Below are 55835 nucleotides of genomic sequence, written 5' to 3'. Positions count from 1 at the left end.
ATCTCCGCTTCAAAGGTGATCTGGCCGCAATGGCATTGCCCGTCGATGTGCATTGTCGTCATCCGCTGCCCCAAACAAAAAACGGCGCCCGAAGGCGCCGTTTTATCATCTTTTTCGAGCTGCGATCTCAGTGAGCGGTCAGGCCGCCAGCGGCTTCGTCGCCGTCCGGCTTCACCGTCACCTTGGTGTCCTCTTCCCAGACGATCGGCACCGGCTTCTTCACCAGCGCCTTGGCGACGACGTCGTCGAGGCGCGAGACCGGGATGATCTCCATGCCGCCCTTGATCGCATCGGAAATCTCCGTGAGATCCTTGGCGTTGTCCTCGGGGATCAGCACCGTCTTGATGCCGCCGCGGGCAGCAGCCAGCAGCTTCTCCTTCAGGCCACCGATCGGCAGCACGCGGCCGCGCAGCGTGATTTCGCCGGTCATCGCGACATCGTGGCGGACCGGGATGCCGGTCATGACCGAGATGATCGCGGTGGCCATCGCCACGCCCGCCGACGGACCGTCCTTCGGCGTCGCGCCTTCCGGCACGTGCACGTGGATGTCGCGCCGGTCGAACAGCGGCGGCTCGATGCCGTAGACGATCGCGCGCGAGCGGACGTAGGACGCCGCTGCCGAGATCGACTCCTTCATCACGTCGCGCAGATTGCCCGTGACCGTCATCTTGCCCTTGCCGGGCATCATGACGCCTTCGATCGTCAGCAACTCGCCGCCGACATCGGTCCAGGCAAGTCCGGTGACGATGCCAACCTGCGGCTCGCTCTCGATCTCGCCGAAGCGGTACTTCGGGACGCCGAGGAACTCTTCCAGAGTCTTCTCGGTGACCTTGACCGACTTCTTCTTGGAGATCATCAGCTCCTTCACCGCCTTGCGGGCGAGTGTGGAGAGCTCACGCTCCAGGTTGCGCACGCCCGCTTCGCGAGTGTAGCGGCGGATAAGAAGCAGCAGCGCGTCGTCGTCGATCGAGAACTCCTTGGAGTCCAGGCCGTGCTTGGACACCGCGTTCGGGATCAGGTGCTTGCGCGCGATCTCGACCTTCTCGTTCTCGGTGTAGCCGGCGATCCGGATGATCTCCATGCGGTCCATCAGCGGCCCGGGAATATTGAGCGTATTCGCGGTCGTGATGAACATCACGTTGGAGAGATCGTAGTCGACCTCGAGATAGTGGTCGTTGAAGGTCGCGTTCTGCTCGGGGTCTAGGACCTCGAGCAGCGCCGAGGACGGATCGCCGCGGAAATCGGCGCCCATCTTGTCGATCTCGTCCAGCAGGAACAGCGGATTGGACGACTTCGCCTTCCGCATCGACTGGATGATCTTGCCGGGCATCGAACCGATATAGGTGCGGCGGTGACCGCGGATCTCGGCCTCGTCACGCACGCCACCGAGCGAGACGCGCACGAATTCGCGCCCCGTCGCCTTCGCGATCGACTTGCCGAGCGAGGTCTTGCCGACACCGGGAGGGCCGACCAGGCACAGGATCGGGCCGGTCAACTTGTTGGCGCGCGACTGCACGGCGAGATACTCGACAATGCGGTCCTTGACCTTCTCCAGCCCATAGTGATCGGCATCCAGAACCGCCTGTGCGGCTTCCAGATCCTTCTTCACCTTGGACTTCTTGTTCCACGGGATCGACAGCAGCCAATCCAGATAGTTGCGCACGACGGTCGCTTCCGCGGACATCGGCGACATCTGGCGCAGCTTCTTTAATTCATGCTGCGCCTTCTCGCGCGCTTCCTTGGAGAGCTTGGTCTTGGAGATCTTCTCTTCGAGATCGGCGAGCTCGTCGCGACCGTCGTCGTCGCCGAGCTCCTTCTGGATCGCCTTCATCTGCTCGTTGAGATAGTACTCGCGCTGGGTCTTCTCCATCTGGCGCTTGACGCGCGAGCGGATGCGCTTCTCGACCTGGAGCACCGAGATCTCGCTCTCCATCAGGCCCAGCACCTTCTCGAGGCGCTGCGTGACCGACAGCGTCTCCAGGATGCCCTGGCGATCCGCGATCTTGACGGCGAGATGCGAGGCGACGGTGTCGGCGAGCTTGGCGAAATCAGTGATCGCCTGCACGACGCCGACGACCTCGGCCGAGATCTTCTTGTTGAGCTTCACGTAGCTCTCGAAGTCGGACACGACGGAGCGCGCCATGGCCTCCGCCTCGACCGACTTCGCATCGGTGTCGGCGAGCGCAATCGCCGTTGCTTCGTAATAGTCGGCGCGATCGGTGTACTTCTGCACGCGCGCCCGCTCGAGCCCTTCGACCAGCACCTTCACGGTGCCGTCGGGAAGCTTCAAGAGCTGGAGCACGCTGGCAAGCGTACCGGTCTCGTAAATGGAATCGGGTGCCGGATCATCGTCGGACGCGTTCTTCTGGGTCGCGAGCATGATCAGCGCGTCGTTCTTCATCACCTCTTCGAGCGCGCGGATCGACTTCTCGCGGCCGACGAAGAGCGGAACGATCATGTGCGGGAAGACGACGATGTCGCGCAGCGGCAGCACGGGATAAGCGTGCGTTTCGCCATGAACGATGGTTGGCCTGGGTTTTGGATTGGTCATGGCCTTTTCCTTTTGCTTTGCCCCCTTGCACGCAGCCCGCCATGCTCATGCGCAACCGCCACAAGGTGCCGAGGTGATCGGCAAAACCGGTCGGTCCTTTTGAGGTTGGACCGGCTCGCCGGATCGGAACTGAGGCGAATCTTGAAGAGAATTTTTGCTCGCCGCCGACATTAGGTGGCTATCGACCCGGGGGGTGTCAAGTCATTGAAGACGCGCGCCATCAGGCGCTTACGCACGCAAATAAGCGACGCAACACCGGCTGCGGAGATACTTTCCGCAGCCCTTGCTTGAGGAGACGATTGGAGCGTTCCAGCGCCGCAAATCAGGCGCTGGCGTTCTCAACGGCGCGATCGGACCGATCGGCGTAGATGTAGAGCGGACGCGCCGTTCCTTCCACGACTTCGCGGGAAATCACGACTTCTTCCACACCTTCGAGGCCCGGCAGGTCGAACATGGTCTCGAGCAGGATCGCCTCGAGGATCGAACGCAGCCCGCGCGCACCGGTCTTGCGCTCGATCGCCCTGCGGGCCACCGCGCCAAGCGCCTCGTCGGCGAAGGTCAGCTCGATGTTCTCCATCTCGAACAGCCGCTGGTACTGCTTCACCAGCGCGTTCTTCGGCTCGACCAGGATCTTCTTGAGCGAAGCCTCGTCCAGATCCTCCAGCGTCGCCACGACGGGCAGACGGCCGACGAATTCCGGGATCAGGCCGTACTTCAGGAGATCCTCCGGCTCGACGTGACGGAATATCTCGCCGGTACGGCGGTCTTCCGGCGCGAGCACCTGGGCGGCGAAACCGATCGAGGTCGAACGTCCGCGTGCCGAGATGATCTTTTCGAGGCCCGAGAACGCACCACCGCAGATGAACAGGATGTTGGTGGTGTCCACCTGCAGGAATTCCTGCTGCGGATGCTTGCGACCGCCCTGCGGCGGGACCGAAGCCACCGTGCCTTCCATGATCTTGAGCAGCGCCTGCTGAACGCCCTCACCCGACACGTCGCGCGTGATCGAGGGATTGTCGGACTTGCGGCTGATCTTGTCGATTTCGTCGATATAGACGATGCCGCGCTGGGCACGCTCGACGTTGTAGTCGGCGGCCTGGAGCAGCTTCAGGATGATGTTCTCGACGTCCTCGCCGACATAGCCGGCTTCGGTCAGCGTCGTCGCATCCGCCATCGTGAACGGCACGTCCAGGATGCGGGCGAGCGTCTGCGCGAGCAGCGTCTTGCCCGAACCGGTCGGACCGATCAGCAGGATGTTCGACTTCGCAAGCTCGACGTCGTTGTGCTTGGTCTGGTGGTTGAGGCGCTTGTAGTGATTATGCACCGCGACCGAGAGGACCTTCTTCGCATGATTCTGGCCGATCACGTAATCGTCCAGCACCTTGCAGATTTCCTTCGGCGTCGGAATCCCGTCGCGCGACTTCACCAGCGAGGATTTGTTCTCCTCGCGAATAATGTCCATGCAGAGCTCAACGCACTCGTCGCAAATGAAGACCGTGGGACCCGCGATCAGTTTGCGCACTTCGTGCTGGCTCTTGCCGCAGAACGAGCAATACAGCGTGTTCTTGGAGTCGCTCGTGCCGACCTTACTCATTCATGTCTCCGTCCGCGGTTCGATCCCGTCCGCTCGATCGCCCTATTCCGGCACGACAGCCGGTACAGTCCTTCAAATAGAGCAAATTCCGTACCAAAAAAGACCCTACGCGTTACATGCCGTGCGAATCACGGTCACTCGATATCCCCGCGATCATAGCCGATCAGTCGTAGCGAACCATGCTGTCACCCGACTATCAAGAATTCGCTAATCGGGGGGCGCCGGCTACCCGTGACAATACCGTGATTTCCGGTCTTGGCACGGGCGAAGTGATCGAAATCACCCCGGCGTTGCTGGATTGCCACGAAAAACAAGCACGAAAGCGGAACTTTCTGCCTGTCGCAGGGCGCAAAACTGCGTTTTGCGACGCGCGCACGTGTCCTTAACGTGAACGCTCCCTGATGGTGACGGCGATCCCAGAGGGGTCGCCGTCACAGTAGTGCTACGGGGTCTTCGGCGCCGCGGTTTCCTCGGCGCGCTTGTCGATGACCCTGTCGACCAGGCCGAATTCCTTGGCGTCGCTCGCGGTCAGGAACTTGTCGCGTTCCAGCGCATCCTCGATCGCCTTGTAGGTCTGGCCGGTGTGCTTCACGTAGATCTCGTTGAGCCGCTTCTTCAGGTTCAGGATTTCCTGGGCGTGCAGCATGATGTCTGTGGCCTGGCCCTGGAAGCCGCCGGAGGGCTGATGCACCATGATGCGCGCGTTCGGCAGCGAGAAGCGCATGTCCTTTTCGCCGGCGCAGAGTAGCAGCGAGCCCATCGAGGCGGCCTGGCCCGTGCACAGCGTCGAGACCGGCGGGCGAATGAACTGCATGGTGTCGTAGATCGCGAGGCCCGACGTCACCACGCCGCCCGGCGAATTGATGTACATCGAGATTTCCTTCTTCGGATTTTCCGCCTCAAGGAACAACAGCTGCGCGACGATCAACGTCGACATGCCATCCTCGACCGGTCCGGTCAGGAAGATGATGCGCTCTTTCAGAAGGCGCGAGAAAATGTCGTAGGCGCGCTCGCCACGGTTGGTCTGCTCGACCACCATGGGCACGAGGTTCATGTAGGTTTCAACCGGATCGCGCATGAGTCACCTAAGGTTTTGAAGAGGCGGACATCGCCAGGCCCGGCTGCCAGTCGGGACTGGATCTGCCGGAAGGCCGATGGACGTCCCGTGATGCAGGAACTTGGCAGAAGACTTAGTAGAAGAACTTGGCAGAAGCAGAAGGCGTAGCGACAGATATAGCCCAATTCGTTCCTGACAAGTGCGGAGCGAATTAAGGCTTAATCCGTGCGGCAGTTGAAGCTGATTCGTACAAAGAGGCCCAGCCGGCCACCTGGCTAGCTCGACCTCTTCGCTGATCATCCTTAATGCACGGCTATCCTAAAGGCTCTCCTGCAGCCCTCAGGCGGCGGTCTTTTCCGCCTCGTCGTCCTTGTAGAGATCGTCGCGCGAGACCTTCTTCTCGGTCACCTTGGCAAGCTCGAGGATGAAGTCGACCACCTTGTCCTCATAGATCGGTGCACGAAGCTGGGCCAACGCTTGGGCGTTGCTGCGGTAATAGTCCCAGACCTCCTTCTCGCGGCCCGGCATCGAGCGCGCCCGCTCGATCACGGCGCGGCCGACCTCGTCGTCGGTCACGGAGATCTTGTTCTTCTCGCCGATCTCGGAGAGCACGAGGCCAAGCCGCACGCGGCGGTCGGCGATCTTGCGGTACTCTTCCTTGGCGGCGTCCTCAGTGGTGTCCTCGTCGGCGAAGGTCTTGCCGGCGGAGTCCATCTCGGCCTTCACCGAGTTCCACATCAAATTGAACTCCTCGTCGACCAGCGAGGGCGGCGCCTCGAAGCGATGGGCCTCGTCGAGGCGGTCGAGCAGCGCGCGCTTGACGCGCTGGCGCGTCGCGGTCGCGAACTCGGCGACCAGCCGCTCGCGCGCCGCTTCCTTCAGCTTGTCCAGCGATTCGAGGCCAAGCGTCTTGGCGAACTCGTCGTCGATCGCGAGATCCTGCGGCGCCTCGATCAGCGTCGCGGTGGTCTCGAACTCGGCCGGCTGACCGGCGAGCTTGTCGTTCATGTAGTTCTTGGGGAACGCCACCTTCAGGGTGCGGGTCTCGCCCGTGCCGATGCCGGTGAGCTGCTCTTCGAAGCCGGGGATGAAGGTGTTGGATCCGATCACGACCTGGATTCCCTCGCCGGCGCCGCCCTCGAAGGCTTCGCCGTTGATGGTGCCCTTGAAGGCGACGGTGACGCGATCACCCGACTCGGCCTTGGCGCCCTCGCCCTTCGCGGCATAGCCGCGGTTCGAATCGGCGATGCGCTTGATCGCCTCGTCGACGTCGGCGTCGGTGACTTCGGCGACGGGCTTCTCGACCTCGAAGGTCTTGAAGTCGGCGAGCGCGATCGACGGTACCACCTCGATCGCAACCGTGTAGGTCAGATCGGTTTTGCCGTTGAGCAGCTCCTCGACCTCGGCCTGCTCGGTCGGCATGGTGATCTTCGGTTCGGTCGCCAAGCGGAAGCCGCGCTCGGAGAACAGCTGCGTGTTGGTGTCGCGGATGGTCTGGTCGATGGTCTCGGCCATCACCGAGCGGCCATAGACCTTCTTGAGGTGCGTGACCGGCACCTTGCCGGGACGGAAGCCGTTGATGCGGACCTTGTCCTTGAGGTCGACGAGCTTGGCACCGGCCTTGGCGTCGAGATCAGACGCGGGAACGCTGATCTTGAACTCGCGCTTCAAACCTTCCGAGAGGGTTTCTGTGACCTGCATGGTGTCCAATCTTCTTCTCGTTCGGTCCCGGCGCGCATGCGTCGGGACGCTGTCATTAATCGATCCGGCGCGAGGCGAACGCCTCAACGCCGGTGGTTCATCGGACCGGCTTCCGGCGGACAAACATCCGCGCGGGAGCAGATCGCGTAATCCGTGCAAACGCTGAAAGCGCTTGGTGCGGGCGGAGGGACTCGAACCCCCACAACTTTCGTCACTGGAACCTAAATCCAGCGCGTCTACCAGTTCCGCCACGCCCGCGTAAATTTGCATCAAGACCGGCCGCGATGCCGCGGGCGGCGGGCTTATAGCATGTGCCCGCCTGTTCGCAGCAAAAAAATGGCCCGATCGAGGCAGGCTTCACCTAGGCACGACGGCTGGACTTATCCAGCACGGCGTGGTCCGGATCGGCGATGAAAACGCGGATCTTCGACCCGACGAGGCGCGAGGTTTTGGCCGGGCTTGGACTCGGAGTTGGAGCCTCTGCGGCCGGGTTGATCGCCGGCGGCGTAGGCCCGCTCGTGACGGCCCAGCTCGCGCTTCAGGCAAGGCCGGCAACGCTGGTTCTGAGACCGAATCAACCGCCGACACCCGTCTGGGAGCTGGCCGCCGTAAGCCACCTGGGGGACGTCCGTCTCAAGCGTGGCGACCGCTGCGAGGTGGTCTTCCGCAACGCCCTGCCTGTCCCGCTTGCTCCAGTCTGGTACGGCCTCAACGGCCCGGCCGCGGCCGACCCGCTTCGGGGACGCGCCCCGACGGCCGCGGACGCGACGGAAACATCAATTATTTCAGTAGCAAACGCAGGAACCCTGCTGGCCGACTTCCGGCTCTTCGAGGACGGCCTGAAGGAGCCCGCGCGCCCGCTTCCGATCATTGCTGCCGAGACCAGCCCGGTCGCCGTCGATCGTGACGTGGTGCTCTTGATCGAGGAATGGCGGCTGCGGCCAGATGGGACCGCTCTTCCCCCGGGCCGGGACTCTGGGGACACATCCCCGCTCTTTACAATCAACGGGCAGACTTCATTCGAACTCTCAGCCGCAGCCAATGAGCGGCTGCGGCTGCGCTTTATCAACGGCTCCCAACGTTCTGTTCTGGCAATCAAATTGGAAAGTCACGAGGTCCAGGTGATGGCCTTGGACGGACAGCCGGCGGAGCCGTTCCCGGCCCGCAACGGCGCGCTGGTGTTGGCTCCCGGCGGACGCGCCGACGCCTTTGTCGATGCGGCCACATCGGCCCCATTCCTGCTGCATGACGGCAAGGAGGCGCGCCAGGTCGGCCGCCTGACGGTCTCCGGCAAGCTTGACCGGCGCGTGCCGCTGTTGCCGCCGCAGCCGCTCCCTCCGAATGACCTGCCCGACCGCCTCGATCTGAGAGGCGGCCTGCGATTCGATGTCACGCTCGGGGCAGCCGACGCCGGGTGGGTACGGTCCGCAAATTTCTCGACGTCGTCCGCCCCCGCCTTTCGCGCCAAGGCCGGCCGCACCGTCGTGCTGGCCCTCAAGAACCCCGCACCCGTCGCTACCGTCTTCCATCTCCATGGCCACCATTTCCGCCTGCTCGACAAGCTCGACGACGGCTGGAAGCCGTATTGGCTCGACACGCTCGCGATCGAACCCGGCCAGACCCAGCGCATCGCATTCGAGGCCAGAGGCCCCGGCCGATGGCTGATGGAATCCGTCGTAACCGATTGGGCAGCGCCGCGACTGGTGCGCTGGTACGCGGTGGAGTGAGAGCTCAGTATTCCACCCCCAGCGCATGGTAGATCCGCCGGTGCACGGCGGGCAGTGTCTCGGTGAGATCCTCCGCGATCAGGCCCGGCCCCGCCTCGCTCCCCGCTTCGCCATGCATCCACACGGCGATGCTGGCGGCTTCGAATGCCGGCACGCCTTGCGCCAGCAGCCCTGCGATAATGCCGGCGAGCACGTCGCCGGCGCCCGCGGTAGCGAGCCAGGGCGGCGCGTTGGCGGCGATGGTGGCGCGGCCGTCGGGCGCGGCGATCGTGGTGTCCGGGCCCTTCAGCAGCACGACAGCGCCGGAGCGCTCGGCGGCGGCGCGCACGCGCTCGATCTTCGAGCGTCCCGGATATTTGTTGCTGAGGTCGGAGAACAGGCGCGGGAACTCGCCCTCGTGCGGTGTCAGCACCACCACCTTGTCGTGCGACGTCTTGATCGATTCGAACAGGCGCTCGGGATTGGCGGCAAAGCTCGTCAGCGCATCCGCGTCGAGCACCAGGCGCCGCTGCGCGTTAAGCGCCGTGTGGACGAGATCGCAGGTGCGCTCGCCGACACCCGCGCCGGGGCCGATCATGCAGGTGTTGTAGCGCTTGTCACCGAGCAGCTCGCCGAACTCGATGGCGGTATCGACGGGGCGAACCATCACCGCGGTGAGCGCAGCCGCATTGATCGCGAGAGCATCACGCGGAGTGGCCAGAGTCACCAGGCCCGCGCCGGCGCGTAGCGCTCCGCGCGCGGCGAGACGCGCTGCACCGGTCGCGGCCGCATCGCCCGAGACCGCCAGCACATGGCCCCGCGCGTATTTGTGGCCGTCGATGCGCGGCACCGGAAAGGCGGCGCCCCAGAAGTCCGGATCGTTCTCAAAAATCTGCGGCGCGATCTCGTCCAGCACCTGCGCCTCGATGCCGATATCGGCGACACGGACCTGTCCGCAATGCATCCGCCCCGGCAGCAGCAGATGCGCCGGCTTCTTGCGGAAGAAGGTGACGGTCTCGGTGGCGTTCACCGCCACGCCCAGCACGGCCGCACTGGTGCCGTTGATGCCGCTCGGCAGATCGACCGCGAGCACCGGCGCACCGTTGCCGTTGATCGCCTCGATCATCTCACGCGCCTCGCCGTCGACAGGACGGCTGAGGCCCGCGCCGAACAGCGCATCGATGATCAGCGCCGGTCGCCCGATTGCCTGCGGGTTGAACGGAAGCACCGGGTGCTTCCAGCCCCGCGCCGCCGAGGCCGCGTCGCCCTGGAGCTGGTCGCGCTCGCACATCAGGATCACCGAGACCTCGCGGCCTTGCGCGGCCAGCTCGGCGGCTGCAACAAAACCGTCACCCCCATTATTGCCCGGGCCGGCCACGATCAGGATCGGCCCCTCCTCCACCAGTGCGTGGGCGGCCTCGGCGACCGCCTGGCCGGCGCTGAGCATCAGCTTGAAGCCGGGGGTGCCTGCCGCAATGCTGAGCTGGTCGGCGCGCTGCATTTCGGCGTTGGTCAGAACTTCCATGCCACTTCCCTGTCCAAAAGCCTTTTCAAGAGGCACGTTCCGCACCGGGCTATCCGACGGAACAGCGATCTGCACAGATATTGAACCGTTTGCCTATTTCGTAGTCTGCGGTATTTTGTGCGGGTCGGCGCCACCTATCAGAGCTGCACGTTAAAAGGCTGATAACGCTCCAACAATCAGGGCATTTGCAAATTGGCATAGACCCTGCTTTCGCGGAAGTCGCTTCGGTTCGTCGTGCTCACTGGCATTTATCAGGGTGTGGCCGGCCGTTGTTGCCGGACTGGTCAGGGATCCCGGCATAGCGAAGACAAGATCGTGCGTTAAGAAAAGCGCATCCTGACGAAGACGTTGCTATTTGTTCGAAAGGCCGGGAGGCGCGCAGTGAAGAAAATCGAAGCCATCATCAAGCCATTCAAGCTCGACGAGGTGAAGGAAGCGCTTCAGGAAGTCGGCCTTCAGGGCATCACGGTCACCGAAGCCAAGGGCTTCGGCCGGCAGAAGGGTCACGCCGAACTGTACCGCGGCGCAGAATACATCGTCGACTTCCTGCCCAAGGTGAAGATCGAGATCGTCATCGGCGACGATCTGGTCGAGCGCGCCATCGACGCAATCCGCCGCGCCGCGCAAACCGGGCGCATCGGCGACGGCAAGATTTTCGTCTCCAACATCGAAGAGGCGATCCGCATCCGAACCGGCGAATCCGGGCTGGACGCTATCTGAGCCGGGTGCTATCCCGCATTTTGCGACATTCTGACAAGAAATAGGCTGCTTCGGCGGCCTCATTTTGTTTGTGCCTCGCGCGCCTCAAGAAGCGTGAACACGGTCGCTTGAAGCTTGGAAACCGACCCGCAGAGCCAAAAGGGGTATGCATGAAGACCGCCAAAGACGTCCTGAAATCGATCAAGGACAACGACGTCAAATACGTCGACCTGCGCTTCACCGATCCGCGCGGCAAGTGGCAGCACGTCACCTTCGACATCAGCATGATCGATGAAGACATTTTCGCCGAAGGAACGATGTTCGACGGCTCCTCCATCGCCGGCTGGAAGGCGATCAACGAGTCCGACATGTGCCTGATGCCCGATCCGGTGACCGCGACGATCGATCCGTTCTTCGCCGAGACCACCATGGTCATCACCTGCGACGTGCTCGAGCCGACCACCGGCGAGCCCTATAACCGCGACCCCCGCGGCATCGCCAAGAAGGCCGAGGCGATGGTGAAGTCGATGGGCGTGGGCGACACCGTGTTCGTCGGCCCCGAAGCCGAGTTCTTCGTGTTCGACGACGTGCGCTTCTCCGCCAATCCCTACAGCACCGGCTTCCGTCTCGACTCCTCGGAGCTGCCGACCAACTCCGACACCGAATACGAAGGCGGCAATCTCGGCCATCGTGTCCGCACCAAGGGCGGCTACTTCCCGGTGCCGCCGCAGGACTCCGTGCAGGACATGCGCTCGGAGATGCTCGGCGCCATGGCCAAGATGGGTGTGAAGGTCGAGAAGCACCACCACGAGGTCGCTTCCGCCCAGCACGAGCTCGGCATGAAGTTCGACACGCTGACGCTGATGGCCGACCACATGCAGATCTACAAATACTGCATCCACCAGGTCGCGCACATCTACGGCAAGACCGCCACCTTCATGCCGAAGCCGGTCTTCGGCGACAACGGCTCGGGCATGCACGTGCACCAGTCGATCTGGAAGGACGGCAAGCCGGTGTTCGCCGGCAACAAATACGCCGACCTGTCGGAGACCTGCCTCCATTACATCGGCGGCATCATCAAGCACGCCAAGGCGATCAACGCCTTCACCAACCCGTCGACCAACTCCTACAAGCGTCTGGTCCCGGGCTATGAGGCCCCCGTGCTGCTCGCCTACTCCGCGCGCAACCGCTCGGCCTCCTGCCGCATCCCCTACACCGCTTCGCCGAAGGCCAAGCGCGTCGAGGTGCGCTTCCCAGATCCGCTCGCCAATCCCTATCTCGGCTTCGCCGCGATGCTGATGGCGGGCCTCGACGGCATCAAGAACAAGATCGATCCGGGTCCGGCGATGGACAAGGACCTCTACGATCTGCCGAAGGAAGAGCTGAAGCAGATCCCGACCGTTTGCGGCAGCCTGCGCGAGGCGCTCGAAAACCTCGACAAGGACCGCGGCTTCCTGAAGAACGGCGGCGTGTTCGACGACGACTTCATCGACGCCTATATCGAGCTGAAGATGACCGAAGTCGCCCGCTTCGAAATGACCCCGCACCCGGTCGAGTTCGAAATGTATTATTCGGGCTAAGCCGCCCGAAATTCCTGCGACAAGCAAAAGGCGCTTCCGAAAGGAGGCGCCTTTTCGTATTGGCAAGACGTTCGATGAATCGGTTTTTCTGCGAACCCGCGGCCGCAGGCTAAGCGGCTTTCAGACGATATGGCTTCACCAGCAATTCGGCAGGCACTTTCCAGGCCTCGCTGATCCGAAAGATCATCTCGACCGTCAGCGCGCGTCTTCTGTTCAAGATTTCGGACGCGCGCGAGCGCGAACCCAATAGCTCCGCGAGTTCTGCTTGAGTGTGTCCGCCTTCGTCGATCAGATAGTTCAGCATATCGATCGGGTCGAGACGCGACACATCGATCGGCCAATGTAAGGTCTCGTACTTTTCGACGAGCGTTGCCAGAATATCGAGCTTGTCGCCATCATCAGTCCCGGGCTCCGCCCCCCAGAGCCGTTCGATTTCAGCGACAGCGGCATCATAGTCCGCCTCTGTCCGAATGGGATGGATCTCCATGGTTCTTCCCTCAGTACATCGCAACCGTCAACGCATCGATCTTGTCGTATTCTGCATGCGTGCCGATGAATTTGATGAACGCAATCTGGTGCTTGAACGCGAATGCCACGATCAGGCGAAAATTGCCGCCTCCGATTTCAAATCGCGCCCGCTCACCGTTCAGAACGACCACTCCTGGTACTGTTGTCTGGATCTCATTCGTCGAAGTCCATCCGGCGGCCCTGACGAGCCTGATCCATCGGACGATCGCAGGCTTCGCCTTTGGGTTTGCAGCGGCGAATTTAGCTAGCGTGGATTGTTTGATGATCCTCACGAAATGATATTCCCATATTGGGAACATTGCGTCAAGCCGCGCCTGATGGCGCCGCATAGCGAGACGAAGTCCATCATTGCGGGCTCAAGACCAACATGGACTTCGCCTCCCCCTGTGGCTACGTCTTCGACGTCGCGATCCGCACCCCATCCGTCCCGATCGCGCCGAACGTGCCGGCGATGATCTCCGCCGTCGGCTGCATGCCGCCGAGCGACCAATGTGAGGGCTCCTGCTCCTCGATCCTGACCCAGACGTTGCGGCGGAATTCCGGGTTGCCCTGCCCTTCAACCTCGACCGGAGGTCGGTGACGCGCTCGAGCAGTGCCTTCTTCTGCGCGACATCCAGGATGCCGCGGACGGTGGAAATGGTGACGTAAGGCATGTCTCTCTCCGATATGACGTGTGACGATGGTTGAGAGATTGAACCGGGCCTGCCGGAGACGGCAGTGGCGGATAAGACAGAGATCGGGCAATTTCCGCCATGGCGCCCGCGCGCCGATCGGGTAGGATTGCCGCGTCCTGTCTGGAGGTCCCATGAAGCTCGCAATACTGGCGCTGGAAGGCTGCATGCATTCGGCGATCTCAGGCGTCGCCGACATCCTGTCGCTCGCCAACCACGTGATGCAGCAGAGCGGCGCCAACCTCGGCTTCGCCTGGCAGACGCTGTCGCTCGACGGCAAGGCCGTGCGCGCCGGCGGCGGCCAGATGGTTGCGGTCGACGGCGCTATTGGCAAACGCGGTCGCTTTGACGCGATCCTCGTTCCCGGCAACCTTGTCGATCACGTCACGGCCGAACGCCTGCAGCCGCAATATGCCCGGGCCGGCGCCTGGCTGCGGCAGCAGCACGCGAACGGACGGCTGATCGGCGCGTTCTGCAGTGGCGTGTTCCTGCTGGCCGGCGCCGGCCTGCTCGACAACCGCCGCGCCACCATCACCTGGTGGCTGCAAAGCGAGCTGCGGCAGCGTCATCCCGCCATTGACCTCGCCCCGGACGCCGTCATCACCACCGCCGACCGCATCGTCTGCGCGGCCGGACCGATGTCGTGGGTCGATCTCCTGCTCAGGCTGATCGAGATGGTCGACGGCAAGGAGATCGCAAAACTATGCGCGGACTACGTCGTCATCGACACCGCGCAGCGCACCCAGTCGATCTTCATGCCCGTCGGCTATTTGCTGACGCAGGACCCGATGCTGACCCAGGCCGACCTGCTGGTGCGACGCTCCGGAAAACGTCCGATGACGGTGAAGCGGCTCGCCGATGCGCTCGGCCTCAGCGAGCGCACGCTGAACCGGAAGTTTCAGGAACTCACCCGCGAGCCGCCGCAGGCCTTCATCATGCGTCGGCGCGTCGAGCACGCCCGCACGTTGCTGGAGACGACGATGCAGCCGGTCAAGACCATCGCGAGATCGGCCGGCTACGAGGACGAGAGCAGCTTTCGCAAGGCGTTCCGCAAGCTCACCCTGATGTCGCCGCAGGCCTATCGCGCGCGACGGATGGAGCGGGCGGCGTAGCAGGCTGGAACGCTCGCAGCTACGCCGCGGCGCGCTGCTTCGCCACCATGGCCTGACCGAAAGCCTCGAACAGTTTTCGATTGATCGGATTGTGCTGCGGGTCGTATTCGGCGTGCCATTGCACCCCGAGCGCAAAGGCCTTGGCTTCCGCGATGCGGATCGCCTCGATGGTGCCGTCCTCGGCGATGCCCTCGATCAGCACGCGCTTGCCGGGATCGAGGATGCCTTGGCCGTGCAGCGAATTCACCCGGATCTTGTCACAGCCGAGCAATTCTGCGAACGCGCCACCCGGCGTCAGATCGACGTCGTGACGATCGGCGAACACCACTGTCGGGTCAGGATGGATCTCACCGTTCTCGAGCCTCGGCATGCGATGGTTCATGCGGCCCGGGATTTCGCGGATCTCGGGATGCAGCGAGCCGCCGAAGGCGACGTTCATCTCCTGGAGGCCCCGGCAGATGCCGAACAGCGGGATACCGCGGGCAACGCACGCGACCGAGAGCGCCAGCGCCACCTCGTCGCGGTGGATGTCGTAGGGCTCGTGCCGCTCACACGGGTCGACGTTGAAGCGAGTCGGGTGCACGTTGGCCCGCGCGCCGGTGAGCACGATGCCGTCGACGGTATCGAGCAGCGCGCCGATATCGGTGATGTCGGGCGAGCCCGCGAACATCACCGGCAGGCCGCCGGAAACCTCGGCCACGGCGCGCAGATTACGCTCGCCGACCATCTGGACCTGAAATCGATTTTCAACGCGATGGGCGTTCCCGATCACGCCGACGACCGGCTTTCTCATCTCCCGTTCAGACCTCTCCCGTAAGAAGATTCTCCAAACATGCCCCTGGGAGGGAACAAATTCAACAGAGGGGTACGCGGGACGGCAATGCTATTTTCGCGCAAATGGCGCGGCCGCGGCCGGGCGGCCCGCTAGACGCCGCCACACTTCAGGGCGCAACAGCCGGATCCGGTCGAACAGGACGGCCCCGAGGATGGCACTCGCGCCGCCGAGGAACGGGATGACGTAGTAGCCGTAGCGGTTGAACCCATAGATGAGGAACGCCGGAAATGCAGCGCTGACCAGCGCGAGCAGGATCATCAATGTGCCGCCGGCCACCAGGCCCGGAGGCAGCGGCGCCGCCAATCCGAACCGGGCTGCGGCGACCCCGACAAACAGAACGACCGCGAGGATCAGCGTCGCCGCGGATATCCACCGGATCGGTCCCGGGAGGTCGTCATATTCGCTCGAGATGCTCAATCCGCAGCACAGCGGGGCCAAATCCCCGCGCGGCTGGTAGCCGCGCGACAGGAGGTAGTCCAGTCCGAGTTGCACCCGAGCCGGCGACGGCAAAAGCCGCCCCTCGAGGGGACCATAGGGGTGGTAGTAGTCGTAAATCAGCTGCCTCGGTTTGAGCCCCGTCGGACTCCCGAAAATCGGATATGCATCCCGCTGGGTGAAGAATTCGTTCCCCTGCGGCTGGGATGCGCGCCGCGCCACGGTACTCCCGTCGAACAGCAGGAAGTACATCTCCCGCAGGAAATGCCTAGTGACGTGCCGATACAGCGTCGAGGGAGTCGTCAGCGTTTCGATGAAGATGTCGCGAACCACTTTTTCGACCTCGGCACGACTGTCGCCGGGCCGCTCCAGGAGGTGGATGGCACCAAAGGGCCATTGATAGACGCCCGTGTCGGGCCAGCCGGTCGGGGTATCTGCTGCCCGCATCTTCTCCACAAACTCGCGCGCCTGGGCTTTCCGGTCGAGGTGGACTCCGTGATCGTAGTCGGCGGAATAGCCGACAACGAACGCCATGACCGCTAGGCTCTCATTGCCCAGCGGACCCTTTCCAATGGCGTAATTGATGGTCGTCGGGATCAGATACACGGCCGTGGCAAGGGCGCCCGTCAGCGCAAGCACGGTCAGTCGGCGAACCCATCCGGCATCCAGCACAACGGCCAGCCACAGCAGGATGACCGCAGCCTGTCCGACCGCCGCCGACCGGCATGTCATGAGCGCCCCGAGCGTCACCCCGATTGCCGCTGCAGCGAGGAACGGCGGCCACTTCCTTAAGGCGAGTCCTGCGGCGATGAACGCGGCAAGGCTGACCAGGAAGTTGGAAATGGTTTCGGCGCCAACCGCGTTGTCATAGTGAACCGTGCGCCCATGGAGCGCAGCGATCAAAAAGGCCAGGACCGAGAGGACGCGCGGAGCGCCGGCAAAACGCACCGTCACGGCAACGAGAAGGGCTGTGCCGATGCTTATCAGGTGCTGAGCGATGACGAAGACTACGATATGCGGCCCGAACAGCTTGGACAGCAGCACGAGGAAGGCTGCCATGCCATACGGCCGCTTCCCCGCGTCGTCGATATAGTGACCTCGCAGGATGGAGTCCGCTTCGTCCAAGTAAGCGCCGCTATCCTCGTGGAGGAAATGATCCGGCCAAGCCACCAAGAAGGCGAGATGAACCATCAGCGCGATGCCGATCACACCGAGCCAGATCCCGAGCCATGTGAAACGGCTTGCCCATGCTGGCCACCTTGTGGGCACGGACCGGAGGCCTTTGATGTCGGGGGCTGCCAATGGAATCTCCAGACGGGTTGACGGGACGAAGGCGGCTATGAACCATCGCCGGAAAGATCACGCTGGCCGCGTGCCGGACACCGTCCAGCTATAGCCGTGGCGATGGTAAAGCCTGATATCGCCGAACCCGCCATCTGACAGCAGTGCCTCTGCCTCGGCGCGCGTATAATATTTCGCGTAAGCGGGATTGAGCTGGTCGTAGATGGTCAAGCGGCGAACGCTGCGCGGAAACTTCGCAAGCACCGAACGCATGTAAGACCGCATCGGAAGCGGCAATATCCGGCACAGCGCGATATAGGCGGTCAGAACCCATTCGAGGCCGTGGGACAGCGCGACGAGCAACCGGTGCGGCAGCAGGACGGTGAGCTTGCGCAGCGGAATCGCGAGCGAGAGATAGGTCTCGTTCCCTTCGTGGCCATAGAGCCAGACAATGCAGCGCCCGCCGGGACGCAACGCATCGTACGCCGCGCGGACGACGGGCCCCGGTGCGGGAATATGATGCAGGACGCCCATCGAAACCACGAAGTCGAGCTCGAGATCGGGCGGCAATTGTTCGCCGGACGCCTGCAGATATTCGATACGGTCGGCGCAGGAGGCGGTATTTTCCTTCAGGACCAACATGGCGGCGGAGGGCTCGACCGCAATGACACGACCCGCCCCGGCGTCGAGCAGCATGTTGACGATGCGTCCGGTGCCGCTTCCGATGTCGGCGATCCGCTTGCCCTTGACCTCATCCAGTGCGAGCAACGGACCAAACAGATCGGCAAGCAGATCCGCCGACCCGTAATAGCCGGGATTGTCGCGAAATGCGGACCATTGCTCTCCGAAATCGCTAATCGTCTGATCTTTCAGGTCGGGCATGCGTTCATCCCTCGCCACACGCGCTCAGCGCGGCGCCGGGGCTGCCAGCCCCGTCAACCAGATTCCCAGCGTCAGGATCGGCCAGAGCGCGAACGCATTGTCGCTGCTGCGTTCGAGATGCTCCTTCCACAGCAGCCGGATCGCATCCGGCTTCATGAAGGGGCCAAATACATCAACGTCACGGTCGAGCACACGGTCGCAGATGGGCCGCAGCCCGCCGCGCCGCATCAGTTGCGCGATCGGCACATTAAAGCCCCGCTTGCGCGACCATGCGGCGGCGCTTGGCATGCCCATGCGCTCGGCCAGTCGACGCAACACATATTTCGGTGCCCCCTTGGGCCAAGGATTGAGCAGCGAGATATCAATGGCTCCCGCGAGGTCCATGACACGTCGATCGAGCAGCGGAACACGTACCTCGAGACCATGTGCCATGCTCATGGCATCAACCTTCGTGAGAACGCTCTGAAGGTGAAAGCGCTGGTCAGCGATCAGCGCGCGATCAAGCACCTTGTCGTGCGGCTCCGAATAATACTCGGCGTATTCCGCGAACGGGTCGGTCGACGCAAGATCGGCCATCCCACGGCCATAGATTCTCTCCGCGAGAAACCGGGGAACGAGCCGCCGCCATTGCAGATGAGGGCTGTCCCCGTTTTCGCCGAGACCGAGCGCAAAGCGGGCGAGTTGCGCCGCTGCGGGAAGCCGTTTCTCGTTGCCGCGTACGGACGCATAGGCCAGGCGGCCGGTGAGGCCGGCAACGCCACGGGGAACGACGCGACGCAAGCCTTCGGCCATCATGGTCGCAGCATAGGTTTCGTATCCGGCAAAAAATTCGTCGCCGCCGTCACCCGAGAGCACAACCGTGGAATGCTGACGGACCGCACCGGCGAGATGATAGAATCCGAGCGCGCCGGTGTCGGCGCATTGGCCGTCGAAATGATAGACGACAGCCCGCAGTGCAGCCTCGGCGCCCTCGCCCGCTTCCCCGTCGATGACCTTGAGGGACAACCCGGCGGAGGCGGCGATCTGCCGCGCTACCTCGGTTTCGTCATGGCTCTTTTCGGCAAAGCCTGCCGTGAACAAGGGCGGCTTCAAGCCGAGGCGACCCAGAGTGAGGCTGATGAGAGAACTGTCGATGCCGCCGCTTTGGAGCACGGCGAGCGGCACGTCGCTCACCATCTGGCTCTTCACCACGGTTTCGATCGTCGATTGCAGCCGGCCGACCGCCTCATCGAGGTCATCAATGGCTGGCGCACGCATGGGGCGCCAGAAGCATCGCTCCGTTCGCTCCCGATCGGTGAAGCCAATCGTCGTTCCGGGCGGGATCTGCTTGATCTCCCGGAACAGCGACGCCCGGGTTCCGGTGTGGCCCGCCGCGAGGTAGGTGTGCAGTGCCACGGGGTCGACCTGCGCGGCGACCTCCCCGCTTGCGGTGATTCCCTTGATTTCGCTCGCGAACAGGACACTGCCGCCGCTTTCGAAATAATATAGAGGCTTTATCCCAATGCCGTCGCGCGCAAGGATCAGGCGACGCTCCTGGCGGTCCCACAGGCCGATGGCGAAAAAGCCTTCCAGCCGCTCGAACATCGCATCGCCCCAGGCCAGATAAGCGTAAGGGAGGATTTCGGTGTCGCAGCCGCTGCGAAAGCGGAAACCGAAGGATTGCTCAAGTTCGCTTCGCAGTTCCCGATCATTGTAGATCTCGCCGTTGTACGTGACGACGATACGGCCGGAGGCATCGAGCATCGGTTGACGCCCAGCATCAGAGAGATCGCGGATCGCGAGCCGGCGGTGGGCGAGGCCGACAGATCCTTCCAGCCAAGCGCCATCGCCGTCGGGCCCACGGTGGACCAGCGCAGCCGACATCGCCGCAACCGCACGGCTGTCGGCGGGGCGACCATCACGATGAAAAACGCCCGCTATCCCGCACATTGCATTCCCCTGCCGAGGGAGGTCATGGCCGCTGGTTCATGATCTGCTTCAGAAGCACCGCGAGCAGCCCCATCGCGATGACGAGGACGCTGAGCAGGATGGCGCCGATGCCCAGCACGAAGGCACTGACGAGTTGGAGGACGATCCCGCCGATCAGTGAGACCAGGGCGAGAGTCATGCACATCATCGCCAGCAGAACGAAGATCTTGAGCGGATTGTAGTAGGTGCAGGCCTCCAGGACATATTGCAGAGTCCGAACGGAGTCACGGAACAGGTTCACCTTGGATCGGCCGATCCGCTCGTTGTAATCGATGTTGATGTAGTCAACGAACTTCGCGTTCATCATATAGGCGAGCGTCAGCGACGTCGTGAAACTGAAGAGATCGCTGACGTGTGCGAAATAGGAGATGGCGACCTGCCGGCCGAACACGCGAAGACCTGAATTAATGTCGGGAATTTCGCGGTTGGCGGTGAATTCCACGATCGCCTTCAGGACTGCGCGCAACGGAGACTTCAGCATCGATTCCCGGTAATTGGGCCCGGTCCGGGCACCAACGACCATGTCAAAACCCTGGTTGAAGCGTGCGATCAGCGCCGGAATCGCCTCCATGGGATAGGAACCGTCTGCATCGCTGATGACGATCGTATCAAAGGATGCAGCGCGAATTCCGTCCTTCAGCGAGCGGCCATAGCCGATGTTGTGGGGATGCCTGACCACTTTTGCACCCGCCTCTTCCGCGAGAGCGCCGGTCCCGTCGTTCGAACCGTCGTCGACAACGACGATTTCATAAGGGGTCAGTTGAGCGCCGTCGAGAACCGCCTTGGCCCGAATGATGGTATCGACAATGCCGTTGCGTTCGTTGAGCGCAGGAATGATGACTGAAATCATAAGCGACGTGCAATACAGGTGACGGATTGCCCAAAAAAACTTCGCGAGAGCGGATCGAGCGCCCGCGACAGCGGCACGATATACTTGTCGAATAGTGCAATCTGCCCATTCACGGCGTCGTCGTTCAACGACTCGTGCCGCTTCAGGCGATTGGCAAGCCACCCCAAGCCACCAATGGGATTGAAGTAGCTGAGCCGAACGAGTTCAACAGGCTGATCCGCAAGCAGATCGCCCAATCGCTTTGTGGTGTAACGGCGATAGTGCCCGGCCAGGCGATCAAGGTCGTTATAGAGCAGCATCAGCGCCGGCACGCTGACCAGAAGGTGACCTCCCGGCTTCAACACATCGACCAGATTGGCAATTGCCCTGGCGTCATCCTCGATGTGCTCGAGAACGTTGATGGTGAAGACCGCATCGACACCTTCGGGAAACAAGGACCGCAATTGATCGCGGACCAGAATATCGCACACGGCAAACTTTCGGTCGGACATGGCCCGCCTCGCCTGCTCGACGCTCTCGCGGTCGTGGTCCAGTCCGCAATAGTCGCCGAACTCGCTGAGCGCTTTGCTGTAGTGCCCGTGACCAAATCCGACTTCGACGATTTGTCCCCTCAGATATGGGCGGAACTGGTCGATGATCCAATTCATGTAATTGTGCGCGTCCGCGATCGCGCTTGAATAGGTATCGGCCCCGGTCTTGAGACCGTCAATCGGAGCAGGCGGCAGCGGCCGAGAGACTTGGATCATGGGAAATCTGCCCTTTTCTCCAGCCGAATTAGCAGGACGATGTATGTTTCTCAAGGGCGTTCGGGATTCGGCTCACGCCCAAGTTGATTGCCGGTTCGCGGAGAAACCGTCTTGGCCACGCTTTGTCGCATCCCCCGAGATGGTGCGGGGCTGCTTAACTCTGGTTCCACGAGACCGCTTGGCTCTAGACTGCCCCGCTCGGTCACCTGTGCCGGCAGACAATCCACGGTGGGGCCGGAAGGCCAGAAAGAGGATGCGACTTGACCATTCCCGCAGATGAACGGCGCCGGACCCGCGGCGATCTGGCCTGGGCGATCTCGGTCGGGGGCATTGGCATCGTGCTGTTCACGGCAATGCTGGTCTTCACCTGGTATTTTGCCGCTACCCTGCTCCTGATCTTCACCGGAATGCTGCTCGGCGTTGGCCTGAACGCGCTGACCAACGCGCTTGGCCGCCGCGTGCACTTGCCCCACGCGGTGCGGCTCGCCATCGTCTGTGCCGCGCTGGCGGTGATGCTCGCAGGTGTTGCCTATCTCGGCGGCGCCACCATTGCCGAGCAGGCCTCGCTGCTGAGCAAGACGATCAAGTCGCAGATCACCAACGTCCGATCCTTCCTCGAAAACCATGGCATCGACACCAGCTTCTTCGATCTCGGCAATGCCGCACCCACCGCCAGCGATGCGGCGCCGGCACCCGCGCCGAACTCGGGCTCGCACGGCGGATTGCCGGGCGCGGGTGCGCTGGCTTCGAGCGGCGGCGCGATCGTGAGCCAGACCTTCAAGCTGCTGCTCGGCACCATCAGCGCGGTCGGCAACATCTTCATCGTGCTGTTCCTGGGGCTCGCCTTCGCCGCCCAGCCCAGCGTCTATCACGACGGCCTGTTATTTCTCGCGCCGGCGAGACATCGTACTCGCGTAGCCCAGATCATCGACCGAATCGGCGAGACGCTGGAGCGCTGGCTGATCGCGCAGATCGTCGTGATGCTTGCGGTCGGCGTGGTGACCTGGATCGGTCTCGCCGTCATCGGCATTCCAGGCTCGTTCATCCTGGGGATTCAGGCGGGCCTGCTCGCCTTCATCCCGACCGTCGGCGCCATCATAGCCGGCGTCGTGGTCGTGCTGGCGAGCCTCGCCTCGGGATGGATACCGGCGCTGTCGGCCTTTCTCCTCTTCATGGGCGTGCACGCGATGGAGAGCTATGTGCTGACGCCGATCCTTCAGCGGCAGGCACTGGACATTCCGCCGGCCACGCTGTTCGCGTTCCAAATCCTGCTCGGCGTCGTGTTCGGAATCTGGGGCCTGGCGCTGGCGCTGCCACTGGTCGCCATCGCCAAGGTCATGATCGACCACTTCAAGACGTATGAAGCGCCGCCTCTGGCTGAGGCGGCCTGAGCCGCCTCAGGTGGTGAGCACGGTCTCGGTGTGCTCGACCTCAGGGGGTGCCGCAAAATACTGGCCGACGAGGCCGCGCCATTCGGCGAAATTCTCGGAGCCGCGAAAATCGACGGTATGGTTCTCGAGCGTCTCCCACTTCACCATCAGACGATAGCGCTGCGGCTTCTCGATCGACTTGTGCAGCTCGAAACCGTGAAAACCCTTGGAGCGACCGAAAGCGGCCTTTGCCTTGGTGACGGCGGCCTCAAAGTCCTTCTCGCTGCCCGGCTTGACGTCGATTTGCGCGATCTCGGTGATCATCTGTTTCCACCCATTTTTGTCCGATGGGCGTGTCTACCGCAGCCCGCGCCAAAGAAAAAGGCGCCGAAACGGCGCCCTGCCCGGTCCAAAAATGCAGATCACTCAGGCGAGCAGCAGAACGGTGCCCGCCACCGTCAGCGCACAACCGGCGAACAGCGCCAGCGGCCAGTAATTGCGGCCTTGTGTGTAACGCCCCTGGGCGCGGCGCTCGGTGATCAGCGCGCTCTCGTATTCGTCAGCGGTCGAGAACAGGCAGGCGAAGCCGCCGCGTGCCGAGACCGCCGCGGCTTCGAGCGATATCAGGGCGGCTTGCGGGTTCTGTCGATGGATCGATTCCATGTCCGCAATGGTAGGGATCGAATGGTAAACAGGGGATTACCGCGAGGCCTCCCTTACCTAGGCGGTCGCCGGCCGCGCTTTGGATTGCGCGTTGGGCACGCCGATCCGCGCGGCGCTCTGGCGGCGCCAATTCTCCAGCGACAGTGGCAGCTCCTCCGCCGCCTCGACGCGATTACGGCCGCCGCGCTTGGCCTGGTAGAGCGCGGTGTCGGCCGAGGCCAGCAGCACTTCGAGCTCGGTGCCGGCCGGACCGCCCGCCACGCCGATACTGACGGTGGTGTCGACCGGGCCCTCGTCGACGACGACGCCGGAGGTCTCGAAGGCCTCGCGCACGCGCTCGGCGACCAGCACGCCTTCCTCGAGCGAACACGGCAGGAGGGCTGCGAACTCCTCGCCGCCGATGCGACCCGACATGTCGCTGATGCGCAGATTGCTGACGACGACGGTCGAGAACAGTTTCAGCATCTCGTCGCCGGCGGGATGGCCGAAGCGGTCGTTGATCGACTTGAAATGATCGATGTCGAAGATCATCACGGTCACGGGGCGGCCGGCCTTGGCTTCGCGCTCGATCACGCGTCCGCAGGCTTCCGAGAAGCCGCGGCGGTTGAGCATGCCAGTCAGCGGATCGGTGGACGCGGCGGTCCGGTGCGCGGTGACCGTGCGCTCGGATACCAGCATGAAGATCACGAACACGGTGCCGACGGCATAGAGCACGAGCTCGACCGCGAACACGGTGACCCAGATGCTGGTGGAGAAGCCGGCATCGTTCGGGCGCAGGAAACTGCCGAGCAGGATCGGCAGCATCAAGACGCAGCCGTGCATCACCGGCACCACAACGGCCGGCCAGCGCCGTTGCAGGCTCTTGCGCCGCTCGACCCAGAGCTCGCTCGCGGTCAGCGCCGCATAGACCGAGACGATGCCGGCGCCGATGATCATGCGCAGCATGGACGCGGTGGGATCGAGCAGCGTGGCGGCAGCGGCCCAGGCGAGCGCGCCGACCAGGAGACCCGGCCAGTTCGGCTTGCGACCATGGAAGACACGCGCCGCATTCCACACCATGCCGCAGGCGACGAAGCCGACCGCGTTCAGCGCAAGGTAAAGATGCGGCCCCAGTCTGTCACCGGCCGCCGTCCAGAGCGCGACCGATGCGGCGCCGAGGAGATACGCGGTGCCCCACCATTTCAGCGCGGCGCTGTTCTCCTGCCTTCCGAAAAACACCATCATGGCGCCGAGCAGTGCGGCGACCATGGTGGCAACCAAATAGAGCGTGATGCTATCGAGCGACATCATGTCGGCCCCCTTCTAGACATAGCAGTTACGCGATCGGCTCAGCCGATTTGCGCGCCCTTCCAAATGCGACGCTATGTCCGGCGGGTTCCATTCAGGTTTTCATGCGAGCCCAAGTTTTCAGGAAACACGCCATCAATTTGCATACAAACGAACAGCAAAAAGGGCGCTGAAATCAGCGCCCTTTTGCATCTCATTGAAGCCGCTTTCGCGGCGAATGCGACCGAAGCGATTAACGCTTCGAGAACTGGAAGGACCGGCGGGCCTTGGCCTTGCCGTACTTCTTGCGCTCGACCACGCGGGAGTCGCGGGTGAGAAAGCCACCCTTCTTGAGCACGGTGCGCAGCTCCGGCTCGAAATAGGTCAGCGCCTTGGAGATGCCGTGACGGACGGCACCGGCCTGGCCGGACAGACCGCCGCCGGCGACGGTGCAGATCACGTCATACTGGCCGGACCGCGCGGCCACGGAGAACGGCTGTTCGATCATCATGCGCAGCACGGGACGGGCGAAATAGACCTCGACTTCGCGCGAGTTGACCGTGACCTTGCCGGCGCCCGGCTTGATCCAGACGCGGGCGACCGCGTCCTTGCGCTTGCCGGTGGCGTAGGCGCGGTTGAACTTGTCGACCTTCTTCTCGTGCTTGGGCGCGTCGGGCGCGGCCGCCGTCTTGAGCTGCGAGAGCTGGTCGAGCGACTGGATGGATTCGGCCATGTTATGCGGCCCTCGTGTTCTTGCGGTTCAACTTGGCGATGTCGATCTTCTCGGGCGTCTGAGCCTCGTGCGGATGATCGGCGCCGCCATAGACGCGGAGGTTGCCCATCTGGACGCGACCGAGCGGACCACGCGGGATCATGCGCTCGACGGCCTTCTCGAGCACGCGCTCGGGATGCTTGCCCTCGAGGATCTGGCGCGCGGTGCGCTCCTTGACGTGGCCGACGTAACCGGTGTGCTTGTAATAGGTCTTCTGCTCGCGCTTGCGGCCGGTGAGAACCGCATACTGCGCGTTGATGATGATGATGTTGTCGCCGCAATCAACGTGCGGGGTGTAGGTCGGGAGGTGCTTGCCGCGCAGGCGCATGGCGACGATGGTGGCGAGACGGCCGACGACCAGACCCTTGGCGTCGATCAATACCCACTTCTTCGTCACCTCAGCCGGCTTTGCCGAAAAGGTTTTCATGTCAGAGTTTCCGTGGACGGGGAGCATCGGCGCGAACACCGCACCGGACTGGGCTGTTTTCTAGAGAACAGCGGCGCCGCGGTCAATGCCCAAAGGCGTAATTTACATGTTAAATATCAATGGTTTAGAATTATGGTATTGAGATACCCGCAAAAAGCTCAAACGTTTGGAATGGAATAGGTCGAGGTGACATGCGCAATCGGATCGGGCGAGGTACCGGACAACAGCTTCACCTCGCCGACTGCGAGGCGCTTGCCGAGCTTGAGCAGCCGCGCCTCCGCCAGCACGTCCTGCCCGGGTTGTCCCTTGCGCAGGAAGTTGATGTTGAGATTGGTGGTCACGGCGAGCCCGATCGGCCCGATCGCGGACAATAGCACTACGTACATCGCGAAATCGGCGAGCGCCATCAGGGTCGGGCCGGACACGGTTCCGCCCGGCCGCAGCATCTTTTCGCTATAGCGCTGACGCAAAAGGCAGGCCTGACCGTCCGCGCTCTCGATCGTGATGTCGTCGCCGCTGAAGGCCTGGGGAAACTCGTTGCGGAGGAACTGCTCGAGCTCCGCCACGCTCATTTTCGCTAACGCCATGCTACCCCTCACCCTCGCTTCACGTCCCCTGTTACATTAAGTTATCTGCGTCATCCAATCGCAATAATCCAACCGGAAACGCTTTGATGTCGGTCCAGGCCGCCCGCGCCCCCTCCCCGCAATCGCCAATCCTGCTGCGCGAGACCATAGGCCCCATCGCGGTCCTGACCCTCAACCGCCCGGCTGCCCGCAACAGCCTGTCGGAGACGATGATCGCAAGCCTGCATGCCGAGCTCAACGAAATCCGCGACGACAAGGCCGTCCGCGGTGTCGTGATCGCGGCCAACGGTCCCGCCTTCTCCGCCGGCCACGACATGAAGGAGCTGACCGCGCGCCGCACCGACCCGGATCGCGGCCGGGCCTTCTTCGCCGAGATGATGACCGCCTGCAGCGCGATGATGCAGGCGATCGTGCTCCTGCCCAAGCCCGTGGTCGCATCCGTCCAGGGCATCGCGACCGCCGCGGGCTGCCAACTCGTGGCAAGCTGCGATCTCGCGATCGCCTCGGAAGCAGCACACTTCGCCACTCCCGGCGTCGACATCGGTCTGTTCTGCTCGACGCCGATGGTGGCGCTCTCGCGCAACGTGCCGCGCAAGCAGGCGATGGAGATGCTGCTGACCGGCGAGCCGATCCCGGCCGCACGCGCCCGCGAGATCGGGCTCGTCAATCGTGTCGTCGCCGCCGGCACCGAGCGCGACGCCGCCATTGCGCTCGCCGAAAAGGTTGCGCTGAAATCCGCCTATACCGTCAAGCTCGGCAAGGAGGCGTTCTACCGCCAGGCCGAGATGAGCCTTGCAGACGCCTATCGCTATGCGGCAGAGGTGATGACCGAGAACATGATGGCGCGCGACGCCGAGGAAGGCATCGGCGCTTTCATCGAGAAGCGCACGCCGACCTGGCGGGACGAGTAATTCGTCATTGCGAGCAAAGCGAAGCAATCCAGAATCCCTCCTCGGAAACAGACTGGATTGCTTCGTCGCTTCGCTCCTCGCAATGACAGCAAGAAGATGAGCCCGAAAAGATGAGCCAATGAACCACGACGCCTATCCCGACAATTACATCCGGGGCATCCTCAACAACGTGAAAACGATCGCGATGGTCGGCGCCTCGCCCGTCAACGTGCGGCCGAGCTATTTCGCGTTCAAATATCTGGCCCAGCGCGGCTACGACATGATTCCGGTCAATCCCGGCCATGTCGGCAAGGAGCTGCTCGGAAAACCCTTCGTCGCCTCGCTGTCCGACATCGGCCGTCCCGTCGACATGATCGACATTTTCCGCAACTCCAGTCACATCATGCCGGTGGTCGAGGAAGCCCTCACGCTCGATCCGCTGCCGATGGTGATCTGGATGCAGTTGGGAGCGCGCGACGATGCGGCGGCGCTGAAGGCGGAATCGGTTGGTATCAAGGTGGTGATGAACCGCTGCCCCAAAATCGAATATGGCCGCCTGTCGTCGGAAATCTCCTGGATGGGCGTCAATTCGCGCACGCTGAGCTCCAAACGCGCCCCGGTGCCGACGCAGGGCATGCGCTTATCCCTCAACAGGATGAGTGTCGGCGGCGGCGACACCGCGGCATCGGACCGCGCCGCCAAGAACAAGAGCGAGCAAAGCTGACGCAGTTGCGAAGGTTTCATTTCGCGAACGCGACAATGCGTAGCACGATCGTTCTGATGTGAAGCCGCGCCTTGACGGCAGCCGCGGCGCCAATCAGCATGCCGCGCGATTTCAGACCACGAGAACAGGACGCCCTAAATGAGCGATCGCCTTCCGGGATTTTCGACCCTCGCCGTGCATGCCGGTGCACAGCCCGATCCCACCACCGGTGCGCGCGCGACTCCGATCTATCAAACGACGTCGTTCGTCTTCAACGACGCCGACCACGCCGCCTCTCTGTTCGGCCTGCAGGCGTTCGGCAACATCTATACCCGCATCGGAAATCCCACCAACGCCGTGCTGGAAGAGCGCGTCGCGGCCCTCGAAGGCGGTACGGCCGCGCTTGCGGTCGCCTCGGGCCATGCCGCGCAGGTCGTGGTGTTGCAGCAATTGCTCCAGCCCGGCGACGAGTTCATCGCGGCGCGAAAGCTCTACGGCGGCTCGATCAACCAGTTCACGCACGCATTCAAGAGCTTCGGCTGGAACGTGGTGTGGGCCGATCCCGACGACATCGCGAGCTTCGAACGCGCGGTCACGCCGCGCACGAAAGCGATCTTCATCGAGTCCATCGCCAATCCCGCCGGCAGCATCACCGACATCGAGGCGATCTCGACGGTGGCGCGCAAGGCGGGCGTACCGCTGATCGTCGACAACACGCTGGCCTCGCCCTATCTGATCCGCCCCATCGATCACGGCGCCGACATCGTCGTGCACTCGCTGACGAAGTTTCTCGGCGGCCACGGCAATTCGATCGGCGGCATCATCGTCGATGCCGGCACCTTCGACTGGTCGACCGGCGGCAAATATCCAATGCTCTCGGAGCCGCGGCCCGAATATCACGGCATCCGGCTCCAGGAGACGTTTGGCAATTTCGCCTTCGCGATCGCCTGCCGCGTGCTCGGCCTACGCGACCTCGGACCTGCGCTGTCGCCGTTCAACGCCTTCATGATCCTCACGGGCATCGAGACATTGCCGCTGCGCATGCAGAAGCACTGCGACAATGCGAAGGCGGTCGCCGAATTCCTCGCCGGCCATCCGGCGGTGGCCGCGGTGAACTATGCGGGCCTTGCAAGCGACAAGTACAACCAGCTCGCGCGCAAATACGCACCGAAGGGCGCCGGCGCCGTGTTCACCTTCAGCCTGAAAGGCGGCTACGATGCCGGCGTGAGCCTGGTGTCGAAGTTGCAGCTGTTCTCGCATCTGGCCAATGTCGGCGACACCCGCTCGCTGGTCATCCATCCGGCCTCGACCACGCACAGCCAGCTCGACGACGCCGCCAAGGTCAAGTCCGGCGCCGGACCCGACGTGGTGCGGCTCTCGATCGGCATCGAGGACAAGGAAGATTTGATCGCCGATCTGGAACAGGCGCTGGGCGCGTAGCATCACCGTCATTCCGGGGCGCGCGACAGCGCGAACCCGGAATCTCGACGTCGCATCATAAGCTCTAGATTCCGGGTTCGGTGCTTCGCACCGCCCCGGAATGACGGCAGCCGTTTTGGCGCCGCCAGTTAACTGTCATTAACCATATCTGCCGCATACATCGTCACTGGATCGCCCCTTTGATTCGGAGCCGACGATGCTGCGCTGGATGGTGCCTGCCCTTGCGGCGATGCTGACGGTCTCAGCTGCGATTGCTGCCGATTTGCCGGCCACGCCGAGGCGGCGTGCGGCCGCTCCGCCGCAGGAGCCGCCGCAGGTCTATGTCGAGACCGATCCGGACGCGCTGATCTCGCCGGCTTACGGCATCGGCAGCTACATCCGCAATTTGCCGGGTACGCCACTGCTGCCCGGCTCCCATACGCTGCCGGGCTATTACGGCCGCCCCTGGGACTACGATTACCAGGGCGCGTATTACGGCGGGAAGCAGGTCGATTATTTCTGGCGCCTACCCTACTCGTGCGGCATCTACGGCTATTGCTGAAGAGCAGATCCGATCAGCCGGCCTGACTGACGGGAACCGCGAGAGGTTGCGCTTCGGTTGAATGCCGTGGAGCGAGCCGCTCTGTCTGCATCACCGCAAGCGTCAGCACCACGATCGCGACCGCCTGATGCGCGAGCGCGAGATCAATCGGCACCTGGTTGAGCAGCGTGAGGATGCCGAGCACTCCTTGCAGGCTTACCGCGCCCAACAGCAAGAGCGCGCCGCTTGCCGCAGAACCCGCGCGTGAGCGCACCGCATCGAACGCGTGCAACGCCGCCAGCGCGAACAGCGCATAAGCCGTCATGCGGTGCTCGAACTGCACCGTCAGCACATTGTCGAACATGTTGCGCCACCACGGCGTCTCGAACCACAATCGCTCCCCTGAGGGAATGAACGCGCCGTCGATCTGCGGCCAGGTGTTGTAGGCGCGGCCGGCGCGCAAGCCCGCAACCAGCGCACCGAAATAGATCTGGATGAAGGTCACGACCAGGAGCAAGGCGCTCGTGAAGCGCAGCCGCGAGGGTGCTGCGATCGGCGGACGCTCGGCGAGCCGCCGCACCGTCCAGACGATGCCGGCGAAGATCACGAGCGCGAGCACAAGATGTGTCGCCAGCCGATATTGCGACACCTCGACGCGTTCAGACAGCCCCGAGGCTACCATCCACCAGCCGACCGCGCCCTGGAGCCCGCCGAGCCCGAACAACAGCCACAACCGCCGCTTCAACTCACCGGACAGGCCGCCGCGCCACAGGAAGAACAGGAACGGCAAAAGATAAGCGATGCCGATGAAACGGCCGAGCAGCCGGTGGCTCCATTCCCACCAGAAGATCTCCTTGAACTCGGACAGGCTCATGCCCGCGTTGAGCTCGCGATATTGCGGGATCGTCTTGTAGGCCTCGAAGGCCGCCGTCCACTGCGCTTCCGAGAGTGGCGGAACGCTGCCCGTGACCGGCTTCCATTCGACGATCGAGAGCCCCGATTCCGTCAGCCGCGTCGCGCCGCCGACCAGCACCATCAGCGCGATCAGCGCAGCCACTGCGATCAGCCACCAGCGCACGGCGCGATGCGGCTCGGACGGGGTGGAAATCGTCGTCATTCGAGGCAAAACCAGAGCTTGAACCGGACTGCGTGCCCCTTATAGTCCCCCGCTCCCGCAGCGCAAGTTACGCGAAAGCCGCGATATTCCGTCATGACGATCCGCACCCGCAAGTTCCTCGGCACCATCCTGCTCCTGGTGCTCGCCACCGTCTGGGCCCTGCTCGGCATGGCGCTGGCGCAGATGCCGTGGATCGCCGAGTCCGGCTGGCGGCAGGCAATCTATTACGTGGTGGTCGGCATGGGCTGGGTGCTGCCGGCGATGCCGATCGTGAGCTGGATGCAGCGGCCCGACCGGGCCAAATCGAGTTCGTAGCGCTTCCAGTTCGTAGCGCTGCTAGCTCGCGGCAGTGCCGGTCGGCTTCACCGGCGCAAAAGCAACCCCCGACACCAGCACCCGCATCATGCGCAGCGAGCGCACCCGGCCATCCCAGGGAATGCGCGGCAACGCGCGCAGATTGGTGCGTCCCTCCGCGTCCACCACGCCCGGGATCGTCGTCACCGCGCTGGCGAAGCCGGCCTCCTCCGCCATGATGACATGGCTGCGCCGGAACGAGGCGCGATCGCCGAACGGAAAGGCGAGATGCCGGATGTCGCGAGCGAAGGCCGCCTCCGCCACCGCCTTGCCCATCGTCATCTCGCGCAGCGCGGCCGCATCCTTCATGTTGGCGAGCACGGGATAGTTCACGGTCGCATTGCCGATCGTCACCAGCGGATCGGCCGCAAGCCTCGCCAGATCCTCCCAATTCATCGATGCTTCGCGTGAGAGCGCGGCAAGGTCGACCCGGTAGCGCGTGCAGAGGTCTGAGATCGCAGCCGACACATCGGCCGGCGGCAGCGAGCGCAGCCAGGCCTCGACGAACGAAAACAACGCCTGCTTCTCGGCGTTGCCAGTCACAGTGAAGCGCTGTTCCTTCTCGCCCATCATCAGGCTGACACGGCTCTCGCGCGCGATCACCTGTTCGAGTCCGAGCCACCACGCCTCTCCGACGCCATCGGGAAACGCCGTGGGCACATAGATCGTGAAGGGCACGGCGTGGCGCGCCAGCACCGGATAGGCAAACTCGATCAGATCCTTGCCGGCACCGTCGAAGGTGAGCGCCACGAAGCGGCGGTGTTCCGACAGCGTGACCGCGCGCCGGCAGACCTCGTCCATGCCGAGAAAATCATAGTTCCACCGCTTCAGCGCGCGAATGGCGCGATCGAGGAAATGCGGCGTGATCTCGTTCTCGCGCAACGGCTGAAACCCGCCGCGCCGCCGCGGCCGCACATGCGCAAAGCGCAGGATGGCGCCGGCGCCGCGACTGCGCAGCGCAGCCTGGCCTGTGAACCAGGTCAGCTCGAGGCGCAGCCGTTCCAGCCATCTGTCGTCGGATGCCAATATCCCACCTCGCGCCCGTCGGCGGCCGTTCGCCCCTATAGTCATTACCCTTTGTTGACATTTCTTTGCAAAGGTCGGCCACAGGCCGAATTACGCATATTTTTGATTTCTCGACAGGTTCGCGAATGACCATGGCTGCGGCGATGCAAAGCCGGACGGCAGAATTGCCAGCGCGGTCGAAAGCGGGCCGTATCGCGCATGTCGATATCGTGACCGATCTCGGCGCGGCCGAGGCCGTCTGGCGCGCCTTCGAGCAGCCTGGTCACCTCTTCACGCCCTATCAGCGATTTGATCTGCTCAGTCCCTGGCAGCGTCTGGTCGGCGAGCACGAACGTGCCCGCCCTTTCATCGTCGTTGCCCGCGACGCCGAGCATCAGCCGCTGCTGCTGCTGCCGCTCTCGCTGCGCCAGAACCATGGCGTGCGCACCGCGTGCTTCATGGGCGGCAAGCATACGACCTTCAACATGGGTCTGTGGAACGCCGAATTTGCAGCGCAGGTCGTCATCGGCGATCTCGACGCGCTGTTTGCGCCGCTCGGCGAACATGTCGACGTGCTCGCACTGACGCAGCAGCCGCTGCACTGGAACGACCAGCAGAACCCGTTCGCGCATCTGCCGCGCCAGAGCGCGATCAACGGCTGCCCGCTGCTCACGATGGAAGCGGGCGGCCCGCCGGCATCGCGGATCAGCAACTCCTTCCGTCGCCGCCTCAAGAGCAAGGAGAAGAAGCTGCAGGCGCTCGCCGGCTATCGCTATCATTTGGCGACCACCGACGCGGACATCACCCGCCTGCTCGACTGGTTCTTCCGCGTCAAGCCGGCGCGGATGGCCGAACAGAAGCTTCCCAACGTCTTCGCCGAGCCCGGCGTCGAGCAATTCGTCCGCAGCGCCTGCCTTGCGCCACGCGGTGACGGCCGCGTCATCGACATCCATGCGCTCGAATGCGACGACGAGGTGATCGCGATCTTCGCCGGCGTCGCCGACGGCCAGCGCTTCTCGATGATGTTCAACACCTACACGATGTCCGAGCACGCCCGCTACAGCCCCGGGCTGATCCTGATGCGCTACATCATCGACCGCTGCGCCGAGCGCGGCTACCGCTCGCTCGACCTCGGCATCGGCTCGGACGAGTACAAGCGGATGTTCTGCAAGGACGACCAGGACATCTTCGACAGCTTCGTTCCGCTGACGTCACGCGGAAAACTCGCCGCGATGGCGATGTCCTCGCTGAGCCACGGCAAGCGGCTGGTGAAACAGAACCAGATGCTGTTCGACCTGGCGCAGCGGCTGCGGCGAGCGTTCGGGTAATCCGCGTTTGCCTACGCCGCCACGACGCGCGGCGCGTCTCTCGCATCCGACGGCTGCACGGACCTTTTCAGCATCGTCACTTCGCTGAAGCCGACGGCGCTGAGCTGCTCGCACATCAGCGCGCGCGCATCCGGCGTCATCGAGGCGTCGGGCACCACGACAGCGCGGGCATTCGCCGTCAGGAGCTCGGCCGGAAGATCGGAGGCACTGCCGGCATCGAGCAACACGTGGTCGTAGGCGCGCAGCAGCGCGTCGATCGCGAGCGTCACGCGGGGCGACTGCAACAGGCTGCGATCGAAGCCGGGACGGCCGGCCATGACCAGATGCAGCCGCGAGAGCTTGTCCCGGGTGATAATCTGCGCGAACGACGCCTCGCCCTGCATCAGTTCGGCAAGACCGGGGGCCGAGGCATCGACGGACACGGCGGCCATGGTCGGCGAGGACGCGGCGAGATCGACCACGACCACCCGCGCGTCGCGCGCCAGGTGCCGGGCCAATGTCAGCGTCGACAGCGTGATGGCTTCGCCGCTCGCAGTGCCCAGTACCGTGACTTTCTTCGCCATGGTTCCGGCGGCGCGCAGGCTGTGGGCCAGATGCTCGATCTCCGCGAATTCGGAGACATCGGCGTCAGCCGTCATCTCCGGCTGCAGCGGCGCAGGTTCTGCCATGACCGGATCGACGACCGGATCGGCGAAGGGCTCGACGACCACCGGTTGGACGATTTGCTCCTGGCGAGCCGACGTCCGCGTCAGCGCTGGCGCGAACACCGCGACCGCACGGGGTGCAGTCTGGCGCAGCAACTCTCCGGTGACGACGACGCCGGACGAGAGCAGCAGTGTCGCGATCGTCGCGATCAGCACGATCGGCAGCTTCTTCGGATAGGCCGGCGTGTTCGAGACGATGGCGCGCGAGATGATGCGGCCATCGGTCGGCGCGGTGTCGATGGTCTCGCGGGTGTTGGCTTCACGGTACTTCGCGAGATAGGTTTCGAGCAGGTCGCGCTGGGCCTTGGCCTCACGCTCGAGGGCGCGGAGCTGCACGTCCTGGCCGTTGGTGGCCGTCGCCTGCTTCTTGAGCTGCTCGAGGCTCACCGACAATTCCTGGACGCGCCCGCTGGCGGCACGCGCATCGTTTTCGAGCGTGCGGGCAAGCTTGGCGGCCTCGTCGCGGATCTGGGTGTCGAGGTCGGCGAGCTGCGCCTTCAATTCCTTGATGCGCGGATGGTTGCCGAGCAACGTCGACGATTGCTCGGCCAGCTGCGCCCGCAACGCCACGCGCTGCTGCGAAGGCGTGCGCATCGATTCCGAGTTCAAAATTTCCGACGACTCGATCGGTTTGCCGCTCTGGATCATCTCGCGGATCAGGCGGGCTTTCGACTCCGCATCGGCCTTGAGCGCGCGTGCATTGTTGAGCTGGGTGTTGACCTCGCCCATCTGCTGGTTCGACAACGTCGTGTTGTTGGTGCCGACGAACAGGCTCGACTTGGAGCGGAAGTCCTCGGCCTTCGCTTCGGCCTCGGAGACGTTCCGTCGCAACTCGTCGATCCTGCCGGCATACCACTGGCTGGCGTTTCGGGCCTGATCCTGACGCGCATCCTGCTGGAGCACGAGATAGCCGTCGGCGATCGAATTGGCGACGCGCACGGCGAGATCGGGATCGGCAGACTGGAATTCGATCACGATCACGCGCGACTTGTCGACGGCGTAGGCCTGGAGGCGCTCGTAATAGGCGTCGAGCACGCGCTCTTCCGGCGTCATCGAGAACGGATCGCGGCCGATGCCGACCAGCGCCGCAAGCGACTTCAGCGGCGAAATGCCTTGCAGCACAGGGTCGAACTCGGGCCGCTCCGCAAGCTTGTTCTTCTTGATGATCTCGCGCGCGAGATCGCGCGACAGCACGAGCTGCACCTGGCTGGTGACGGCTTCGGCATCGAGCGCTTGCCGCTCCTCGGCGCGGTCGCTGTTGGGGCGCAGAAACACGTTCTCGCGGCCGTCGATCAGGATGCGGGATTCAGACTTGTAGCGCGGCGTGATGAGATTGACGATCGCGACGGATGCGACGAGCGCCAGCACCGTCGGCACGATGATCCAGCCGCGCTTGCGCGCCAATGCCGCGCCGAGCGCGTGCAGGTCGATGTCGCCGGATTCGATTGGCGCGGGCCGCGGAGCAACCGGCGCAGGCTTTGCTTCAAACCGGGGCTCGAGTTCGGCCCGCTTGGCTGCGGCCTTCGAGACAGCCCGCTCGACCACCGCCTTGTCCTTGCCGGCACGCCAGAACGCTAAACGCATCGAACACTCCCGCAGGCGCAACGCCACGAACCTACCTCAACCGGGGCGATTACACTCCATTAAGGTTGCCGCTGGGTTAATCGCGGCGTGCAGCAGCTCGCGCGTGCACCTCCGTCACCGTTTGTTAACCACGAGGGCTCTTAATCCGTCTCGATATTTCGTGAGATTGTTCGAGCATTCGCCGTCGAGCGCTGGTTTTGATCATGCCCCCCTCTCCCGACCAGCCGCTTCGCATCCTGCACGCCGTACGCGCTCCGGTCGGTGGAATCTTCCGCCACATCCTCGACGTCGCCAACGGCCAGGTCGATCGTGGCCATCATGTCGGCATCCTCGCCGACAGTCTCACCGGCGGTGAACGCGCCGACAAGGCCCTTGCCGAACTCGCACCGCGGCTGAAACTCGGCGTGCACCGGATGGCGATCCGCCGCGAACCGTCGCCCGACGATGTCCTGGTCTGGTTCCGCTTGCGGCGCCTGATCGCCACGCTCAAGCCCGACGTCATGCATGGCCACGGCGCCAAGGCCGGCGCCTTCATCCGCATGCGGCGACGATCCGACGACACCATCCGCATCTACACCCCGCATGGCGGCTCGTTGCATTATCCCCTCAACACCCTCAAGGGCGAGTTTTACGCGCGGCTCGAGCGTACGCTGATGGACGCGACCGATCTGTTTCTGTTCGAAAGCGCGTTTGCCCGCGACACCTATCAGCGCATCGTCGGGAAGCCGAAGGGCGTGGTGCATTGCGTCTTCAACGGCGTGACGCCGGAGGAATTCGAACCTGTCGTCATCGCCGACGACGCTACCGACCTCGCCTATGTCGGTGAGTTCAGGCACATCAAGGGCGCCGATCTGCTGGTCGAAGCGGTGGCGCGCCTGCACGAGGGCGGCAAGAAGGTCACGCTGACGCTCGGCGGCGACGGCGAGGAGACCGCGGCGCTGAAAGCGCAGGTCGAGAGGCTCGGCCTCTCCGGTGCCATCCGCTTCATCGGTCACGTCAAGGCACGCTACGGCTTCTCCAAGGGGCGGCTGCTGGTCGTTCCCTCGCGTGGCGATTCCATGCCCTATGTCGTGATCGAGGCCGGTGCCGCCGGCATTCCGATGATTGCGTCCAAGATCGGTGGCATTCCCGAGATTTTCGGCGCGGAGAACCCGGCGCTGTTTGCGCCGAGCAACGCGGAAGCCATGGCGGAGGCGATTGCGGCCGCGCTGGACAATCCGCTGGGAACAGCGCAGCGCGCCTCGTCCCTTCGCGAGCGCATCTCCGCGCATTTCTCCCAGCAGGCGATGGTCGACGGAGTGCTCGCGGGCTATCGCGACGCATTTGCCAATCATTAACCATCCTTAAGGCCGCTTTAGAGAATCTTCCGATTTGTCCGATAATCCGAGACCCAGGGGATGCTCGCCCGGGGCGCAAGGTTGCGCCCCGCGGGTTTTTGGAATGGACGTGGACGCCCGTGGAACCGCTCAACGCACGCTCGATGCTCGATGCCGCGACCAGCGCCGCGGCGAAGCCGGCTGACCGGCCCTTTGTGGAGCGCCGTCAGCGGCTCTCGCCCGCCGCGCTCGACGTCGTCAGCCAGAAGGTCGCCCGCGCCTATTCACCGATCGTGATCACCGGCTTCGTACGCCTCGCCGATTTCGCACTGCTGAGCCTCGTCGGCATCGCACTCTATCTCGGCTATGTCATGCCGCACGCCGGCTCCTTCAGCTGGATCTATCCCGCGCAGATCATCGCCGCCGCGGTGTCCGCCGTGGTCTGCTTCCAGGCCGCCGACATCTATCAGGTGCAGCTGTTCCGCGGTCAGCTCCGGCAGATGACGCGGATGATCTCGTCCTGGTCGTTCGTCTTCCTGCTGTTCATCGGCATCTCCTTCTTCGCCAAGTTCGGCAGCGAAATATCGCGGCTGTGGCTTGCGGCCTTCTACGTCCTTGGGCTCGCCGCGCTCCTCTGCGAGCGTCTGGTGCTGCGCTCGCTGGTGCGCGCCTGGGGGCGCGAGGGCCGGCTCGACCGCCGCACCATCATCGTCGGCTCCGACCGCAACGGCGAGCAATTGGTCGAGGCGCTGAAGGAGCAGGAGGATTCCGACATCCACGTGCTCGGCGTGTTCGACGACCGCAACGACAGCCGCGCGCTCGACACCTGTGCCGGCGCGCGCAAGCTCGGCAAGGTCGACGACATCGTCGAGTTCGCCCGCCGCACCCGCGTCGATCTCGTGCTGTTCGCTCTGCCGATCTCCGCCGAGACGCGTATCCTGGAGATGCTGAAGAAGCTTTGGGTGCTGCCGGTGGATATCCGCCTCTCCGCACACACCAACAAGCTGCGCTTCCGCCCCCGCTCCTATTCCTATATCGGCGAGGTGCCGACGCTGGACGTGTTCGAGGCGCCGATCACCGACTGGGACCTGGTGATGAAATGGCTGTTCGACCGCGTCGTCGGCGCCCTCGCGCTGCTCGTGGCCTTGCCGGTGATGGGATTGGTGGCGCTGGCCGTGAAGCTCGACAGCCCCGGCCCCGTGCTGTTCCGCCAAAAGCGCTTCGGCTTCAACAACGAGCGCATCGATGTCTACAAGTTCCGCTCGATGTACCATCATCAGGCTGATCCGACCGCCTCGAAGGTCGTGACCAAGAACGACTCGCGCGTCACCCGCGTCGGCCGCTTCATCCGCAAGACCAGCCTCGACGAGCTGCCGCAGCTCTTCAACGTGGTCTTTTCCGGCGATCTCTCCTTGGTCGGGCCGCGTCCACATGCGGTGCAGGGCAAGCTGCAGAGCCGCCTGTTCGACGAAGCCGTCGACGGCTATTTCGCCCGCCACCGGGTCAAGCCCGGCATCACCGGCTGGGCCCAGATCAACGGCTGGCGCGGCGAGATCGACAATGAAGAGAAGATCCAGAAACGCGTCGAGTTCGACCTCTATTACATCGAGAACTGGTCGGTGCTGTTCGATCTCGTCATTCTGCTGAAGACGCCGATCTCGCTGCTGACCAAGAACGAGAACGCGTATTGAGTTGTGGATCCTCCGTCATGCCCCGCGAAAGCGGGGCATCCAGTACTCCGCGGCGCCAGCCGACTGCGCAATAGACGCCGCGGAGTACTGGATCGCCCGGTCAAGCCGGGCGATGACAGCGGGATTTGTGGGCGTACCAGTTGCGTAAACGTATGAGCGTGTGATGGCGTATGCGGCAACAGCCGGGGAGATGAATGCAGCGGTTCGCGCTGCGCCCGGCGTGCTGGCCCTCCAGCGCGCGCTGGTATGGCTGGTCGGCGCCTCCGGCGCGATCGTCTTCATCGAACCGAGCCCCTACGAGATCGTGACGTTGCTGGCCACCGTCACCTTCTTCGCCACCGGCCTGCGCCTGCGGCTTGCTTTGATGCCGCTGCTGCTGATGCTGAGCCTGCTCAATATCGGCTACACGATCAGCGCGATCCCGCTGTTCGAACAGTCCGAGGTGGTCAGCTGGATCGCGACCTCCTGGTACATGGCGGTGACGGTGGTGTTCTTCGCCATGGTCACGTCGGAGGACACCGCGGCCCGGCTCGACATGCTGCGCCGCGGGCTCGTGGTCGGCGCGATGGTCGCCTCGCTGTCCGCCGTTGCCGGCTACTTCCATCTGGTTCCCGGCGGCGACGACCTCCTCACACTGTACGGGCGCGCGCGCGGCACCTTCAAGGATCCGAACGTGCTCGGCGCCTTCCTGATCCTGCCGGCACTGTTCTCGCTGCAGAGCGTGGTTTCCGACAAGGCCGGCAAGGCCTTCCGCAACGTCATCGCCTTCGGCATCATGTCACTGGCGATCCTGCTCGCGTTCTCCCGCGCCGCCTGGGGCGGGCTGGTGCTGACATCCGCCTTCATGCTGGCGCTGATGGTGCTGACCAGCCGCACCAACGCTCAGCGCTCGCGCATCATCGTCATGGCGATCCTGGCCGCGGTGCTGGGCCTCGCGCTGATCGCGGTGTTGATGTCGTTCGATTCCACCGCCGAGATGTTCAAGCAGCGCGCGAGCTTCGACCAGAGCTATGACGAAGGCCGCTTCGGCCGGTTCGGCCGGCACATCCTGGGAGCGGAGATGGCGCTCGACCTGCCGTTCGGCATCGGCCCTCTGCAATTCCACCGCTTCTTCCCCGAGGACACCCACAATTCCTATCTCAACGCCTTCATGTCCGGCGGCTGGCTGTCCGGCATCTGCTATCCAGCGCTGGTCTTCACGACCGTCATCATGGGTGTCAGGCACATCTTCGTGCCGGTGCCCTGGCAGCGCGCTTATCTCGCCGTGTTCTCCGCCTTCGTCGGCACCGTCGGCGAAAGCTTCGTGATCGACACCGACCACTGGCGGCATTTCTGGATGATGCTGGGCGCGATGTGGGGCATGATCGCGGCTGCGCAGATCTACAAGGCTAGGGCTCGCGACGAAGCTTCTTCAGCTTGAGAGTGGGACGCTTTTCCGGCGGCGTATCGAGCAGACCCTTCAGCGCCGCGGTTGCCGCGAGCACACCCTTGTAGCCCTCGGTCGCGAAACGCAGCAGCAGGCGTAGTTCCTCGTCGGAATAGGTGTTGAACACCTTCTCCATTGCCCGTTGCATCGGCACGTAGAACTGGCCGATCTTCATGGCTGCTTCCGGTACGACGGCAATGAAAACCTTGCGCCGGTCGTTTTCATCCCGCTCGCGGCGCACCAGGCCGGCCTTTTCGAGCCGGTCGACCACGCCCGTAATGGCCCCCGTCGTGAGCCCCGTGACTTCGGCGAGCCGACCGGCGGTGACGCGGCCTTCGAGATACAGAATGTCCATGCATTCGAGGTCGGAATTGGCAATTCCGGCAACGTTCGCAACGGTCTGGCCGTAGAGCACGCCCTGCGCGGACGACCTGCGCATCGCCTCCTCGAGCTCCCGCAGCAGCGCAGCGCGCGCCTTCGTCCTTGACAAGGCAGACCCCGTATCTTAGTCGATATATATCTTAGTAACTAAGAGATTTAGCAACCGTAATTCTCATAGCACCACGGAAACGTCGGGAGCAAGCCATGTCCTATCGTCCCCGCAAGGCCCTGATCATCGGCGCCGGTATCGCCGGGCCCGTCGCGGCGGTCCTGCTGCGCCGTGCCGGCATCGAGTCCGCGATTTACGAGGCCTGGCCTTATTCGAAAGGCATCGGCGGCGGCCTTCAGATCGCACCGAACGGCATGCAGGTCATGGACGAGATCGGCCTTTCGAACGAGCTGATCAGCCGCGGCTCGATTGCGGAGTCCTTCGACTTCTATTCGCAAGCCGGAGAGAGGCTCGGCTCGATCAACCGCGACATGGCGCGGCGCTACGGCCAGCCCGCGGTCAATGTCTGCCGCGCCACGCTGAACGAGATGCTGATCGACAAGGCCTGGTGCGCGTGCGCTTCACTCTATTTCGAGAAGCGCCTGATCAAGATCGAGGATCGCGGCGACCAGCCGATCATCGCCTACTTTGCCGACGGCACCACGGCCGAAGGCGACTTCCTGATCGGCGCCGACGGCGTGCACTCGGTGACGCGCCGCCAGGTGGTGCCGGACGGGCCGCAGCCGTTCGACACCGGACTGATCGGCTTCGGCGGCTTCGTGTCGCACGCCGTCCTCGATGGCAGGCCGATCGGCCGGCACGTCGAGACCACGTTCGGACAGAGCGGCTTCTTCGGCTACGGCTATTGCAGCCCCGATCCGAACGACGGCTTGATGTGGTGGAGCACGCAGCCGGCGCACGGCATGGACGCGGCGATGTTTCGCGCGCTCGACCATGCAACGCTGAAGCAGCACCTGCGCGGCTTCCACCGCGGCTGGCACGATCCGATCCCTGGCATCATCGAGGCAGCCGAGAACATCGTGGTCACCGACACGCTCGACGTCGCCACCCTGCCGACCTGGTCGCGCAAGCGCTCGCTGCTGATCGGCGATGCCGCCCATGCAACCAGCCCCCACGCCGGCCAGGGCGCCTCGCTCGCGCTGGAGGATGCGATGCGCCTTGCCCGGTTGATGCAGCAAGGCCAGGAGCTCGGCGCCACCTTCCAGGCCTTCGAGGCCGAACGGCGCCCGCGCACGGAAAAGATCGTCGCCATGGCCCGCCGCAACGGCAACAGCAAGCGCGAGTTCAGCGCCACCGGCGCGTGGATCCGCAATCAGATGATGAAATGGCTGCTGCCGCTGGGCGCGAAGGGCATGGATTTCATGTACGCGTACGACGCGCGGGCGGTGTAGTGGCACGGTGCAGTAGGGTGGGCAAAGGCGCAACGCGCCGTGCCCACCATCTCTCCGCAATCGCGACAGACGTGGTGGGCACGCTTCGCTCTGCCCATCCTACGGAAGCTACGCCTGGGCTTCCACCGCGAACGTCAGTCCGGCGTTCTCGACCAGCCGCTTGATCAGCTTGTGCTGCATCGCCGCGCCTGGCGTCCAGAAGCCGGCTGCGACGTCGGTCGTGTCACGCAGCATGCAGATGGCGCATTCGGAGATCATCTTCGAGGTCGAGCCGTAGCCGGGATCGCGGTCGCCGGTGACGCCGGCGCGGACTATGCGGCCATCGGGTGCGATCGCGATATAGAGTAGATCGAACAGACCGTTTTCGCGCTCTTCCTTCGACGGGCCCTCGCCCGGCTTCGGTGCGTCGGGGCCGGTCTTGCCCGCATTGGCAGCCATCACGAGCTTGGCGTTGGCCTCGCCCTTCTCGCCGGGACCGGTCAGGACCATCTCGTCGTAGACGAAGTCCTGGCCGTAGGGGAATCCCATCAGCATGTTGGAGCGGTGAACGTTGCGCGTGTTGATCAGCGCCATCATGAACGGCGCCGCCCAGGATTGCAGATCCTCCTCGAAAGCTGCCCTGTTGCCTTTCGGCTGCTTCGGGCCCGTGAAGCCGGGCGTCAGCGCAAAATGATCGTTGAGAATGGCGACAAGGCTGAGATCCTTCGCCACGGCATCGAAGGTCGCCTTCGCGCTCGCGGCGGTGCCGCCCGAGAGCGTGCCGCGCATATCGCGCACGCGGCCCTTCACGCGCGGGGCCGGCGCGCCGAAGACACGTTTGGCCTCTTCCTGGACGAAGAACGTACCGAGCTCGAACGGCACGGAATCGTAGCCGCAGGAAAACACGATCCGCGCGCCGCTCTCTTTTGCAGCCGCCTCGTACTTGTCGATCATCTGGCGCATCCAGATCGGCTCGCCGCAGAGATCGAAATAATCCGTGCCCGTGGCCACGCAGGCCGCGAGCAGTTCCTCACCATAGAGCTGATACGGGCCGACGGTGGTGATCACCGACATCGTCTGCTCCGCCATCGCCTTCAGCGAGGCCGCGTCGGATGCATCCGCGACAATCAGCGGCGTATTCCCGGGCGCGCCGACCGCATCGCGGACCGATTTCAGCTTGCCGAGGCTGCGGCCTGCCATCGCCCATTTGAGCGCGTGGTCGCTCTTGTAATGCTGGGTCAGGTATTCGGCGACGAGCTGGCCGGTAAAACCGGTCGCGCCATAGACGACGATGTCGAATTTCGCAGAGCTCATGGTCGGCCTTTGCTTTACTTCTTCGCGTAGCTCACGCCCATGCCGGCACGGACGTCGCTTTGAATACCATAGGGCGGGATCGGATATCGCAGGCCGTTCTTCGCCAGCGCCTTCATGCCCACAACCGCCTTCGCAAGATGTTCCGGCTTCAGGGCCATCAGCATCTCCTCGTCCGGCACGCCGCCATAGCGCCGTTCGGCATAACATGGCAAGGACAGGCTGGGCTCACCGCTTTTGAGCGCCCTGCCCCAGGAATCGGCGCAAGCGGTCTCGCCGACCACGCCCCATTCGAACTTCTTGTAGCCGGTATATTGCAGCCCGTTGATCAGGATGATCATCTGCCCCGGCGTCGCATAGACGAGACAAATGTCCGGCGGATCGAGCCGGCCGCTCGCCAGCGGACTGACCGCGAGCGCCTGATATTGCCCGAACGGAACCACGTCCAGCGCCTCCTGGCGCTTGCGTGCGTCCTCCGCCGTGCCGTGCCAGACCCCGACATAGTTTTCGCCGGCGAGCCATTTCTCGTCCTGCGGCGCAAGGCCGATCACCGCGCGGCATTGCGCGCCGACGAGATCGTCGGCGGTGATGCCGACGGTCCAGCCCAGACGCGCCGCCATGCTGACGATCTGGTCGGTGGTGTGGACCGCGTTCGGCCGCCGAATTTTCGGGATTGCCTCCATGTCCGCGGTACGCGTGAACAGCTTCATGCCGATCACCGTCGTCTTCAGCCGCAACAGGCCGTTGAGATCGGCGACGAGGCCGGCAAGATCGATGCGGTCTGCACTCTGCTGTTGCATGGCGTCCTCCCGGCCGGCAGTCGCGCGCCGGCGCTGTTATTGTTTCTTGAACGGTTCTAGTCCTTCGCCGGCCCCGGGAGCAACTCGCCGGTCCGGCCCATCAGGCGGTAGGCGACGAGCCCGATCCATTCGCGCACGGCGACCTCGGTTCGGCGGAGCCCGTCCGTGGCGACATTGGTGAAAGAGAGAAGATCGTCACGCCCGCCCATTCGCCAGTCCACGGGATAGGCTTCGACGTCAAATCCCGCCTTGCGAAAGATCCCCATCGAACGCGGCATGTGAAAGGCCGAGGTGACCAGGAGCCAGCGTTCGCCCGGTTTGGGCGCCACCAATTGTTTGGTGAAGATGGCATTCTCGTAGGTGTTGCGAGAGTCCCGCTCGAGGATCAGGCGCTGCTTCGCGATACCCAGATTCTCCAGGATCGGCGCGGAGTAGTCGGCCTCCCGGGAGTCCGTCGAAACCAGGTTCGCGGTGCCCCCGGTGAAAACAATACGCGTGTTCGGATAGCGGCGCGCGAGCTCAGCCGGCGCAAACAGGCGATCGGCCGCGTGCGCGACGACCGGCGTGCGGTGCGCCGCCGACAGATCGGTGTCGACGGAGCCGCCGAGCACGATGATGCCGTCGGGCGCACCGCGCGACGGATCCCACGGCGCAAAACGCGACTCCAGCGGATAGAGCAAAAGGTTGCCGAGCGGCGAGAACGCGGCGAGCGCCAGCAGGATCAGCGTGGCCGCGGCGAGCTTGCGGCCGAATGCGGCAAAGCGCGTCGCCATCAGGACGACCGAGACGATTCCGAGCTCGATCATGAAGTTGATCGGCAGCACCGCGGTGCCGAGGGTCTTTGACAGGACAAAAAGCAGGGGAGCCTCGCTGGAATGGTCGTGCCCGTTGCGCGCGGGCTTGACCCGCCCGTCGATCTTCAGAAAGCTTCTTGGAAGAGGATCGATTGCCTGGTCAAGCCCGGGCCTGTGAAACGGACGGACACCACATGACCCATCACCACCTGCATTCCAGCCCCGAGACCTGTCACTGGGGCTTCTTCGAAGCCGCGCTCAAGCCCGTCCTTACCGTCGCGAGTGGCGACGAGGTCACGGTCGATACCATCAGCGGCGGTCCGGACATGCTGCCCGACCGCAGCAAATTTCACACTCCGCCTGAGATGTTCGAGGTTCATGCCAAGAACGAGCGCATGCTGCCCGGCCATATCCTCACTGGCCCGATCGCGGTCGAGGGCGCCGAGCCCGGTGACGTGCTCGCGATCGAGATCCTCGACGTCCAGCTCCGGCAGGATTGGGGCTGGAACATGATCAAGCCGCTGTCCGGCACCCTCCCCGACGACTTCCACGAGACGCGTATCCTGAACATCCCGCTCGACCGGTCGCGGATGATTGCCCGGATGCCCTGGGGGCTCGACCTGCCGCTCAAGCCGTTCTTCGGCGTGATGGGCGTTTCGCCGCCGCCGGCCTGGGGCCGCATCTCCTCGCTGGTCCCGCGCGCCATGGGCGGCAATCTTGACAACAAGGAGCTTGGCGCCGGCGCGACGCTGTACCTGCCGGTGTTCGTCCCGGGCGCGCTGTTCTCCTGCGGCGACGGCCATGGCGTGCAGGGCGACGGCGAGGTCTGCGTCACCGCGATCGAGACCGCACTCCAGGGCCGCTTTCGCCTGACGCTGCGCAAGGACCTCAGGCTCGATTATCCCCGCGGCGAGACGGCGACGCATTACATGACCATGGCGATGGACCCCGACCTCGACCAATGCGTGGTGCGGGCGCTGCGCGACATGATCGTGCTGCTCGGCGAGAGGCGCAATTTGTCGCGCGAGGACGCCTATACGCTATGCAGCCTGGCGGCCGATCTGCGGGTGACCCAGACCGTCAACGGGTCCAAGGGCATCCACTGCATGATCGACAAGGCGATCGTGCACGGCTGAGCCGGCCTGCCCACTCCTGACCTGTCGAGGCCAACCAGCCGCCTGCCTGTTCGCGCGGCGTGCCTCATCTTTGCCTAATTTCCTTCGCGATTCCAACGGGCTGAACAAGCGCCGCAGCCTACAATTGACTTCTGCCTCCGAACCTAAATAGAGTCTTAATCGTAACTTTTATGTACCTGCGTAAGAGGCTAGCGTTTAGGCATGGCCACCGAAAAAGCCGAGACTGACCGCATTCCCGTAACCTTGGCGCTCTCGACCATCACCTATCTGGAGAAGCTGGTGAGACAGGGCACCCACGGCACCAGCGTTCCCGGCGTCGCACGTACCTTGATCGAGGAAGGCATCCGTCTCGCCATCAAGGACGGGCTTTTGTCGATTCGCGACAATGGCAGGACGTGAGCGCGCGCCGAACGTGAGGCGGACGGATCTCGAGAGGCGGATGGCCGACATCTGCAACCTGGGACCGCGACAATGCCTGTTCTCTCACCGACTTCTTCTTCACAAACCTGGACCGACGAACGCATCGAACTGCTGAGGCAGCACTTCGAGGCCGGCCTCTCCTGCCGCGAGATCGCCGCCGACATCGGCGTCAGCCGCAATGCCGTGATCGGCAAGCTGTCTCGCCTCAATCTGACGCGCGGCCGGACCATCGACGACCGCAAGGTTCAGGACCGGGGCTCCGCGCCTTCGCGCACGTCGCGAACGGTGCCGCGGCTGCAATACGAAATGCTCGCCACGATCTATGGCGAGACCGGTGCGCCGATGGTCGCCGGTCCGATCGACGACGCCAATCGCTGCTCGCTGCTGGAGCTTGCCGAGAACCGCTGCCGCTGGCCAATATCCACACCTGGCGCAGACGATTTCTGCTTCTGCGGCAACTCCGCGCCCGACGGCCAGTCCTATTGCGCCGGCCACAGCCGCCTCGCCTACCGGCCGAATTCCCGCGCGCGCGTCATGCGCGGCTAGAGCCATGTCTTAGAGCCAAGTCTTAGAGCTCATGTCCTCGAGCCATGTCCCAAAACGAAAAACCTCCGGCAGGGCATTGCCGGAGGTTTCTGGAGGTTTAGCATCAAGTCAGAGCCGCAACTTTCGTCATCGGCTGAGAGCTATATAGCTTAGTAACTCAGGTAAGTAAATAAACTTGGGCCGGTCGAATCGCATGGCTCGTCTTCGTTGCCCGCACGGGCTGCTGGATTTTCCGAAGGCCCATCTCGCCGAAAGCCATCTCGTAAAAAAGCCCCGGCGGTGTCCCGCCGGGGCTGCGTCATTCCGAAGATCAAGGCTTACCAGTTGCGCTGCGCGCGAACGAGCAGGCTGTAGGTGTCCTGGTCCTTCAGCTCATAGGTCGCCGCGGGCTTGGCAACGCTCGTGAGCGCCGGCGTCGTGATCACGCCCGAGTACTTCTGGTCAAGGTGGCTGTAGGTGAAGTCAGCCGAGAAGGTCAGGTTCTTGACCGGGGTCCAGCGGGTGATGACACCGATCTGGCCGATGTTGAAGTCCGGGTTACAGGTACCGGTCAGGGTCGCGAACGCGGCGCTGCCGCAGATCATGCCCTTGGCCGTGCCGCTGTAGTTGACGGCAGCCCATGCACCATAGAGCGCCGAGTTCCAGTACGGGCTCCAGTTGTGGGTGTAGGCACCACGGAAGCCGTAGGTCTTGGTCAGCTCGAGGCCGCTGCCCGGTGCGAACACCGCGTCAGACACGCCGGCGAAGCCGATGCTCTGATACGCGCCGCCCGAACCGCCGAACATCGAGTAGCTGGTCGCTGCCAGCTCCTGGAAGTTGTAGCGGCTCGCGCCGTCGGTGTAGACGCCCGAGATGTTGATCACGTCGCCTGCGCCGGTCGGGATGTTCTTGATCGACAGAGCCAGCTGGACGGCCCAGCCCCACTTGTCTTCAGGATGACCCGTGGCTTCGCTCGCGCCGTAATAGCCGACGTGGTTGTCGTGCGCAGCGACCGATGCCTGGAACAGGCCCCAGGCCTGGTCGACGCGGAGCGTGCCGACGAGATCGGGGGAGCGGGTGCCGCCGAGATCGTTGGAGCCGTAGGCACCGCCGAGGACGCCGGTGGTGGACATGCCGGCCGTATTCCACAGCGCGGTCTGGAACACCTGCGTCTGGTCCTGGGCCGAGACGATCGCCGTTATGCCCTGGCCGAGATCGGCGGTGTAGGTGAACTGGGCAACACCGTTGGTGCTGCCGCTGCCGCCGACGAGCTGGTCGAAGTTGTTGCCGGGATAGTTGATCCAGGGCGCGTCGAACTGCGACACTGCCTTACCCATGGTGAAGCCGGCGAACTGGATGAAGGCGTAGTAGACGCCGAGCGCGCCGCCCGAGATCCCCCCGTCGGTGCCGTTGACGGCGCCGCCGCTCGAGCCGATCAGACCCGTGCCTGCGGCGTTGAGGCCGAGCGTGCCGCTGTACTGGGTGGCACCCGTTCCCGAACCGGCGCCGACATAGTTGCCGGTCGTCCAGGTGAAGACCGCATCGAAATAGGTGCGGACAACGCCGTACTCGGTCGCGGTGCGCGTGTCGATGTTGAGATCTTCACGAGCGCGCATCGAGTAATAGTTCGTCAGGCGGTTATTGGCCGCGAAGACGTTGTTGTACTGGGCGCTGTAGTTGCCGCCGGCATTGAGCGCCACTTCGGCACGCAGATAACCGCCCAGCTTGATGCAGGTGTCGCTGCCCGGGATGTAGTAGAAACCCGCACCGTAGAGCGAGCAGACCTTCACATACTCGACCGCCTTGGCCTTGACCGGAAGATCAGCCGCCTGAGCTCCACCAACGGCGATCAGACCCGCCGCAGTGCCGAGCAAAAGGCTCTTCACCACTTTCATATTAAAACCTCCAAGTTGCTCATTTTACGAAGACCGGACCGTGAGGCCCCCCAGATCCCCGTCTTGCAAATCCGTTCGGCCGCTTTGCGCTTTCGGACACACCCGCTTTCGACGCGAGGGACGTGAGCGAACCAGCTGCAACGGGACGATCGAGAACCCCCCACCGTCACGAAGCAATATGCCTGCGCCGTTGACTAATCAAAATACCTTATTTAGTCAGCTTTGTGGTTTCGCTAAACCTGTACCCCATACGCAACACTCCGGCGAAGCGATCCGTGAGCAAATCATCTTTGTAGTTTGAGTGACAAAATTAGCCTGCTCTGCACTTGCGTCAGAGCAGGCTTGCGTGGACTATGGCTTGCACCACACGGGCCGCATACAAATCAGATCACGGGAGTGACGCTGTGTCAGCGACGAGGAAAGAAGGGGCGCGCCTCCGCCCCATCGGCAATCTGGATATCATCAGGCGCTTCACCTGGGAGATATCGTCGATCAACATGTATCTGGAGGAGCTGCGTCAGTTCTGGGCGAGAACGCTCGGCATCAGCGGCCCGCAATGGCTGATCCTGATGGCGATCTCCGACCTCGACAAGGACGACGGCATTCCGGTCAACGTCGTCTCAAAACTCCTCCACGTCGACCCGTCGTTCGTCACGACCCAGTCCAAGCTGCTCGAGAAGAAGGGCCTGTTGCGCCGCCGCCCCTCGCCGACCGACGCAAGGGTGGTCCGGCTGTCCCTGACCGAGAAGACCCAGAAGCACCTGGCCAGCCTCACCGAGCAGTACAAGACGATCAAGGAATTCGTCTTCCAGGAGTTCGACGAGAAAGAACTGACGGAATTCACCACCAAGCTCGCGATGTTGAAAACCCGTCTCGAAAAGGCCTGCGTCCGCCTGACTCTCGACTTCTGAGGCGACGTCCTTAGATGCGGCCCGCCGCGCCGAGCCGGGATTCGAGCCAATCGAAAATGTATTCATTGGCAAGGCTTGGATTGTCCGCATGGGCCTGCGCCGCGCCGGTTTCCGCCGCGGTGAATACCTTCAACATGACATCCGAGCTGCCGAGCCGGGACGTCTGGACGATCTGACGCGCCCGATCGGCCTTGAGCCAGCCGTCCTCGCCGAGCGTGATCAGCACCGGACAGTCGGCGCTGGAGGCCATCAGCGGAGCATGCGGCACCGGAACGATGCTGACGTCGCTCATCGCGAATCGGCTGGCAAAGAAGGCCCGTTCGTGCAGGTCCCACAGGCCGCCATCGCACACGGCGGCGGCAAGCCGCGGCTCCTGCAGCACGGCGCGGGCCACGAAAGAAGAGCCCCAGCCATCGGCGACGATCGCGACGCGCCCGAAATCGACGTCGCTGCACGTCTCCAAATAGTCCATGACGCACGGAATCGCACTCTCGAGATCCCGGCGCCGCAACAGCCCGTCGAGATAATCGTCGCGCTGATCACCGAACAGGTCCAGCGCCAGCAGCGAGAAGCCGCGCTCGCGCGCATGCGGCGCGAGCTTGAACAGAAACTCCTCCTTGCGGTGACCGGGCTCGCCGATGCAGATCACGGTCGGAGCTCGCACGCGTCCCGACGGCGCGGGCAGGAAATAGCCCTGCAACGAATGGCCGTCGAGCCAGGGTATCGTCATGACTTCCCCGGCCGGATCGCGCGCGGCGAGAAAGCGGCGGGCGCAATCCTGCATCGCGAGGACCGCGACCCAGCGGCGCTCGTCCGCCTGATCGAGCGGCATTGCGGCCGCACTGTAGTAATTCATGGCGCGGAGCCAGTTGCGCTGCGCCGTCGCCCTGTGACCTTCCGCGAACGCGGCCTCCGCACGAAGCCGATTGGCTTGCGCCAGATTCTTCCACTCGCGATGCCAGGACTGGTCTTCGCCCCGCTTCAGCTGCCGCGCGATCATCAGGCATTCCGCGATGGTGGCGCCGCCCTCCTGGGCCGCGGTCAGGAGCCGCGTGAACTCAGCGGAGATGTCCTCTCGCTCCGGGCAAAGGATCCAGTCGTCGGAGAGGCATGCGGGTATCATCGGGAGCTACGCTCTGGTCATCGCCTTACACATGATTGACTAAACTATTTTGGTTCCCTGACCAAGCTGCCGTGCGCCGAATGAGAGCCGTTCGAGATCACCATCGCTTGAACGAAGGGACGTATCGCATGCGTGACATTCCAATTGGTCATGAGTGGTCGACACTGGCAGGAAACGCCGGCAGCGAACTGGCAAGAGATGGCACGCGAAATTGCCCGAGCGCCTCTTGCCATGATGAGCATCATACCTATATCCGCGCGCGCTCGGCGCCCGCTTCAACCGAGCCGCCAGCCGACCTCTTGCGTAAAACTTTCGTAGAAGGATCTTTCGTAGGCCTGCTCCGGCGTAGCACGAACGCGCTCGTCAAGGCGCTTTGCGTCCTCGCCCACGAGAATGCGCCATTGCTCCGCCTTGACCCCATCGAGGATGATACTGGCGGCCTGCGCCGCCGTCGTCGGCGCATCCTCGAGGAAGCTGCGGGCACGCTCGGCGAACACCGCCTGGATGTCCTCGTCCGACATCTTGTCGGCATCCGGCACGCCGGCCGCGACCATGCGCTTGCGGGTCAGCGCGACCTCGTCGGGGTTGAGCCGCTCCGAGCCGTCGGCGCTCTGCACCTTGCGCGAATTGGAGACGATCGAGGTGCCGATATGGCCGGGCATCACCACCGAACATTTGACGTGCGGCGCGTGCAGGCGGAGATCATTGATCAGCGCTTCGGTAAATCCCTTCACGGCGAACTTCGCCGAGCTGTAGGCGGTGTGGGACTGGTTCATGCCGATCGAGGCCCAGAAGCCGTTGACGCTCGCGGTGTTGACGATGTGGGCCTCGTCGGCTGCGACCAGCATCGGCAGGAAGGTGCGAACGCCGAGATAGACGCCGCCCCAGCAGATGTTGAAGGTGCGCTCCCACTGCTCGCGCGTGTTGGTGAACAGGCTGCCGCCGCCACCGATGCCGGCGTTGTTGAACAGAAGATGGATCCGGTCGGTCTTCTGCTGCTCGGCGAACTCGTCGCGGAATCGCTTGAGATGATCCTCGATCGAAACGTCGGCGATGTGGGTCGTGACGCGCAGGCCCTGCGGCAGCTTCTCGACCTCGCACAGCCGCTTGGTCTCGGCCATCGCGGCTTCCGAGACGTCGCACATCGCGACATTGCAGCCCTCGGCGACGAGCTGCCGCGCGAGCTCGCGTCCCATTCCCGTGCCGCCGCCGGTGATGACGGCGATCTTTCCTGCAAAATCCTTCATGGGACTTTCGGCCCCTCCCCTTGTCGGTATGTTTCTTCATGGCTAAGCCGCGCATCGGAGCGCGCGCAAAATGTAGCAGCGCCGCATCCGCAGGTAAAAGCGGATCGGCGCTGCCGTGCTCATCAGTAATTTCGGGGCGTGGACTATTCGGCCGCCTCGACGCGCCGCCCGTTCAACGCGCCGAGCCCGTCCAGTGCCTTGCGGATCGTCGCCTGCTGCGCGCTTGAGGCCTCCGGCATCGGCGCGCGCGGATAAGTCCTGGGCAGGCCCTGCAGCGTCTGCGCATAGCGCGTGCAGGCCGGCAGATTGTCGGCGATCACGGCGTTCCACAGCGTCAGCAGCTTCTTGTGCAGGTCGAGCGCGCGCGGATGGTCACCCGCCTTCACCGCATCCCACAGCGCGACGGAGGCATGCGGCGCCGCGGTCAGGATCGCGGCGATCGAGCCATGGGCCCCTAAAGTGTAGGACGGATACATCAGGGCATCGACCGCACTGTAGATCAGCTTGTCAGGCGCCATCATCATGAGATCCGCGAACAGCTTCAGATCGCCCGCGCTCTGCTTGACGCCGACCACCAGCGGCACCTCGGTCATGATCCGCGTCAGCAGCGCCGGCGAAAGATACGACCACGGCACCACATTGTAGATGATGATGGGCATGCCGGTCTCATCCGCCATGGCGCGGAAATGCGCCACCATCGCCTCGTCGTCCGGCTTGAACAGATAGTGCACCGGCGTGACCTGGAGCGCGGCGACATTCATGTCGCGCACCAGCTTGCCGCGGCGGATCGCATCGCGGGTGGAATCGACGATGATGCCGGCGATCACGGGAATGCGTCCCTTCACCGCGGCGACCGTCGCCTCCATCAGGTCGCGATATTCCTCGTGATCGAGCGTGTGCCCCTCGCCGGTCGAGCCGCCGGCCGCGACGCCATGCGCGCCGGCCCCGATCATCCAGTCGACCTGAGGCGCCACAAGCGTGTAGTCGATCTCGCCATCCTTGCGGAACGGCGTCGTCATCGGCGGGATCACGCCGGTCGGTCGTGCCTTCATGGTCTGCCCTCGCGTTTCCATATCCCTTGTGGCGCTCCCGCTCTTTTGGCGGGTGCCCACGGTCCTGCGAGCCTACCGGCTGCGCGCGGCCTGTGAAGCGCCACCGGCGCGGCGCTGCCCCCACAATCGATCATCCCTGCGACTCACCCCCGCCGGTTCCCCGTATTTGTCCGGCTTCGGTTTAGGGGCAATTTTTTTACAATCCGAAACGTCAAATGGACTCCGGACGCCGGGTCGAGTCGGCCATGCCAGCGTGTTGTTTGCGTCACAGGCTCTGGCACTCCGCTTGCATCCTCTTCGTGGTCAGAAACTACCGATGAGGTGACTGGAATGTTCGTGACCGTCGTTGCCGTGCTCTGCCGGCTGAGTGCAGCCAGCTCAGGCAGTTGCATCGAGGAAATCGTGACCGACAGCAACATGACGCCCGAGATGTCGATGATGCAGTGTGCGATCGGCGCACAGGCCCCATTGGCAAAATGGATGGGCGAACATCCGATCTACCACGCTAACTGGCGGCTCGATCGCTACAAATGCGTGCCGGGACACTACGAGATCAAGGGCCACGCCTAACGCTCCGCAAAACACTGATACCAAGACGACGGACCAAGACTAAAAACGAGGAAACGCCCCGGGGGCCGCATGGTCTTTCCGCGCGGGCATCGACAGCGCCAGACCCCATTGCGGCGGCGCTCTTTGTGACAACGATCACACCTCCCCCTTGAGCCACTGCTCGCAAGATGATCGCACGCGCACGCCGCATCCGGCGTCAGTGCGCGAAGGCGAATAGCGGTTGCCCGACGCCAGGGCCGAGGCCATACTTGACGTCTCGATTGTCGTGGATTGCGAGCCCGGTGTCGAAGCGCCCTGTTCTTCCCCCCAGCCGCGGACCTCATCAAACCGACTTGCGCGAGCGCGCCACGCTCGCGCTGCGGATGCAGAACTTCGCCGAGGCGGAGCGGCTTGCAGCTGAAGTGTTGAAGGCGAGCCGGAACGATATCGTCGCGACATGGGTTCTTGGCCGCGCCTTGCTCGCTCAGAACCGCGCAGCGGAGGCCATCCTGCCCTTGGACAAGGCGGCGCGCCGCACGAGTGATCCGGGCATCGAAACTCTACTTGGCGCGGCCTTGGGCGAATCCGGACGTCGCACGGAAGCCGTCGAACAATTGCGCCGGACCGCGGCGCGTCGCCCGCCTTTCCTGCCGGCGTTCCAGGAACTCGCCGGCCAGCTTGCCAAGGATCGGCGCCTCGATGAGGCCATCGCGGTGATCGGCAACGCTCTCGCGCTCGCGCCGGAAAGCATCGACCTACAACTGGATCTTGCGCGGCTGCATCTCGAGCGCAATACGCGTGGTGAGGCGCGCGCGATCCTCGTCAAGGCCCACGAGGCCGCGCCCGGGCGTCCCGATATCTCCACCCTACTTGCACGCGTGCTGCGCCAGGATGGTGATTATGCCACGGCCGCAGAAATGTACCGGCTCGCGCTGGCGCTGCGCCCTGACGATGCCATGGCACGGGCCGACCTCGCGGCCTGCCTGTTCGAGTTGGGCGAGCGCGAAGCGGGCGAAGCGAGCCTTCGTTCGGCCTTACGCGGCCGCCCTCGAATGCTGGCGCAAGTCGCCTACACGCTCGTCCATTCATCGCACGGGCGCTTCTTCTTCCGCCCGAGCGCGCTCAAGAAGTTTCTGCAAAGCGAGGTGCCCTGATGCGGCTCACGCACGGAACTGCCGTCGATAGGCGCCAGGCTCCTGCGCGACCGACTTCGTTACCTCGAACACCCGCCGCATCTCCTCTTCAGTCAGTGGAGCGGTCTGAGCGACCCAGGTTTCCCGCTTCACCGGCATGCATTGCGCAATCGGCGTCCCCTTCTGCAGCACGCCGTTGAAATTCACGTCGTGCCAATGCACCGGGAAATGGATCCAACTGTCACGATATCGATCGCAATCGACGAGGCCCGTCAGCGTAGTGAAGGGCAAATC

Annotated in this window: 54 protein-coding genes and 1 tRNA gene (2 of these 55 running past the window's edge); 22 read left to right on the top strand and 33 right to left on the bottom strand. The window is 63.7% G+C overall.

Annotation, left to right across the window (positions count from 1 at the left end; genetic code table 11):
• The 6 genes from ABIC03_RS15590 to ABIC03_RS15565 all read right to left on the bottom strand — a co-directional run.
• Positions 1-53, bottom strand: the 5' portion of a protein-coding gene (locus ABIC03_RS15590) for a GFA family protein (protein WP_354059657.1). It extends 352 nt beyond the left edge of the window; 53 of the gene's 405 nt are visible here — the first part of the coding sequence; its start codon is at positions 51-53; its stop codon lies off the left edge, out of view.
• Between the two features lie 74 nt (positions 54-127).
• Complete coding sequence (gene lon, locus ABIC03_RS15585; protein WP_275171332.1) at positions 128-2551, bottom strand: endopeptidase La; 2424 nt, start codon at positions 2549-2551, stop codon at positions 128-130.
• 322 nt (positions 2552-2873) lie between these two features.
• Positions 2874-4145: an ATP-dependent Clp protease ATP-binding subunit ClpX gene (gene clpX / locus ABIC03_RS15580; RefSeq protein WP_007603503.1), complete on the bottom strand. Its 1272-nt coding sequence runs from the start codon at positions 4143-4145 to the stop codon at positions 2874-2876.
• 442 nt (positions 4146-4587) lie between these two features.
• Complete coding sequence (locus ABIC03_RS15575; RefSeq protein ID WP_007603501.1) at positions 4588-5223, bottom strand: ATP-dependent Clp protease proteolytic subunit; 636 nt, start codon at positions 5221-5223, stop codon at positions 4588-4590.
• A 318-nt stretch (positions 5224-5541) separates the two neighbouring features.
• A complete protein-coding gene (gene tig / locus ABIC03_RS15570) occupies positions 5542-6903 on the bottom strand; it encodes a trigger factor (protein ID WP_354058945.1) in 1362 nt (453 codons plus the stop codon).
• Between the two features lie 173 nt (positions 6904-7076).
• Positions 7077-7161: transfer RNA gene (locus ABIC03_RS15565), tRNA-Leu, on the bottom strand.
• 152 nt (positions 7162-7313) lie between these two features.
• Between ABIC03_RS15565 and ABIC03_RS15560 the strand changes: the two genes are divergently transcribed.
• Positions 7314-8630 carry a multicopper oxidase family protein gene (locus ABIC03_RS15560; RefSeq protein ID WP_354058944.1) on the top strand — a complete coding sequence of 439 codons (1317 nt, stop codon included), beginning with the start codon at positions 7314-7316 and terminating at the stop codon, positions 8628-8630.
• 4 nt (positions 8631-8634) lie between these two features.
• On the opposite strand, the gene ABIC03_RS15555 is transcribed toward ABIC03_RS15560, so the two are convergent.
• Positions 8635-10134: an NAD(P)H-hydrate dehydratase gene (locus tag ABIC03_RS15555; RefSeq protein ID WP_354058943.1), complete on the bottom strand. Its 1500-nt coding sequence runs from the start codon at positions 10132-10134 to the stop codon at positions 8635-8637.
• Positions 10135-10515: 381 nt separating this feature from the next.
• Between ABIC03_RS15555 and ABIC03_RS15550 the strand changes: the two genes are divergently transcribed.
• Complete coding sequence (locus ABIC03_RS15550) at positions 10516-10854, top strand: P-II family nitrogen regulator (protein ID WP_007603495.1); 339 nt, start codon at positions 10516-10518, stop codon at positions 10852-10854.
• A 149-nt stretch (positions 10855-11003) separates the two neighbouring features.
• Positions 11004-12413, top strand: a complete 1410-nt coding sequence (gene glnA, locus ABIC03_RS15545) for a type I glutamate--ammonia ligase (RefSeq protein ID WP_007603494.1) — start codon at positions 11004-11006, stop codon at positions 12411-12413.
• Between the two features lie 109 nt (positions 12414-12522).
• On the opposite strand, the gene ABIC03_RS15540 is transcribed toward glnA, so the two are convergent.
• Both ABIC03_RS15540 and ABIC03_RS15535 read right to left on the bottom strand, forming a co-directional pair.
• Complete coding sequence (locus tag ABIC03_RS15540; RefSeq protein ID WP_354058942.1) at positions 12523-12900, bottom strand: helix-turn-helix domain-containing protein; 378 nt, start codon at positions 12898-12900, stop codon at positions 12523-12525.
• Positions 12901-12910: 10 nt separating this feature from the next.
• Entirely contained in the window at positions 12911-13213 is a 303-nt protein-coding gene (locus ABIC03_RS15535; protein WP_354058941.1) for a type II toxin-antitoxin system HigB family toxin, read from the bottom strand.
• Positions 13214-13308: 95 nt separating this feature from the next.
• Here ABIC03_RS15535 and ABIC03_RS15530 point away from each other — a divergent pair, with 95 nt between their 5' ends.
• Positions 13309-13521, top strand: a complete 213-nt coding sequence (locus ABIC03_RS15530; protein ID WP_354058940.1) for a hypothetical protein — start codon at positions 13309-13311, stop codon at positions 13519-13521.
• A 225-nt stretch (positions 13522-13746) separates the two neighbouring features.
• Entirely contained in the window at positions 13747-14724 is a 978-nt protein-coding gene (locus ABIC03_RS15525; RefSeq protein ID WP_354058939.1) for a GlxA family transcriptional regulator, read from the top strand.
• A gap of 19 nt (positions 14725-14743) precedes the next feature.
• Here ABIC03_RS15525 and ABIC03_RS15520 read toward each other — a convergent pair whose 3' ends face one another.
• The 6 genes from ABIC03_RS15520 to ABIC03_RS15495 form a co-directional block, all read right to left on the bottom strand.
• Positions 14744-15517, bottom strand: coding sequence for a gamma-glutamyl-gamma-aminobutyrate hydrolase family protein (locus ABIC03_RS15520; protein WP_354058938.1), 774 nt, complete (start codon positions 15515-15517; stop codon positions 14744-14746).
• A 90-nt stretch (positions 15518-15607) separates the two neighbouring features.
• Entirely contained in the window at positions 15608-17203 is a 1596-nt protein-coding gene (locus ABIC03_RS15515; protein WP_354058937.1) for a hypothetical protein, read from the bottom strand.
• 150 nt (positions 17204-17353) lie between these two features.
• Positions 17354-18157, bottom strand: coding sequence for a class I SAM-dependent methyltransferase (locus tag ABIC03_RS15510; RefSeq protein WP_354058936.1), 804 nt, complete (start codon positions 18155-18157; stop codon positions 17354-17356).
• Between the two features lie 24 nt (positions 18158-18181).
• A complete protein-coding gene (gene asnB, locus ABIC03_RS15505; RefSeq protein WP_354058935.1) occupies positions 18182-20086 on the bottom strand; it encodes an asparagine synthase (glutamine-hydrolyzing) in 1905 nt (634 codons plus the stop codon).
• 22 nt (positions 20087-20108) lie between these two features.
• Positions 20109-20975, bottom strand: coding sequence for a glycosyltransferase family 2 protein (locus tag ABIC03_RS15500; RefSeq protein WP_354058934.1), 867 nt, complete (start codon positions 20973-20975; stop codon positions 20109-20111).
• Positions 20972-21721 carry a class I SAM-dependent methyltransferase gene (locus ABIC03_RS15495; RefSeq protein ID WP_354058933.1) on the bottom strand — a complete coding sequence of 250 codons (750 nt, stop codon included), beginning with the start codon at positions 21719-21721 and terminating at the stop codon, positions 20972-20974. Before ABIC03_RS15495 ends, ABIC03_RS15500 begins: the two co-directional genes overlap by 4 nt.
• Positions 21722-21981: 260 nt before the next feature.
• Between ABIC03_RS15495 and ABIC03_RS15490 the strand changes: the two genes are divergently transcribed.
• A complete protein-coding gene (locus ABIC03_RS15490; protein WP_275171340.1) occupies positions 21982-23112 on the top strand; it encodes an AI-2E family transporter in 1131 nt (376 codons plus the stop codon).
• A gap of 6 nt (positions 23113-23118) precedes the next feature.
• Here ABIC03_RS15490 and ABIC03_RS15485 read toward each other — a convergent pair whose 3' ends face one another.
• The 6 genes from ABIC03_RS15485 to ABIC03_RS15460 form a co-directional block, all read right to left on the bottom strand.
• Positions 23119-23415 carry an antibiotic biosynthesis monooxygenase family protein gene (locus ABIC03_RS15485; protein ID WP_275171341.1) on the bottom strand — a complete coding sequence of 99 codons (297 nt, stop codon included), beginning with the start codon at positions 23413-23415 and terminating at the stop codon, positions 23119-23121.
• Between the two features lie 102 nt (positions 23416-23517).
• Positions 23518-23754, bottom strand: a complete 237-nt coding sequence (locus tag ABIC03_RS15480) for a hypothetical protein (protein ID WP_275171342.1) — start codon at positions 23752-23754, stop codon at positions 23518-23520.
• Between the two features lie 57 nt (positions 23755-23811).
• Positions 23812-25044 carry a GGDEF domain-containing protein gene (locus ABIC03_RS15475; protein WP_275171343.1) on the bottom strand — a complete coding sequence of 411 codons (1233 nt, stop codon included), beginning with the start codon at positions 25042-25044 and terminating at the stop codon, positions 23812-23814.
• A 229-nt stretch (positions 25045-25273) separates the two neighbouring features.
• A complete protein-coding gene (rpsI, locus tag ABIC03_RS15470) occupies positions 25274-25753 on the bottom strand; it encodes a 30S ribosomal protein S9 (RefSeq protein ID WP_007611021.1) in 480 nt (159 codons plus the stop codon).
• A 1-nt stretch (position 25754) separates the two neighbouring features.
• Complete coding sequence (rplM, locus tag ABIC03_RS15465) at positions 25755-26219, bottom strand: 50S ribosomal protein L13 (RefSeq protein ID WP_007611024.1); 465 nt, start codon at positions 26217-26219, stop codon at positions 25755-25757.
• A 158-nt stretch (positions 26220-26377) separates the two neighbouring features.
• Positions 26378-26806: a PaaI family thioesterase gene (locus ABIC03_RS15460; protein ID WP_007603483.1), complete on the bottom strand. Its 429-nt coding sequence runs from the start codon at positions 26804-26806 to the stop codon at positions 26378-26380.
• Positions 26807-26892: 86 nt separating this feature from the next.
• Between ABIC03_RS15460 and ABIC03_RS15455 the strand changes: the two genes are divergently transcribed.
• The 4 genes from ABIC03_RS15455 (at position 26893) to ABIC03_RS15440 (ending at position 30380) form a co-directional block, all read left to right on the top strand.
• Positions 26893-27717 (top strand): enoyl-CoA hydratase, encoded by an 825-nt coding sequence (locus ABIC03_RS15455; RefSeq protein ID WP_354058932.1) that lies wholly within the window; start codon positions 26893-26895, stop codon positions 27715-27717.
• 118 nt (positions 27718-27835) lie between these two features.
• Positions 27836-28420, top strand: a complete 585-nt coding sequence (locus ABIC03_RS15450; RefSeq protein WP_275171347.1) for a CoA-binding protein — start codon at positions 27836-27838, stop codon at positions 28418-28420.
• A 138-nt stretch (positions 28421-28558) separates the two neighbouring features.
• Entirely contained in the window at positions 28559-29839 is a 1281-nt protein-coding gene (locus ABIC03_RS15445) for an O-acetylhomoserine aminocarboxypropyltransferase (RefSeq protein WP_027567230.1), read from the top strand.
• A gap of 196 nt (positions 29840-30035) precedes the next feature.
• A complete protein-coding gene (locus tag ABIC03_RS15440) occupies positions 30036-30380 on the top strand; it encodes a hypothetical protein (RefSeq protein WP_247289433.1) in 345 nt (114 codons plus the stop codon).
• 13 nt (positions 30381-30393) lie between these two features.
• Here the strand turns inward: ABIC03_RS15440 and ABIC03_RS15435 are convergent, their stop codons facing one another.
• Entirely contained in the window at positions 30394-31476 is a 1083-nt protein-coding gene (locus ABIC03_RS15435) for a COX15/CtaA family protein (protein WP_354058931.1), read from the bottom strand.
• Positions 31477-31569: 93 nt separating this feature from the next.
• Between ABIC03_RS15435 and ABIC03_RS15430 the strand changes: the two genes are divergently transcribed.
• Positions 31570-31791: a DUF2842 domain-containing protein gene (locus ABIC03_RS15430; protein WP_007603477.1), complete on the top strand. Its 222-nt coding sequence runs from the start codon at positions 31570-31572 to the stop codon at positions 31789-31791.
• Positions 31792-31812: 21 nt separating this feature from the next.
• Here the strand turns inward: ABIC03_RS15430 and ABIC03_RS15425 are convergent, their stop codons facing one another.
• Entirely contained in the window at positions 31813-32856 is a 1044-nt protein-coding gene (locus ABIC03_RS15425; RefSeq protein ID WP_354058930.1) for a polysaccharide deacetylase family protein, read from the bottom strand.
• A 125-nt stretch (positions 32857-32981) separates the two neighbouring features.
• Between ABIC03_RS15425 and ABIC03_RS15420 the strand changes: the two genes are divergently transcribed.
• A complete protein-coding gene (locus tag ABIC03_RS15420) occupies positions 32982-34163 on the top strand; it encodes a GNAT family N-acetyltransferase (RefSeq protein WP_354058929.1) in 1182 nt (393 codons plus the stop codon).
• A gap of 11 nt (positions 34164-34174) precedes the next feature.
• On the opposite strand, the gene ABIC03_RS15415 is transcribed toward ABIC03_RS15420, so the two are convergent.
• Positions 34175-36451, bottom strand: a complete 2277-nt coding sequence (locus tag ABIC03_RS15415) for a GumC family protein (RefSeq protein WP_354058928.1) — start codon at positions 36449-36451, stop codon at positions 34175-34177.
• 203 nt (positions 36452-36654) lie between these two features.
• Here ABIC03_RS15415 and ABIC03_RS15410 point away from each other — a divergent pair, with 203 nt between their 5' ends.
• From ABIC03_RS15410 to ABIC03_RS15400, 3 genes are all read left to right on the top strand, one after another.
• Positions 36655-37788, top strand: coding sequence for a glycosyltransferase family 4 protein (locus tag ABIC03_RS15410; protein ID WP_354058927.1), 1134 nt, complete (start codon positions 36655-36657; stop codon positions 37786-37788).
• Between the two features lie 119 nt (positions 37789-37907).
• Positions 37908-39458, top strand: coding sequence for an undecaprenyl-phosphate glucose phosphotransferase (locus ABIC03_RS15405; RefSeq protein ID WP_354058926.1), 1551 nt, complete (start codon positions 37908-37910; stop codon positions 39456-39458).
• Positions 39459-39621: 163 nt separating this feature from the next.
• Positions 39622-40878: an O-antigen ligase family protein gene (locus ABIC03_RS15400; RefSeq protein WP_354058925.1), complete on the top strand. Its 1257-nt coding sequence runs from the start codon at positions 39622-39624 to the stop codon at positions 40876-40878.
• Here the strand turns inward: ABIC03_RS15400 and ABIC03_RS15395 are convergent.
• Positions 40847-41323, bottom strand: a complete 477-nt coding sequence (locus ABIC03_RS15395) for a MarR family transcriptional regulator (protein WP_275171395.1) — start codon at positions 41321-41323, stop codon at positions 40847-40849. The genes ABIC03_RS15400 and ABIC03_RS15395 overlap by 32 nt on opposite strands.
• Before the next feature lie 146 nt (positions 41324-41469).
• Between ABIC03_RS15395 and ABIC03_RS15390 the strand changes: the two genes are divergently transcribed.
• Positions 41470-42666 carry an FAD-dependent monooxygenase gene (locus tag ABIC03_RS15390; protein ID WP_354058924.1) on the top strand — a complete coding sequence of 399 codons (1197 nt, stop codon included), beginning with the start codon at positions 41470-41472 and terminating at the stop codon, positions 42664-42666.
• A 108-nt stretch (positions 42667-42774) separates the two neighbouring features.
• Here the strand turns inward: ABIC03_RS15390 and ABIC03_RS15385 are convergent, their stop codons facing one another.
• Genes ABIC03_RS15385 through ABIC03_RS15375 form a run of 3 tightly spaced genes read right to left on the bottom strand, consistent with a single transcriptional unit; the run spans position 42775 to position 45562 of the window.
• Positions 42775-43959: a saccharopine dehydrogenase family protein gene (locus ABIC03_RS15385; RefSeq protein WP_354058923.1), complete on the bottom strand. Its 1185-nt coding sequence runs from the start codon at positions 43957-43959 to the stop codon at positions 42775-42777.
• A 14-nt stretch (positions 43960-43973) separates the two neighbouring features.
• On the bottom strand, positions 43974-44756 hold the full coding sequence (locus tag ABIC03_RS15380) for a DUF169 domain-containing protein (RefSeq protein ID WP_354058922.1): 783 nt from the start codon (positions 44754-44756) through the stop codon (positions 43974-43976).
• 56 nt (positions 44757-44812) lie between these two features.
• Positions 44813-45562 carry a YdcF family protein gene (locus tag ABIC03_RS15375; RefSeq protein ID WP_354058921.1) on the bottom strand — a complete coding sequence of 250 codons (750 nt, stop codon included), beginning with the start codon at positions 45560-45562 and terminating at the stop codon, positions 44813-44815.
• A 182-nt stretch (positions 45563-45744) separates the two neighbouring features.
• Between ABIC03_RS15375 and ABIC03_RS15370 the strand changes: the two genes are divergently transcribed.
• The 3 genes from ABIC03_RS15370 to ABIC03_RS15360 all read left to right on the top strand — a co-directional run bounded on the left by ABIC03_RS15370 (position 45745) and on the right by ABIC03_RS15360 (position 47652).
• Positions 45745-46686 carry an acetamidase/formamidase family protein gene (locus ABIC03_RS15370; RefSeq protein ID WP_354058920.1) on the top strand — a complete coding sequence of 314 codons (942 nt, stop codon included), beginning with the start codon at positions 45745-45747 and terminating at the stop codon, positions 46684-46686.
• Positions 46687-46887: 201 nt separating this feature from the next.
• On the top strand, positions 46888-47085 hold the full coding sequence (locus ABIC03_RS15365) for a hypothetical protein (protein WP_007603456.1): 198 nt from the start codon (positions 46888-46890) through the stop codon (positions 47083-47085).
• A gap of 72 nt (positions 47086-47157) precedes the next feature.
• Positions 47158-47652 (top strand): GcrA family cell cycle regulator, encoded by a 495-nt coding sequence (locus ABIC03_RS15360; protein ID WP_275171362.1) that lies wholly within the window; start codon positions 47158-47160, stop codon positions 47650-47652.
• Positions 47653-47969: 317 nt separating this feature from the next.
• Here the strand turns inward: ABIC03_RS15360 and ABIC03_RS15355 are convergent, their stop codons facing one another.
• Positions 47970-49526, bottom strand: coding sequence for a porin (locus tag ABIC03_RS15355; protein WP_354058919.1), 1557 nt, complete (start codon positions 49524-49526; stop codon positions 47970-47972).
• Positions 49527-49930: 404 nt separating this feature from the next.
• Between ABIC03_RS15355 and ABIC03_RS15350 the strand changes: the two genes are divergently transcribed.
• The gene (locus ABIC03_RS15350; protein ID WP_354058918.1) at positions 49931-50437 is read left to right on the top strand and encodes a MarR family winged helix-turn-helix transcriptional regulator; all 507 of its coding nucleotides are present in this window, start codon (positions 49931-49933) and stop codon (positions 50435-50437) included.
• Positions 50438-50447: 10 nt separating this feature from the next.
• Here the strand turns inward: ABIC03_RS15350 and ABIC03_RS15345 are convergent, their stop codons facing one another.
• The 3 genes from ABIC03_RS15345 to ABIC03_RS15335 all read right to left on the bottom strand — a co-directional run bounded on the left by ABIC03_RS15345 (position 50448) and on the right by ABIC03_RS15335 (position 53859).
• A complete protein-coding gene (locus ABIC03_RS15345; protein WP_354058917.1) occupies positions 50448-51560 on the bottom strand; it encodes an alpha/beta hydrolase family protein in 1113 nt (370 codons plus the stop codon).
• A 275-nt stretch (positions 51561-51835) separates the two neighbouring features.
• The gene (locus ABIC03_RS15340) at positions 51836-52807 is read right to left on the bottom strand and encodes an SDR family oxidoreductase (RefSeq protein ID WP_354058916.1); all 972 of its coding nucleotides are present in this window, start codon (positions 52805-52807) and stop codon (positions 51836-51838) included.
• A gap of 143 nt (positions 52808-52950) precedes the next feature.
• A complete protein-coding gene (locus tag ABIC03_RS15335) occupies positions 52951-53859 on the bottom strand; it encodes a dihydrodipicolinate synthase family protein (protein ID WP_275171367.1) in 909 nt (302 codons plus the stop codon).
• Between the two features lie 330 nt (positions 53860-54189).
• Between ABIC03_RS15335 and ABIC03_RS15330 the strand changes: the two genes are divergently transcribed.
• Both ABIC03_RS15330 and ABIC03_RS15325 read left to right on the top strand, forming a co-directional pair.
• On the top strand, positions 54190-54429 hold the full coding sequence (locus tag ABIC03_RS15330; protein WP_007611067.1) for a hypothetical protein: 240 nt from the start codon (positions 54190-54192) through the stop codon (positions 54427-54429).
• A 332-nt stretch (positions 54430-54761) separates the two neighbouring features.
• Positions 54762-55562: a tetratricopeptide repeat protein gene (locus tag ABIC03_RS15325; protein WP_354058915.1), complete on the top strand. Its 801-nt coding sequence runs from the start codon at positions 54762-54764 to the stop codon at positions 55560-55562.
• Between the two features lie 6 nt (positions 55563-55568).
• Here the strand turns inward: ABIC03_RS15325 and ABIC03_RS15320 are convergent, their stop codons facing one another.
• Positions 55569-55835, bottom strand: partial view of a hypothetical protein gene (locus ABIC03_RS15320; protein WP_354058914.1) — the 3' portion only. It continues 426 nt past the right edge of the window; 267 of the gene's 693 nt are visible here — the last part of the coding sequence; its start codon lies off the right edge, out of view; it ends in the stop codon at positions 55569-55571.

Source organism: Bradyrhizobium sp. RT6a (assembly GCF_040547675.1).
Taxonomy (GTDB): Bacteria; Pseudomonadota; Alphaproteobacteria; order Rhizobiales; family Xanthobacteraceae; genus Bradyrhizobium.
This window is presented reverse-complemented; position numbering and strand designations above follow the sequence as displayed.

Excerpts from the sequence above, each read along its gene's own strand:
- lon (WP_275171332.1), bottom strand. The coding sequence starts at position 2,551 with ATGACCAATCCAAAACCCAGGCCAACCATCGTTCATGGCGAAACGCAC.
- clpX (WP_007603503.1), bottom strand. The coding sequence starts at position 4,145 with ATGAGTAAGGTCGGCACGAGCGACTCCAAGAACACGCTGTATTGCTCG.
- ABIC03_RS15575 (WP_007603501.1), bottom strand. The coding sequence starts at position 5,223 with ATGCGCGATCCGGTTGAAACCTACATGAACCTCGTGCCCATGGTGGTC.
- tig (WP_354058945.1), bottom strand. The coding sequence starts at position 6,903 with ATGCAGGTCACAGAAACCCTCTCGGAAGGTTTGAAGCGCGAGTTCAAG.
- ABIC03_RS15560 (WP_354058944.1), top strand. The coding sequence starts at position 7,314 with ATGAAAACGCGGATCTTCGACCCGACGAGGCGCGAGGTTTTGGCCGGG.
- ABIC03_RS15555 (WP_354058943.1), bottom strand. The coding sequence starts at position 10,134 with ATGGAAGTTCTGACCAACGCCGAAATGCAGCGCGCCGACCAGCTCAGC.
- glnA (WP_007603494.1), top strand. The coding sequence starts at position 11,004 with ATGAAGACCGCCAAAGACGTCCTGAAATCGATCAAGGACAACGACGTC.
- ABIC03_RS15540 (WP_354058942.1), bottom strand. The coding sequence starts at position 12,900 with ATGGAGATCCATCCCATTCGGACAGAGGCGGACTATGATGCCGCTGTC.
- ABIC03_RS15530 (WP_354058940.1), top strand. The coding sequence starts at position 13,309 with ATGGACTTCGCCTCCCCCTGTGGCTACGTCTTCGACGTCGCGATCCGC.
- ABIC03_RS15525 (WP_354058939.1), top strand. The coding sequence starts at position 13,747 with ATGAAGCTCGCAATACTGGCGCTGGAAGGCTGCATGCATTCGGCGATC.
- ABIC03_RS15520 (WP_354058938.1), bottom strand. The coding sequence starts at position 15,517 with ATGAGAAAGCCGGTCGTCGGCGTGATCGGGAACGCCCATCGCGTTGAA.
- ABIC03_RS15510 (WP_354058936.1), bottom strand. The coding sequence starts at position 18,157 with ATGCCCGACCTGAAAGATCAGACGATTAGCGATTTCGGAGAGCAATGG.
- asnB (WP_354058935.1), bottom strand. The coding sequence starts at position 20,086 with ATGTGCGGGATAGCGGGCGTTTTTCATCGTGATGGTCGCCCCGCCGAC.
- ABIC03_RS15500 (WP_354058934.1), bottom strand. The coding sequence starts at position 20,975 with ATGATTTCAGTCATCATTCCTGCGCTCAACGAACGCAACGGCATTGTC.
- ABIC03_RS15495 (WP_354058933.1), bottom strand. The coding sequence starts at position 21,721 with ATGATCCAAGTCTCTCGGCCGCTGCCGCCTGCTCCGATTGACGGTCTC.
- ABIC03_RS15485 (WP_275171341.1), bottom strand. The coding sequence starts at position 23,415 with ATGATCACCGAGATCGCGCAAATCGACGTCAAGCCGGGCAGCGAGAAG.
- ABIC03_RS15480 (WP_275171342.1), bottom strand. The coding sequence starts at position 23,754 with ATGGAATCGATCCATCGACAGAACCCGCAAGCCGCCCTGATATCGCTC.
- ABIC03_RS15475 (WP_275171343.1), bottom strand. The coding sequence starts at position 25,044 with ATGATGTCGCTCGATAGCATCACGCTCTATTTGGTTGCCACCATGGTC.
- rpsI (WP_007611021.1), bottom strand. The coding sequence starts at position 25,753 with ATGGCCGAATCCATCCAGTCGCTCGACCAGCTCTCGCAGCTCAAGACG.
- rplM (WP_007611024.1), bottom strand. The coding sequence starts at position 26,219 with ATGAAAACCTTTTCGGCAAAGCCGGCTGAGGTGACGAAGAAGTGGGTA.
- ABIC03_RS15460 (WP_007603483.1), bottom strand. The coding sequence starts at position 26,806 with ATGGCGTTAGCGAAAATGAGCGTGGCGGAGCTCGAGCAGTTCCTCCGC.
- ABIC03_RS15455 (WP_354058932.1), top strand. The coding sequence starts at position 26,893 with ATGTCGGTCCAGGCCGCCCGCGCCCCCTCCCCGCAATCGCCAATCCTG.
- ABIC03_RS15450 (WP_275171347.1), top strand. The coding sequence starts at position 27,836 with ATGAACCACGACGCCTATCCCGACAATTACATCCGGGGCATCCTCAAC.
- ABIC03_RS15445 (WP_027567230.1), top strand. The coding sequence starts at position 28,559 with ATGAGCGATCGCCTTCCGGGATTTTCGACCCTCGCCGTGCATGCCGGT.
- ABIC03_RS15440 (WP_247289433.1), top strand. The coding sequence starts at position 30,036 with ATGCTGCGCTGGATGGTGCCTGCCCTTGCGGCGATGCTGACGGTCTCA.
- ABIC03_RS15435 (WP_354058931.1), bottom strand. The coding sequence starts at position 31,476 with ATGACGACGATTTCCACCCCGTCCGAGCCGCATCGCGCCGTGCGCTGG.
- ABIC03_RS15430 (WP_007603477.1), top strand. The coding sequence starts at position 31,570 with ATGACGATCCGCACCCGCAAGTTCCTCGGCACCATCCTGCTCCTGGTG.
- ABIC03_RS15420 (WP_354058929.1), top strand. The coding sequence starts at position 32,982 with ATGACCATGGCTGCGGCGATGCAAAGCCGGACGGCAGAATTGCCAGCG.
- ABIC03_RS15415 (WP_354058928.1), bottom strand. The coding sequence starts at position 36,451 with ATGCGTTTAGCGTTCTGGCGTGCCGGCAAGGACAAGGCGGTGGTCGAG.
- ABIC03_RS15410 (WP_354058927.1), top strand. The coding sequence starts at position 36,655 with ATGCCCCCCTCTCCCGACCAGCCGCTTCGCATCCTGCACGCCGTACGC.
- ABIC03_RS15400 (WP_354058925.1), top strand. The coding sequence starts at position 39,622 with ATGGCGTATGCGGCAACAGCCGGGGAGATGAATGCAGCGGTTCGCGCT.
- ABIC03_RS15395 (WP_275171395.1), bottom strand. The coding sequence starts at position 41,323 with ATGCGCAGGTCGTCCGCGCAGGGCGTGCTCTACGGCCAGACCGTTGCG.
- ABIC03_RS15390 (WP_354058924.1), top strand. The coding sequence starts at position 41,470 with ATGTCCTATCGTCCCCGCAAGGCCCTGATCATCGGCGCCGGTATCGCC.
- ABIC03_RS15385 (WP_354058923.1), bottom strand. The coding sequence starts at position 43,959 with ATGAGCTCTGCGAAATTCGACATCGTCGTCTATGGCGCGACCGGTTTT.
- ABIC03_RS15380 (WP_354058922.1), bottom strand. The coding sequence starts at position 44,756 with ATGCAACAGCAGAGTGCAGACCGCATCGATCTTGCCGGCCTCGTCGCC.
- ABIC03_RS15375 (WP_354058921.1), bottom strand. The coding sequence starts at position 45,562 with ATGATCGAGCTCGGAATCGTCTCGGTCGTCCTGATGGCGACGCGCTTT.
- ABIC03_RS15370 (WP_354058920.1), top strand. The coding sequence starts at position 45,745 with ATGACCCATCACCACCTGCATTCCAGCCCCGAGACCTGTCACTGGGGC.
- ABIC03_RS15365 (WP_007603456.1), top strand. The coding sequence starts at position 46,888 with ATGGCCACCGAAAAAGCCGAGACTGACCGCATTCCCGTAACCTTGGCG.
- ABIC03_RS15360 (WP_275171362.1), top strand. The coding sequence starts at position 47,158 with ATGCCTGTTCTCTCACCGACTTCTTCTTCACAAACCTGGACCGACGAA.
- ABIC03_RS15355 (WP_354058919.1), bottom strand. The coding sequence starts at position 49,526 with ATGAAAGTGGTGAAGAGCCTTTTGCTCGGCACTGCGGCGGGTCTGATC.
- ABIC03_RS15345 (WP_354058917.1), bottom strand. The coding sequence starts at position 51,560 with ATGATACCCGCATGCCTCTCCGACGACTGGATCCTTTGCCCGGAGCGA.
- ABIC03_RS15340 (WP_354058916.1), bottom strand. The coding sequence starts at position 52,807 with ATGAAGGATTTTGCAGGAAAGATCGCCGTCATCACCGGCGGCGGCACG.
- ABIC03_RS15335 (WP_275171367.1), bottom strand. The coding sequence starts at position 53,859 with ATGAAGGCACGACCGACCGGCGTGATCCCGCCGATGACGACGCCGTTC.
- ABIC03_RS15330 (WP_007611067.1), top strand. The coding sequence starts at position 54,190 with ATGTTCGTGACCGTCGTTGCCGTGCTCTGCCGGCTGAGTGCAGCCAGC.